The 48,697-nt window shown below is 33.7% G+C and carries 34 protein-coding genes (1 of these 34 only partly in view); 21 read left to right on the forward strand and 13 right to left on the reverse strand.

The genetic code is table 11. The features are described 5' to 3' along the window. A protein-coding gene (locus EMN46_RS03835; protein ID WP_154199346.1) for a HipA domain-containing protein crosses the window boundary here: on the forward strand, positions 1 to 200 show its 3' portion. The gene continues 784 nt to the left of window position 1, outside the view; the window shows 200 of its 984 coding nt (coding positions 785–984); its start codon lies beyond the left edge, outside the window; the stop codon is at positions 198 to 200. A gap of 130 nt (positions 201 to 330) precedes the next feature. Continuing rightward, the gene (locus EMN46_RS03840; protein ID WP_154199347.1) at positions 331 to 990 is read left to right on the forward strand and encodes a DNA/RNA non-specific endonuclease; all 660 of its coding nucleotides are present in this window, start codon (positions 331 to 333) and stop codon (positions 988 to 990) included. Between the two features lie 274 nt (positions 991 to 1,264). On the opposite strand, the gene EMN46_RS03845 is transcribed toward EMN46_RS03840, so the two are convergent. The 10 genes from EMN46_RS03845 to EMN46_RS03890 form a co-directional block, all read right to left on the reverse strand. Beyond that, a complete protein-coding gene (locus tag EMN46_RS03845) occupies positions 1,265 to 4,234 on the reverse strand; it encodes a type I restriction endonuclease subunit R (protein WP_154199348.1) in 2,970 nt (989 codons plus the stop codon). A 41-nt stretch (positions 4,235 to 4,275) separates the two neighbouring features. Beyond that, on the reverse strand, positions 4,276 to 4,536 hold the full coding sequence (locus EMN46_RS03850; protein WP_154199349.1) for a hypothetical protein: 261 nt from the start codon (positions 4,534 to 4,536) through the stop codon (positions 4,276 to 4,278). A gap of 70 nt (positions 4,537 to 4,606) precedes the next feature. Beyond that, a complete protein-coding gene (locus tag EMN46_RS03855; protein WP_154199350.1) occupies positions 4,607 to 6,442 on the reverse strand; it encodes an ATP-binding protein in 1,836 nt (611 codons plus the stop codon). Between the two features lie 2 nt (positions 6,443 to 6,444). After that, positions 6,445 to 8,583, reverse strand: a complete 2,139-nt coding sequence (locus EMN46_RS03860; RefSeq protein ID WP_154199351.1) for a hypothetical protein — start codon at positions 8,581 to 8,583, stop codon at positions 6,445 to 6,447. A gap of 52 nt (positions 8,584 to 8,635) precedes the next feature. Further along, positions 8,636 to 8,857: a hypothetical protein gene (locus EMN46_RS03865; protein WP_154199352.1), complete on the reverse strand. Its 222-nt coding sequence runs from the start codon at positions 8,855 to 8,857 to the stop codon at positions 8,636 to 8,638. 88 nt (positions 8,858 to 8,945) lie between these two features. Then, a complete protein-coding gene (locus EMN46_RS03870; RefSeq protein WP_229130264.1) occupies positions 8,946 to 10,118 on the reverse strand; it encodes a restriction endonuclease subunit S in 1,173 nt (390 codons plus the stop codon). Between the two features lie 13 nt (positions 10,119 to 10,131). Continuing rightward, positions 10,132 to 11,592 (reverse strand): class I SAM-dependent DNA methyltransferase, encoded by a 1,461-nt coding sequence (locus EMN46_RS03875; RefSeq protein WP_154199354.1) that lies wholly within the window; start codon positions 11,590 to 11,592, stop codon positions 10,132 to 10,134. Then, positions 11,589 to 12,176 carry a uracil-DNA glycosylase family protein gene (locus EMN46_RS03880; protein WP_154199355.1) on the reverse strand — a complete coding sequence of 196 codons (588 nt, stop codon included), beginning with the start codon at positions 12,174 to 12,176 and terminating at the stop codon, positions 11,589 to 11,591. The genes EMN46_RS03875 and EMN46_RS03880 overlap by 4 nt, the downstream gene beginning before the upstream one ends. Positions 12,177 to 12,180: 4 nt before the next feature. After that, positions 12,181 to 13,692 carry a class I SAM-dependent DNA methyltransferase gene (locus tag EMN46_RS03885; RefSeq protein WP_229130265.1) on the reverse strand — a complete coding sequence of 504 codons (1,512 nt, stop codon included), beginning with the start codon at positions 13,690 to 13,692 and terminating at the stop codon, positions 12,181 to 12,183. A gap of 524 nt (positions 13,693 to 14,216) precedes the next feature. Next, entirely contained in the window at positions 14,217 to 14,564 is a 348-nt protein-coding gene (locus EMN46_RS03890; protein WP_154199356.1) for a hypothetical protein, read from the reverse strand. Between the two features lie 358 nt (positions 14,565 to 14,922). Between EMN46_RS03890 and EMN46_RS03895 the strand changes: the two genes are divergently transcribed. Both EMN46_RS03895 and EMN46_RS03900 read left to right on the forward strand, forming a co-directional pair. Then, on the forward strand, positions 14,923 to 15,720 hold the full coding sequence (locus tag EMN46_RS03895) for a hypothetical protein (RefSeq protein WP_154199357.1): 798 nt from the start codon (positions 14,923 to 14,925) through the stop codon (positions 15,718 to 15,720). 61 nt (positions 15,721 to 15,781) lie between these two features. After that, the gene (locus EMN46_RS03900; protein ID WP_154199358.1) at positions 15,782 to 19,324 is read left to right on the forward strand and encodes an AAA domain-containing protein; all 3,543 of its coding nucleotides are present in this window, start codon (positions 15,782 to 15,784) and stop codon (positions 19,322 to 19,324) included. Between the two features lie 852 nt (positions 19,325 to 20,176). On the opposite strand, the gene EMN46_RS03905 is transcribed toward EMN46_RS03900, so the two are convergent. The 3 genes from EMN46_RS03905 to EMN46_RS03915 form a co-directional block, all read right to left on the reverse strand. Further along, on the reverse strand, positions 20,177 to 21,682 hold the full coding sequence (locus tag EMN46_RS03905; RefSeq protein ID WP_154199359.1) for a Do family serine endopeptidase: 1,506 nt from the start codon (positions 21,680 to 21,682) through the stop codon (positions 20,177 to 20,179). Between the two features lie 77 nt (positions 21,683 to 21,759). After that, a complete protein-coding gene (locus tag EMN46_RS20365) occupies positions 21,760 to 21,912 on the reverse strand; it encodes an Hsp20 family protein (RefSeq protein WP_368667492.1) in 153 nt (50 codons plus the stop codon). A 136-nt stretch (positions 21,913 to 22,048) separates the two neighbouring features. Next, a complete protein-coding gene (locus tag EMN46_RS03915) occupies positions 22,049 to 22,198 on the reverse strand; it encodes a hypothetical protein (protein WP_154199360.1) in 150 nt (49 codons plus the stop codon). Between the two features lie 1,114 nt (positions 22,199 to 23,312). Between EMN46_RS03915 and EMN46_RS03920 the strand changes: the two genes are divergently transcribed. The 17 genes from EMN46_RS03920 to EMN46_RS04000 all read left to right on the forward strand — a co-directional run bounded on the left by EMN46_RS03920 (position 23,313) and on the right by EMN46_RS04000 (position 48,416). Continuing rightward, the gene (locus EMN46_RS03920; RefSeq protein WP_229130266.1) at positions 23,313 to 24,569 is read left to right on the forward strand and encodes a Y-family DNA polymerase; all 1,257 of its coding nucleotides are present in this window, start codon (positions 23,313 to 23,315) and stop codon (positions 24,567 to 24,569) included. Further along, complete coding sequence (locus tag EMN46_RS03925; RefSeq protein ID WP_154199362.1) at positions 24,562 to 24,996, forward strand: LexA family transcriptional regulator; 435 nt, start codon at positions 24,562 to 24,564, stop codon at positions 24,994 to 24,996. The genes EMN46_RS03920 and EMN46_RS03925 overlap by 8 nt, the downstream gene beginning before the upstream one ends. A gap of 304 nt (positions 24,997 to 25,300) precedes the next feature. Continuing rightward, positions 25,301 to 25,639, forward strand: a complete 339-nt coding sequence (locus tag EMN46_RS03930; protein WP_154199363.1) for a DUF4878 domain-containing protein — start codon at positions 25,301 to 25,303, stop codon at positions 25,637 to 25,639. Then, positions 25,602 to 26,243: a YiiX/YebB-like N1pC/P60 family cysteine hydrolase gene (locus EMN46_RS03935; RefSeq protein WP_154199364.1), complete on the forward strand. Its 642-nt coding sequence runs from the start codon at positions 25,602 to 25,604 to the stop codon at positions 26,241 to 26,243. The genes EMN46_RS03930 and EMN46_RS03935 overlap by 38 nt, the downstream gene beginning before the upstream one ends. Before the next feature lie 231 nt (positions 26,244 to 26,474). Further along, on the forward strand, positions 26,475 to 26,891 hold the full coding sequence (locus tag EMN46_RS03940; protein ID WP_154199365.1) for a hypothetical protein: 417 nt from the start codon (positions 26,475 to 26,477) through the stop codon (positions 26,889 to 26,891). A 179-nt stretch (positions 26,892 to 27,070) separates the two neighbouring features. Then, positions 27,071 to 30,001 (forward strand): triple tyrosine motif-containing protein, encoded by a 2,931-nt coding sequence (locus EMN46_RS03945; RefSeq protein WP_154199366.1) that lies wholly within the window; start codon positions 27,071 to 27,073, stop codon positions 29,999 to 30,001. A 306-nt stretch (positions 30,002 to 30,307) separates the two neighbouring features. Further along, positions 30,308 to 33,349, forward strand: coding sequence for a TonB-dependent receptor (locus EMN46_RS03950; protein ID WP_154199367.1), 3,042 nt, complete (start codon positions 30,308 to 30,310; stop codon positions 33,347 to 33,349). A 27-nt stretch (positions 33,350 to 33,376) separates the two neighbouring features. Beyond that, the gene (locus tag EMN46_RS03955) at positions 33,377 to 34,939 is read left to right on the forward strand and encodes a RagB/SusD family nutrient uptake outer membrane protein (RefSeq protein ID WP_154199368.1); all 1,563 of its coding nucleotides are present in this window, start codon (positions 33,377 to 33,379) and stop codon (positions 34,937 to 34,939) included. Between the two features lie 74 nt (positions 34,940 to 35,013). Then, entirely contained in the window at positions 35,014 to 36,414 is a 1,401-nt protein-coding gene (locus EMN46_RS03960) for a PKD domain-containing protein (RefSeq protein ID WP_154199369.1), read from the forward strand. Positions 36,415 to 36,530: 116 nt separating this feature from the next. Further along, a complete protein-coding gene (locus tag EMN46_RS03965) occupies positions 36,531 to 37,868 on the forward strand; it encodes a family 16 glycosylhydrolase (protein ID WP_154199370.1) in 1,338 nt (445 codons plus the stop codon). Positions 37,869 to 37,886: 18 nt separating this feature from the next. Continuing rightward, positions 37,887 to 38,747, forward strand: coding sequence for a family 16 glycosylhydrolase (locus EMN46_RS03970; protein ID WP_229130267.1), 861 nt, complete (start codon positions 37,887 to 37,889; stop codon positions 38,745 to 38,747). A 53-nt stretch (positions 38,748 to 38,800) separates the two neighbouring features. Further along, positions 38,801 to 40,357, forward strand: a complete 1,557-nt coding sequence (locus EMN46_RS03975; RefSeq protein WP_154199371.1) for a sugar porter family MFS transporter — start codon at positions 38,801 to 38,803, stop codon at positions 40,355 to 40,357. A 102-nt stretch (positions 40,358 to 40,459) separates the two neighbouring features. Next, positions 40,460 to 43,912 (forward strand): hypothetical protein, encoded by a 3,453-nt coding sequence (locus tag EMN46_RS03980; RefSeq protein WP_195715178.1) that lies wholly within the window; start codon positions 40,460 to 40,462, stop codon positions 43,910 to 43,912. Between the two features lie 234 nt (positions 43,913 to 44,146). Next, positions 44,147 to 44,311 carry a hypothetical protein gene (locus EMN46_RS03985; RefSeq protein ID WP_154199372.1) on the forward strand — a complete coding sequence of 55 codons (165 nt, stop codon included), beginning with the start codon at positions 44,147 to 44,149 and terminating at the stop codon, positions 44,309 to 44,311. Positions 44,312 to 44,345: 34 nt separating this feature from the next. Then, complete coding sequence (locus tag EMN46_RS03990) at positions 44,346 to 45,413, forward strand: glycosyl hydrolase family 17 protein (RefSeq protein ID WP_154199373.1); 1,068 nt, start codon at positions 44,346 to 44,348, stop codon at positions 45,411 to 45,413. Between the two features lie 56 nt (positions 45,414 to 45,469). Then, a complete protein-coding gene (locus tag EMN46_RS03995) occupies positions 45,470 to 46,903 on the forward strand; it encodes an MFS transporter (RefSeq protein ID WP_154199374.1) in 1,434 nt (477 codons plus the stop codon). Positions 46,904 to 46,925: 22 nt separating this feature from the next. Then, positions 46,926 to 48,416 (forward strand): glycoside hydrolase family 30 beta sandwich domain-containing protein, encoded by a 1,491-nt coding sequence (locus EMN46_RS04000; protein ID WP_154199375.1) that lies wholly within the window; start codon positions 46,926 to 46,928, stop codon positions 48,414 to 48,416. Positions 48,417 to 48,697 lie beyond the last annotated feature (281 nt).

Raw genomic sequence — 48,697 nt, forward strand, 5'->3', positions numbered from 1 at the left:
AAGGAACAATGGGGAAGCAATTTTTTACGCTTGCAGAAAAAGCTGAATTAAATGAAAAACAGATTATAAAAATAGTTGAATCATTTAGAGGTAATTGTGAAAGGGTAGAACAATTAATACAGGCTTCTTTTTTAAATGAAAAGACAAAAAGGAACTATCAGCAATCTTATCATTCAAAATTGAAAAGGATTTTCAAGTAGAGAATCATATGTATAGTAAATACTTCTTAAACGGTTCAAATTTATATGAATAATTTCAGTTGTTAATTAGTCAGATTCATTATTATCTTTAGATTTGTTGTCTGTTTAATGAATCATAAACTTACGACCTGTGAAATACACATTAGCATTTTTACTTATCCTACTGTCTTTCTGCTCAAAAGCTCAATATTGGCTGCCAAAATCTATTGGAGAACTTGTAACTCACACATATTATACCCTTAGCTACAACGAAGAAAATGAGCAAGCAAATTGGGTTGCTTATAAACTTACTCGTGAAATGATACAGGGCGTAGCAGTTCGAAAAAATAAATTTAAAGAAGATCCTGACGTGGAAACTGGTTCTGCAAAATTAGTTGACTATAAAGGATCAGGATACGATCGAGGGCATCTTTGTCCAGCAGCAGCTATGAAAATTAATGCAAAGGCAATGAGCGAAAGCTTCTATATGAGTAATATGTCACCTCAAGTTCCTGGTTTTAATCGCGGGAAATGGAAAAGTTTGGAAGCCAAGGTTCGGAAACTTACAGTCGAAAATGATTCACTATATGTCATATCTGGTCCTGTTTTTAAAAACAACAAAGGTGAAATTGGACCCGATCATGTAACGATTCCAGGTTATTACTTCAAAGTGATTTATTTTCCTCGACAAAAGAAAACGCTATCATATTTAATGCCCAATCGGAAAATTGAAAAAAACATTGATGCTTTTGTTGTTCCTTTAGATAGCATTGAACGCATTTCTCACATCCATTTTAATCATTTATTTTAGCCTAATAGATGAATGTCTAAAATATGATTTAGAACATGTTCTTAATGAATATAAAGGATCATAAAAGATGTGCTATTTGATTTTATAATATGTAAAAACAAGAGAGTCAGACAGTCATGTTTGGCTCTTTTTTATTGCTACAGTTTTTATGGGTTTGCCATAATTGTCAACTTTCATGAAGAGAATCCTAATGTAAATCTAAAGGCTTAATAAATGAAACTCCCATGATTAATCATGGGAGTTTTGCTTTTATAATGGTTATAAGTGATAAACGTTAATAATATTCCTTTATGTAAGCATAAGCCCGATCAAAAAGTATTTGATCTTTAATTTTGTATTTAGCCCATAGAATTTTTCTGAGTTCTTTTTGTACTTCACGTTCACCCTGAATTGATTTTTGCCAGCCAGGGAAACGAACTACTCTAACAATTGCATCGATATCCGTTACAATCCGTTCAACAACGGCAGGCGTTTGTTCATTTTTAATTTCTAAGAATAATTCAGTAAGAGCTGCTTTAGGTGACTTTTCTTGAATTTCTAACTCTAATTCTTTTTCTGCCTGAACAGTAGCTTTAGCTATTTTACAAAGTTCTTTGATAAAGTCGATTGAACTAATTAAACCTTGTTCAGCTTTATCTCTAAGTTCTTCCAGACGCTCGCTTAATGATTTAAACTTAGGATTATCAGCATGCTTTTTGAATCGCTGAATAAGAATCTTTTCAAGTTTCTTAATGTTTTTAGGATCTGGATTATTGAAAATATCTTCTACCACATCAGCATCAAGAATGTATTCTTCAAGATGGTGTACATCACCCACATGAATGTTTTCATGAATCAATTTAGTAGTTTGTGCTCCTAATGCAAACCATAGTAATTTACCTGTTGAATCTGCAGGTGGACGAACCGATTCATAAACTTGAGCTAACCATTTGTAATCCTGTTGAAAAAGATCTAGAATTCTATCGGGGGATAATGATTCCCATAGTTTTGATAGGTATTTAAAATCTTTTGCGAATGCATCTTTTTTCTCATCGGTATTTATAGCTTCTTGAGCTTTCTCCAGACCTTCAAAACCATCAATGGTTCTATCAACACCATTGAAATGACATAATGTATCCCTCATAGCCTCTGGTAATTTATCTCTTAGTTCTGAAAGGTTAGAGATAACTTTGGCAATCGATTTTTCATCAAATTCAAGAGCTTTTGCAGTATCATCAAAGACACCAAAATAATCGACAATTCTGCCAAATGATTTGTTAGGATACAGACGGTTGGTGCGGCAGATGGCCTGTAATAAAGTATGATCTTTTATTGATTTATCAAGATACATGGTTTGAAGAATAGGAGCATCAAAACCAGTAAGTAACTTGGCTGTTACGATAATGAATTTTAAATCGGATTGAGCGTCATTAAATTCATCGACAATTTTTTCCTGAGTAGATTTATCAATAGCCCACTTTTGTTTGAATTCTAACTCATCATTAGCGGAAGTTGAGATAACTACCTTACTTGCTTCGGTCGGGAAATAATTATCCAACTCTTCTTTGTATAGTACACAAGCTAAACGATCGGGAGTCACAATCATTCCTTTAAAACCGCTAGGCTCCACTTTTTCTTTGAAGTGAGTTGCAATGTCTTTCACAATTTTAGCAATACGTTCAGGAGATTTAAGAAAGGCTGACATTTTAGCCGATTTTTTATTCAAGGCATCTGCTTCATCATCTGTTAAGGCAGTTTCTTCTTTAAAATCTTCGAATAATTTATCAATTGTTTCTTTATCTACGTGCACATCAACCAAACGAGGCTCAAAATGTAGTGGGAGCGTAGCCTTATCTCGAAGAGAATCTTGAAAAGTATATCGAGACATATAACCTCCTTTATCTTCTTCTGCACCAAATGCCCAAAATGTGTTTTTATCAGCTTTGTTTACTGGTGTGCCTGTTAAACCAAATAGAAATGCATTTGGCAATGCGGCTCGCATTTGTCGGCCCAAATCTCCTTCCTGAGTTCTATGTGCTTCATCAACTAGAACAATGATGTTGTCTCTCGTGTTCATATTAGGTTTAGCATCCCTAAACTTATGAATCATGGAGATAATAATTTTTCTGGTATCTCTTTCTAGTAACCTTTGTAAATCACTAATACTATCGGTGGTTTCTACATTAGGAATATCAGCAGCATTAAAGGTGCCTGATATTTGAGTATCAAGATCAGTTCTATCCACTAATACAATAACCGTAGGACTTTTAAGTTTGGTGTTTCTTCTTAGTTTTTGAGCGGCAAATACCATTAATAAAGATTTACCAGAACCCTGAAAGTGCCAGATTAATCCTTTTTTAATATGTCCTTCTACGACACGAGATACAAGTTTGTTGGCTCCTTCGTATTGCTGAAATCTAGGGATTACCTTACTGCGATGTTTCTTTTTGTTGGTGGTGAAAAGTGAAAAATTTAGTAGAATGTCTAATAATCGTTTTGGATTTAGAAGATGCGACAATTCATTCCCCACTTCTCCTAATCCAAGAGATTTTGCAAGTTCATTATCATCATTTTCCAAGCGCCAAGGAGACCAAAATTCTAAAGGACAGCGAAGAGCTCCGTAAAAGAATTCTTTTCCTTCTGTAGCAAAAGATAAAATATTGGGAACAAATAATTGAGGAATTGTATTTTCATAAATATCATGTACCTCATGTGCTCCATCTAACCAGCTAACCGATGGTCGGATAGGTGTTTTTGCCTCACCTACAACAACAGGAATACCATTAATAAACAGGACTACATCGGGAATTTTGGTTTCACGATGATGTAATCGGAATTGGTTAGTGACTATGTATTTATTATTAGAAACGTCTTCAAAATCGATTAAGCGAATAGGAACATGTCGATTATTCTCTCCAAATGGCATGGTTTTATCACCACACATCCATTTAAAAAACTCCTCGTTGGCCTTTACCAAACCGACTTGATTAACTGCAATAAGAATTGCTCTTAATTTATAAATGACTTCAGCGGCTAATTCAGGTTTTGCAGATATTTCTGGATTTAAACGAACCAAAGCTTCTTTAAGTTCTGCCTCTAACAGGACTTCATTTAAGCCTCTTTGCAATTCGTTTGCAGCAATATATTGCCAACCCTTACTATATTCAGTTTTGGGTTCTGCAAGATGTTCTTTAATATTTAAATTAACACCTGTAAGTTTATCAATGATAAAATGCTCTACGCTGTTTAGTTCGTTGAATGCCATTTCTAAATCTGATTAAATCTGTTAATTATCTTTTTATTAAATTATTTTAGAAGTATACTTCGGGCTTCCAAAGAATATTCCTTAATCTTTTCTAAATCTTTTAATTCAGAATAGTGATCCAATAAATCATCGGTTTTGGGATAACCTTTTTTCCAAATATTGTTAATATTAACAGCAGTAAAGTTATCTTCAAAGTTACATACACATATTCTTTTCCTTGTGTCGTCAATGGCAACAAAATCAATTCTAGTTTTTTTGTTTTGAGAAGCTATTTTCTCATTAGTACAAGTATCTTCAGTCATTGTATTTTATATTAATAGTTATATAAATAAACGTTTTAACAAACCAAAGTTTAGCAATAGGTATTCATTTCTACCACTCTTCTTCTTCTACTTCTTCTTCAACCTTTGTTGAAAGTCTATAATATGCTTTAAAGATATCCAAGCTCGGTTTTAACTTGTTGAATTCTGGTAACTCGGCAAGCTCTTCATCTATAATGTCGAACACTTTATAGTTAGCAATTACAATACATTTTTTAATTCCTCTTGTAATGGCGACATTTAATCGGTTAGGACTATAAAAAAAGTCAAGGCGTCTTTTCGACTCCAAAGGATTAGAATTAGCCATACTGTAAATTATATAATCTCGTTCTTGTCCCTGCATTCTATCAACCGTGTCGATAAATAAGGATTCTGAGTTTTCCATATCTAAATCGCCAATTGTTGTATTGAGTGCCTTTTTAATTTCTCTTACTTGCGCTCGGTATGGTGTAAGTATTCCTATATTTTTAAACTCAATTCCATCAGATAGTAAGTCATTTACTATTTCGGCGACGATATCAGCTTCGTATGGAGATCTGCCTTTAGAATCAAATTCATGATGAAGATATAAGACTTTAGAATCCTGATGATTTATAACTTCAGAATAACACTCGCTTTCAATGTGCTTATTAGATCCATTTAAAGCAATACCAGAAGTCAATTCATTATTGTAAAATAAAGCATTGGGAATTCTGATTAGCTTCTCATTTAACCTATACGATATGTTTAATAGAGTCTTTTCATTTGGGTATAGTCTAACCAAACGGCTAAATATTGATTCCGAAAACATGGAAATGCCAGTTCCTGAAGGCATAATAGGGTCAAGTTGTTGATGATCCCCAACAAAAATAAATTTATTTGTTTTTGACATGACTGATACGGCCAAAGGAATACTCATTTGTGCCGCTTCATCTATCAATGCCACATCAAACTCCCAATTATTTAGGCGTTTCGACGCTGGATAACACATACAGTAGGGGGTGCCACCAATTATAATTCCACCTTGACTGACATAAGGGTTATTTCGATATTTTTCCAAAGGTAATCTAGGAAACCTAGTCAAGTATTGATTATCGATAATTTCTGCAGCTTGGTATTTTTCACCAATTTTCACCACTTTGGTTTTATCTCTTACCTTTTTGGCTATTGCACTTAAGCAATTATTAATGGCAGTATGAGTAGGAGCACTAACAAAAACTTTTTTACCAGATTCTACTAAAAGTTTTGCTATGTGTGCAATGGTTTCTGTTTTACCTGTGCCAGGAGGGCCTTGTATAAGATGAAATTTAGGTGAACAGATAGCTTTTTCTACTGCTGTATTCTGCGATGTATTTAAGCTTGTATACTGAAATGTGGAAGAACTAGAGTTTCCCAATTTACCAGCTAATAAGAGTTCAATATTATTACGTCGAATATTATCATTTTCTAAATTACCAGCAGTAGCTGATAATAATTTTAGTGTAATCGATGTTTTAACGACATTTATTTCCCAATGGTTTTGATTATAATCCTCAGAATCGATATAGCATTCTTTTACATCATATTTGTTTGGTGCAAGGATGAAGTTATCAACGGTATCCTCAATAATTTCCATCTTGAATGCATTATTTCCATTGCTAAGAATTACTTGTCCACCTTCGCGGAATTTAGAAATATTATTATCGCAATAGATTTTAGCCGATTTAATGAATTGATAAGGATAATCTAATTCAGGACAATATGGATTAGGAGCGCCATCAAAAAAACCAAAAACAACCTTTAAGTTGTCCATCGTAACCCCTTTGGCTACTCGTTCGTCAAGCGGCAGTTTTATTTGCTCATCAAAAGACTCATCATCCTTGGTTTGTTGAATCTCAATTGCTTCTTTAAACTCATTAATTACTGACATATCTATATTTTATGGTTGATGGAATTAAGTATAATAGAGACTTCTTTACCCATATTTACAAGGTTTACACGATGATATTTGTCAAACTTTTCATGCAATACGATTAAGTTCATTGATGATACTCGCAAACCATGTTTTTTTTCGAGCATATATTTGTAAATATTTTGCTGTAAAGCGTACTTGTAATAGCTAGAATTATCGAGATAATTTAATTCTGATAAGGCATACCCATGGCCATACTTTTTGGGATGACCATCTATAATTAGTTTCTTACTCCGTTTCCAATCAACAATTAAGTATTCATCTTTATTTGGCTTTTTAAATAAGGCATCTATGGTACCTGCAACGTTGTAGTCATCGAGCAAAACTTTTTTTTCTGCTTCTACAAATTCAAACCCTTTAGCAACGACTATTTGTTGGTAGAAGATTTTAAACATGTCAAATTCCTTAGATATGTCAAATTTATTAGTGATAGTATTGTATGGGTTACCATTCAAGAAATTTTCAATTTGCTCATGCATATATGTTCCTTTTTCCGATGCTTCATCTCTCATTTTCAGAAACTCATCCAATACCTCTTTTTCACTTCTTTCTTCTATTTTTGCTTTGTTTTGAATATATCGTTCCGTGTCAAAAGGGAAAAACCGTTCGATTAGGGTTGTAACAGATATGTACTCTGCATTTCCTGTTTCATCTTTAGCATGATGATATACATGAGCTTCATCCTCAAAGGCAATATTATTTTGAGCGTTTGTAGATTCAAATTTCTTGGTTCGGTTTATATTGTCCTCAATAGCCTCAGTATCGTTTATATCTACAACTATTTTTGAAGTTGGAATTTGTTTGCCAAACCTTTCAATGTCTAGGTATTTTTCTCTATAATGTTCTTTTGCCCATCGAACTGCTTGCTGTTGATTCCATTGCGGTTCTGAAACACAAGAGGAAGATTCTACTAAGCGATAATTAACGATTGAATTGATTACATCCTTTATGTAGGTAATGCATTCCGCTTTCTGCAAGTGTACTTGTCGTTCAGTAAATCGAATGATGATCCATCCACTTTCTGTAAAAAACAAATCTCTAGTATCGTCTTTTTTAACGATTTCATCAGTTTTTTCGTCCTGATTAAAATTATGCGTAGGGAAACGATAATAGCCATCGTAAGGTTCGTCTATTTCAATATCTATATATAAGTTAAGTGCCTTGTTTATTAATACAATGTCTGGTTCGTAGGGCCTATTATAGAACGGAATAGCCATGTGTAAATCAATATCAACTTCTACTTCAGGAATATGGGTAAGTATAGCTTCGTGGAAATCGTTTTCCTTGTATCCTTTCCCCATTGCACGACCTTTGCGTGGAAGCTTTAATAAAGCACCCTCTTTTGGCATTTTTACAACGGGATAAGTATAATGATCTGTTTGTACGAAAAAAGAATTTGGATGATAGCCTATTCTTAAATCATCAGATTGTTCTGGATTAACAAGAGAATCGATTCTTAAAACATCTGTCTCAACCACATTATCATTACTACTGCTATCTTGAGGTCTCTGTTTCGGGGAACCGTTTGATGTGCCTTTTCTCCTTGTATGACCTTTGCCTTGAGTTCCTCTACTTGGCGTGTTTTTTTTATCTGTTAGGGATGGTAATTCGTTCTCCTTCTCATTTGTATCGGTAGGTTTGCTTTTTAACTTATCATTTTCAGGTTCCGAGGGTGCAGAGTATTCGCACGTTGGCTCGTCAGCTTTATTTTCTTTTTGTTCTTCCTTATTTTCTGGCTCTTGCCCATTTGTTTTTTCCTCTTCGGTATCTTCAGGTACTGATGATGCCTCTGTTTCTAGGTCAATGGGCAGGATAGGTGCTTGTGTCGCTTTTGCCTCGTCATCAAGCTTATTTTTCCTTTCTTGAAGCTCTTCTTCTATCTCAATCTTTCGTTGTTCACATTCTTTTTTCCAGGCTTTTTCTACTTCCTGAAAAAATATAGCGCGCTTCTCCTCTTTTAACTCAGCAGGCGATTCAACTTCATATTTTTTTAATAGCTTATTAAAATATTTCAGGTAAATCTCCTGCAATAAGGTAAGCTGTCGCTTAAAAAAGTCAACAGCTCTATCAATCAAATTATGTTCTTTATTCTCCGACATCAATTTAAAATATCTGATTAATTAAACTCTTTTGTAAGGCTTGGAAAGTATATTACCATTCCCATTTATCAACTAGTTTAGAAAAGTTCTTTATCATGAAATAGTCAGCAAGGAAGTATTCTGTTGTTCCATGTTCTAGCTTACCATTTTCAGTATAATATTCTATTTTTGCAGTTTTACTATCGATTTTAATTATGCGACACTTTAGATCAATATTAGCATATTTCACATGATGAATTATGCAATCTTTGGTTCTTACTGTTTTACAGCTCATTTGATTCTCTTTTTTTACAGAAACTTTCTTTCAGTAATAATCTTATTTAGCTTATCGTTTGTTTATAAGCTGTAGGACTATCACTGACTTAAAATATCTGATTAATTAAACTCTTCTGTAAGGCTTGTGAACTGTTGATTTTAGATTCTATAATTGATTTATTATCACTCATAGAGTTCAACTGATTTAATAAATCATTAAGGTTATTATCTATGTTCATTCTCAAAAACAATTCTTCAATATCAGAGGGTTTTAGGTTGTTAATTGCGGAACCAGATAAAATTCTTTTAATAGCGTACCTATAACTTAGACTGTGGAGAAGATGCTTAAGTATAGTTCCATTTTTTTTAGATTTGGGTCTTAATCCAGCACAAAATGAACCAATCGATACAACTTCATCTGCACCATTGAATTGAGCTGCTTTCCCGACTAGTTCTTTTGACCCATTGGACATGCAAATTGCAAAGTCTCCTTCTCGAAGTATTTGTAAATCTTTCACTTTGCTAATTGATAGAATTCTTATATCATTATAGTTTATTTCTGATTTGAAGATATTGTTTGATCTTAAAATAATGCAGCTATCTTCAGTATAATTTTCTAGTAAATCTTCTGGTTTGAAATTTACACCACGAATTACATCTAATAATTCAGAAAAATATACTTTGTTTGAATCTTTATTGATCAACCTTTTCTCAATTGTAGAAATGTAATTTTCTTCTAGCTTTTTTAAAACCTCCTTTTCCTTTTCAATCACATCATCCATGGCCCAAAGGAGTTCGGCCATTTGTTTTTGTTGGTCTTTGGGTGGGAGGAGGAATTCTTGATTTTTTAAATCACCCCAATTGATTGTTGGAGAAAGTCCACCTACCGAAATATCGACCATACGGTGCATAAACTGATCGGAATGTAAAAAGAACGGAAATAACTCAGGTTCAATGACCTCTGAAATAGCTCTAAATACAAAAGCATGAGCAGAGCAGATACCATCAAAATCTACAATGGCTGCTTTTCGTTGGTAAGCTCTTCGCTTTCCGAAAATCACATCACCAGGATAGCATCTTAGTTTACCACCTTTCACATCTGAAGGCACTCCAAAGCGTTTAATGTGTAAATCATTAGCATCAATATGTTCTAAGCCCACATAAATATCAACATCAGCTTCATCGGGTTTTACTGTTTTTGAAATTTTCTCGGCAATTTCTTCAAAACGAAATGTTTGCCAAGTTGTTTTATCAATATTCTTCAAATCTAAATTTTGCATAGCTACTTCCATATTAATTTAAGATTTGAAATAAGTCATTCATACTTTCTTTTAGTTTCTTTGATTCTGCGTCCCAGTTTGTTATGGCTTCTTTTAAAGTTATTTGTTGTGTATCTCCATTTACATTACTTACATATTGAGCAATATTCAAACTTCCTTTATTAGTAAGTATTTCATCTGTTGAAACAACTTTGCAAAAGGTCTTAATGTCTTTAAAGTCTTTATAAGTATTGAAAATTTTATCAATATGTTTTTGCTCTAAAAAAGCAATATTCTTTTCCTGTTTTACTTCTTTTAATGCATTTACAATTAGGACTTTTCCTTTTCTGTTTGTAGGCTTATTGTTATTGGTAATCAGTAAACAAGCTTCCATGGGTGAGTTGTAAAATAAGTTTGGCCCTAAGCCAATTACACATTCTACCAAATCTTCCTCAATCATTTTTCGTCGCATAATAGCTTCGCTATCTCTAAACAAAATACCATGAGGCCAAAGAGAGATAGAACGTCCGTTGTTTTCATCCAAACTCTTTTGCATGTGTTGCTGAAAGGCATAATCGGCACAACCCTGTGGCGGTGTTCCCCATAGGTTACGACCGTAAGGGTCGTTGGTAAATCCTTTCTGGTCCCAGGCTTTTATGGAGTAGGGTGGGTTGGCCAAAATAACATTGAATTTTTTCAGTTCGTCGTTCTCCAAAAATGCGGGTTGAGCAAGTGTATCGCCACGAACAATACTAAATTCCTCAATGCCGTGTAAAAACATATTCATACGAGCAATAGCAGAAGTAATCAGGTTAATTTCCTGTCCGTATAATTTTAGGTTACGGTATTCTTTGCCCTCTTCTTTTAAGTGTAATGCACAATTCAATAGCAAGCCACCAGAACCACAAGTAGGATCGTACACGCTTTCGCCTGGTTGTGGGTTCATGATCATGGTCATGAGCTTTACCACGGTGCGATTGGTGTAAAACTCGGCTGCAGTGTGTCCGCTATCATCGGCAAATTCTTTAATCAGATATTCGTAGGCATTACCCAATTTGTCGTCGGGAACGGTACTCATATTTAGTTTATGCTGAGAATAATGTTCTACTAAATTGATTAAGGTTTCATCGCTTAGACGTTCTTTATTGGTCCAGCTGGCATCGCCAAAAATACCATATAAAGTATCGGGGTTCGCTTTCTCAATTTCACGCATGGCATTTTGCAAAGCCATACCTACATTGGTAGTTGTTTCGCGAACGGTGTTCCAATGTGCTTGTTCGGGAACCACAAAGTGGTGATTCTCGGCAAAGGCAGCATATTCCGCATCGCCATTACTTTCCTTTAAAGCCACTTCAAATTCTTCATCGTACACATCGCATATACGCTTAAAAAACATTAATGGGAAAATATATTGTTTGTAATCTCCTGCATCAATAGTACCGCGCAATGCAGTAGCCGCACCCCAGAGATATTTTTCTAATTCTTGTTGTGTCATAATAATTTACTATAATCTTTGTGTTTATCTGGTATACTGCTGTTCACTGGAAACGGCATAGCGTAAATTTTCATTTCATGTTTATTAATTCTTATACTTCCAATTTGGCCAAATATTTTCTTTGTTTTTTCTCTATGCTTCCCCTCTTTTATTTTAATACTTCCTAATTCTCTCCATCTTCCTTTTATTTTTTCGGGATATGCTTTAAAAAAAGCATCGGTAACTTTTTGTCCCATAAGAGCTATTTTTTTTGTTTTATGCTCAGCCAATTTAGCAACTAACTTTTCAACAGCACCAGCTGGGATGGTAACGTTGTTCGATTTTGAATCATAACAGTCATCTACAAGATCAGCAAATCCATATTTGTTCTTACCCGAGTAATTGTGTTTCTCAAAAATTTCATCAGCCAACCTTGTTTTGTTTACATTTTTTGTGATTGTAGTAAGTCTTGAATCGTCTAAAATATTCCAAAAACCACGATTATTTGAAAATATTGCCCCATTCTCTTTTGCTTTTTCAGTAGGATTAAGACCCACAAAGACAACATCTAAAGGATATCCTTTTAATCTATTTAATGAACTCATATTGTTACTGAATAAGTTTGGTTAGAGTTTTTTTAAATCTCTCTTCTGCCTTCAAACTTTCATTCCAGGCTTGTTTTAAATCAGTCATCGCTTCTTCAACAGAAGGTAGATTATCTTCTATAATTTTCTCCACATAGAGAGGAATATTCAAGTTGAAATCATTCTCTTTGATTTCTTCAATACTAGCTACCTTGACATGATTTTCTACATCTTGATAAGAATTGTACCAATCGAATATTTGATTGACATGTTGTGGTTCCAAAAAGTTTTGCGCTCGGCCTACACGAATTTGGTCTGAAGCATCAATAAATAAGATTTTCCCTTTTTTCGAGACTTCCTTATTTTGTTTGAATACCATTACACAAGCAGCTAATTGTGTTCCGTAAAAGATATTTTGACCTAAGCCAATTACTGCTTCCAATAAATCTTGCTCCAAAAGCGCTTTACGAATCTTACCTTCGGCTGCTTTTCTAAACAAAGCTCCATGGGGTAGTACAATGGTCATACGACCTGTACTATTCATCGATTTTATCATGTGTTGTACCCAAGCCATATCACCATTTCCTTTAGGAGGAACACCTGCTATGTTTCTTCCATAAGGATCGTTGGCCCAATTTTCGGCTCCCCAATTTTTTAATGAGAATGGAGGGTTTGCAATAACACAATCAAAACTTCTTAGTCCATCGCCAGAAAAGAATCCTGGATTTCGAAGTGTATCGTCTCTAATAATTTGAAAATCTTCAATGCCATGCAAGAACATATTCATGCGGGCAATAGTGCTGGAAGTCAGGTTTCTTTCCTGTCCAAACAGCTTAAGAGTACGGTAATCATTGTTTATCTTTTTCAAATGATCAACACATTCAAGCAACATACCACCAGTACCACATGCTGGGTCATAAATACTTTCTCCTTCGTTAGGATCTAGAATCAGTCCTAATAAATGCACCACCGAACGAGGCGTATAAAATTCTCCAGCCTTTTTATTGGTTAAATCGGCAAAATGTTTGATTAAGTATTCGTAAGCATTTCCTAATAAATCTGGATCAACCTTTGAATTAGCAAGTGTGTATTGAGAAAAATGTTCAATTAGATCGATAAGTAAACGATCTGATAACTTGTTCTTGTTACTCCATTGTGCATCACCAAAAATGCCATATAATAATTTTTGATTGGCCTGCTCAATTCCTCTGAACGCTTTCTCAATTGCCAATCCAATGTTAGTGGTCTGTTCTCTAACGTCTTTCCAATGACAGCCTTCTGGTATCTCAAAGCGATGCAATTCGGAAAAGGAAGCGTACTCTAAGTCGCCATCCGATTCAGCTAAGGCCTGTTGATACTCTTCAGAGTAGACATCAGACAATCGTTTGAAAAATAAGAGAGGGAATATGTATATTTTAAAATCTGAAGCATCTACAGGTCCTTTAAGAATCCATGCCGCTTTAGATAAATATTGCTCAAGTTGTGATAGTGTTAATCGTTCTTTATTCATACTTGTTTCAACTATAGGTTCTTGCATCTTTGTGTTATGCAGGTTTAGCTATAAAGTCTACTGTTAATATAGTATAGACTTTTATTAGTCATTCTCTTTTTTTGATACAAAATTAAAAGTGACTTTCAAAAGTAATCGCTTTTCAGATAAGATACCCTTTTAAAACCCGTTTTTTTGTGAAATCATAACTGATGCACTGCTTTCATTAGAGTTTTGATATACTGCATTTTGATTTGCTGATAAGACTTTGTTTACTTATTATGAACTTAAAAGTTGGCTTTTTATATTGATTATAAATAGGTCGAAAAGAATTGTAAGGCGATGTTTTGTTAAACTTATATGTACTTTTATTCATCAATAAATTTTCTGCGAGTACTTTAATTTCTAATGAAAATTGAGTATTCTTGGATTCAAAAATAGTTACTGTGAAATTTAAAACAAAACGAATGATTGGGAGTCTTAATAAACACCAAGAAATAAAAAAGCAGTAAAAAGAAGAATCAATCAACTTTTTACTGCTTTTATAATGTAATCTACTTTTTCAGTGGCTTCTATGGAGTATCATGTTTTTTTACGATCATTCCAGAAATAAGTATGTCTTTGTAAAGTGATTCACATAAAGGTAGAGGATACATATCTTGATATATTGACTCAATTTTAACTTTAAATAGGGTTTGGAGAGGGTATGCTCTATATGTATTCATCCAAATCCATGCATTATATGTTTGATCTTCTAAAGGTGTATTGTTGCCTTCTGGTATGATTAAATCTGCTTTTGTCCAATGTTTATTCTTTCCCCATTTAATGGATACATAACAATTCTTTCCCCTTAGCATGTGAAATTCTTCAATACTTAATTTTAGATCAACGTCATAATGAGGAACTGGTCTTGATGTCATTACTTGATTTTTAGTTATTTATTCAATTTTCGATAAAAGACATATTCATACGTTGCAAAATTATTGACACTTGACATTAATATCAACCTTTTATTTAATTAATCTTAAAAATAAACTTCAATTTATTGAGTAATTGATAAGATCTCCCGAGAATTACATAAAATTGGTTAATATAATTCTAAACCTAGTGTCCCCATTTTTGTTGCAAGTTCACCTTTATGGTATTACTATAAACTTGACAGGTTTGACATAATTGTGTTTGTCCTATTTTTAGTAGATTGCAAAATCTAACTATACTAGACAAAATATATATTTTAAATCACTATGTTTTTCTAGTTTGATCATTAAATTAACGAATATGGATATTAAAGAATCAATCGAGATATTAGAAGCTTTGGCAGCTGGGTTTTCACCTGTGACAGGAGATCAAATTGAAGAAAATTCAGTTTTAAATGAGAGGGAGGTTATAAGAGCTCTTCAGTTGGCTATTGTTGAGATGAAGCATATTATTAAAGATAAGGAAATTAAAAATGATGTGATTATTTCTGATAAGGAGGTTATAATTAGTGAAGAGGAGTTGAAAACAGTTATTAGTCTGTTTCAGAGTTTAGAATATAATCCTACATATAGTAGACTTACTCATTTTTTCCTTAGAACAAAGCAGTTTGATTTTCCAGAATTAAATACTAGTGAGTATTATGGAAAATATGTTAATGACTACTCGAAAAATGATCTTAATGCTTTCCTAAAAAGTTTTCTAACAAAAAATGGATATACTTTACATGGAAAATTAAAAACTGCTAAGGATGAAAGTCCTTGGAAAGGGATTGATTTTTTTAAAACAGAAACATTTAATCATCTCACCGAAAATGGAATAAATCAGCTAAAGTCAAAAATTAATGAATTGGGTATTCTGAAAGTTGAAAATGTATCTGAATATATAACTAATGCCAGGAAGAATTACCCAAGAGCATATGAATCATGGGGAGATATAGAAAAAGAACTATTGAGTAAGGCTTTAGATTATACAAATGATCTTTCGCTATTGGCAGAATGTTTTCAGAGGGGAAATGGATCTATTGAATCTTTAGGGAAAAGGATTATCTACGAGAAACAGCAAAGCGAACTCTCTGGTAATGAAAAAGACATTGATTAAGAGTTAGACTGAAGTCTATTCAGAATCAAATCCTATTACTTAGAAAAAATTGAGACTCTAAATGAATGATATAAAAAACTGGATTAATTATTACCACAATAGTTTAGCCGATGGAGCAAGAATGGATATCGCTGCGTCGGAATGTGATGCAGGTGATTTCTTTAATTCTTTTGAAGAGGTAGATTCTGAAGCGATTAAGGTTCTATATAAAAAGCTTGAGTCCCAAAAGAGAAGGAAGAAAACATCTCCCAATGAAGAAGATCTTGATTTAGAGGTCATTCTCGCACCCTGTCATTTAAAGGCAGCGTATTCTCATGGCGTGCAGAAAAAGAATATTCAAAAATCTTATCCATTTTGGATACCTGCCATAATTAACAATAAGGGAGAAATATTACCACCTCAGGAGAAAGATAAAAAGCCTTGGTTTGTTAGGGGCGTATTAGAACCCGTAACCTACGACGATAAATATTTCCCGATAATTAGCTCTGTTGCAAAGCTTGATGGAGTGCTTGATGAATATAAATTCTGCTATGATTCGTGGGAGTTATATTGGAAATCGTGTGAAGATTTTTTTGAGAAAGTAAGTGATTGTAAATTTAATACTTGTAAGAAGGATGGTTTTGTGAGCAGTTCATCTATTTGCATCATTAAAGCTAAAGATTTTGTTGTGGCTCAGCAGGTACTGGGTTTGTATGACGATTTAAAGGGTAATAGGAATATGCCTCCAATAATGAATCAGCTTCTCTCTTTTAATAAAGAAAAGTATAATGAAATTCCTGCCGCTACTGAATTGTTTTGCCATAAAGGACATTACGGACAATACAATAATGAGTTTCCTTTAAGCCATTCTCAGCGTAAATCGATTCTTCTACACGAACAAGGAAAACTTGGAAGTGTATTAGCGGTGAACGGCCCTCCAGGCACTGGAAAAACGACCCTTTTGCAATCGGTAATAGCTAATGAGTTGGTTAAATCAGTGCTCAAAAGTAAGAAGCCACCTCGCATAATTGCGTCATCAACAAATAATCAGGCCATAACGAATATACTTGATAGTTTTGGAGGTGATTTAAAAAGATGGATTCCTAATATGAATTCGATTGGAGCTTATATGATTGGTAGCGATCCTATAAAACAGTCTGATTCATTAAAAAAAGGTTATCAATTATTGACTAAGACCAATGGTTTATTTAGTGGTCATTATTTAGACAATTTTCACGAAGCCGATATAGATGAGTTTGAGGACTATTTTAATCAATTATTCGACAACTATTTTGAGAGTCATTTGTGTGAGAATATAAAGGACAAAACAAAGTTTTTAAAGAATCAGGTCATTTCTCAAACACGAATTGTAGATGATATTCTAGATTTATATGCTAGAATACAAGAGCTGGAGCAAAAATATTTCCCTTTATCAGACTTGTCTTTAAATAGTGATGAGTTGACTGAAAAGGTTGAAACAAAAAAAGAATTAGAGATTGAATTAATAAAACTCAAAGAATTTAATAAGACTTATGAGGATTTTTGTGACGCTAATAGTTTAACGAAAACACTGAGTTTGATTCCTTCATTTAGAAAGAAATTTGATCGAAAATTTGCTCTGTTCTTGCAAGTTTCGTCTTATACAAAATTTCAAACGCTTGAATCACAAGATGACTTAGAGGAGATTCTTTTGTTTGAAATACAGAACGGAAATCAAAAAATAGCCGTTTTAAATAAAGAGATAGAGGAGAAGGAAAAGCTTTTTTCTCAAATGGAAACGCTGTCTTCAGAATGGAAGAAGAAGTCCGAAATTCTTTATGAAAAATGGAATGTCTATTTATCGGATAAGAATCAAAAACTTGTAGATATTATTGTCGCTGAGTTCAATACATTAAGTCGAATTGAACAGATTAACCGAATATTAGATGTTTCTTTTAGGTACGAGGCATTTATCAATGCACTGCATTACTGGGAGGCAAAATGGTTAATAAAACAACGAAAAGAAGAGTTGATTATTAATAAAGGGAAAAAGTCAAAGGTAAATACGTTTGAGCGTATGAGTTACCTGACGCCATTGTTTATTTCCACGTTTCATTCCTTGCCAGGATTTTGTTCTTATATGAGTAAAACATCTGATGATTGGATTCAGAAACCCATTTATGAATTGTTCGATTTATTGATTGTTGATGAAGCAGGGCAGGTGTCTCCTGAAATTGCAGTACCATCCTTTAGTTTAGCGAAGCAAGCTTTGGTTGTTGGTGATATTCATCAGATTGAACCCGTTTGGACAATTGCTTATCCAAAAATTGATGAAGGAAACCTACAGAAATCGATGTTATTATCTGAATCAAGTTTTTACGATTGGCAAAATAAAGGTGTTTTATGTTCATCAGGTAGTTTGATGCGCTTAGCTCAATTGGCTTCAAATTATCAGGTGAATGACTCTTTAAAAGGCGCTTTATTAACAGAGCATCGTCGTTGTGTAGATGAATTGGTTGCTTTTAGTAATGAATATATCTATGATGGCTTATTAGAGCCAAAAGTCGGATCATTTGATGGCATCACGCTTAATAAAATGAATGATAAGAGCGAGTTACTTGAACTTAAGCTGCCTCCGCTGTGTTATTTGAACATTAGGGGCAAGTCCGATAAAAAATATGGAAGCACCTATAATGTAAATGAAGCTGAAGGAATAGCCAAATGGATTGCCTTATGGGGTGAGGTTATTGTTGATCATTATAATAAAGGAAAAAAAACGAATAAAAGGAAAACATTAAAAGATATTATAGGTATTGTAACACCATTCTCAGCTCAGAAAGGAGAGATCTTAAAGCAGCTTAAACACTATCAAATTAAGGATACAATAACTGTTGGTACCGTGCATGCTTTACAAGGTGCAGAACGAGAAATGGTTCTATTCTCACCTGCTTATGGTATAAATCATAAGGGTGGCTTATTTTTCGACAATGGTTTTAATATGCTCAATGTGGCTTTAACCAGAGCGAAAAAGCACTTTATAGTTATGGGTAATATGAGCTTGTTTAATCCTGCCTTGAGCAAGAAACCATCTGGTGGTTTGGCAAAGTATTTATTTGCCGATGAGAAAAATGAACTTTCATCCTCATTTCTATTTGACCAAGAGAACCTTAAGTCAGATAATCGAGTGAGTACATTAGATGGACATGTAAAATGTTTAAAGGCTGCTTTTAGAAGCGCCAAGAAACGTATTGTTATTGTCTCTCCTTTTATCTCCATTAAAGCCATTGAAGCGGATGAATTATTGGAAAAGATTTTAACTGTGACGACTAATGGTGTTGATGTGCTTGTTTATACAGACAAGAATTTAGATGTACATGGTGGAAAGTTGAAGACGGCTTCTAAGCTTGGTCGTGAAAAACTTATGGAGGCAGGAGCTCAATTAAAAATTCTTAATGGAATTCATAATAAGGCAATTGTGATGGATAATACTGTATTGGTCGAAGGCTCTTTTAATTGGTTATCGGCGGTAAGAGATAAAACAAATCCCTATTATCGATTCGAAGTCTCTCAAATAATTAGAGAAGGCGAAGCTAAAATGCAAATTGCGCAAATAGAGGAAGAATTGGCTCAAATAAAGAGTAATTAGGAGGTTAGAATTATAGAGGATATTGATGTTTTATGAAGAAAACAGAAAAAATCTTATTGGGAGCAACTGCTATTTTATTTAAAGTAAAATAGTTTTGATAAAAAGGGGTGTTTTTGTAAAAACTATTTACTGTTATGGAAAATAGTTACTCTCTTTAAAACCTCTTAATAGCTTATATTAAGGGGTTTGTTTTTACTATTCATTGTGTATTTATTGTCCCAAAATGGAAGTGACAAAATTATGTGCAGTACATCTAACTATAGATATCCAAAGGCAGTTGATGACATGAATCGTATAATCGAGTTTAAAAAATATGCGAATATTGGGGTAAGGGGAATTTACAGCTAAAACGACTGTGGCTCGATTTTGCAATCAGGAATGTGCTGATATGATCTTACAAGAACAGCAAAAGGGAAAGTGATTTTGTTATCACATTCGATTGTCAAAATTTAAAGAGCAAGCCAAATGCTATCAGAAAGAAAAGCAACAAATTGATAAGGCTGATCGAGTTTATAAAGAACTGATGATTAGTGAGAACTGCTTATAATCGGATTTTTTGAAAGAATTGTTGTAGCAGATTAGAGCAAGAAGTTAGGATAAAGAAACAAGTAAAAAGTATCAAATAAAGAAGAGGTGGTAGTTGTTGATGTTTTGTAATATTGTTGAAGTAATGCATGTGCACTTTAGGGTGTTGAGATGAATATGCCAACTAAGGGCAATATGATCACTTTCTCACTTTAATCTTTGAATATTTATAAAGGGCATACACTATATTAGGACGAGACAGCTAGAAGAAATAAAACCCCCATTAGTAATGTCTAATGGGGGTTTCTCAACTAATCTACATCGTGATTAATCAAGACCAAAGGCGTAGTAATATTTACCTGGGTAGTTCTCATAAAAGCCAGAGAGCATAATGCCTCCTTTTTTTGCATCAATATAGGTTTTGAAATTTTCAATGGAGTCAATTACTTTACCATCAACATGAGTAATAATAAAACCTTCTTTCATATTGGTTTGATGTTTTATTAGTCCGGAATGAATTTTGCTGACGCGTAAACCTTTTGATTCAAATTTTCGACGTTCACTCTTATTAAGCTCTTCAAGTTCAATGCCCAATTTTGTGAGAATTTGTTCGTTCCCTTTTGTGTTCAATTCAACATCTCCTTTTTCATTTCGGAGTGTAATGCTAAAATTTTTGATATTTCCAAAACGATCAACTTCTAATTTAAGTTTATCACCAGGGCGATGTCGGGCAACAATTTCCATAAGGCTTGCTGTTGATTTGGTTTTTGTATCATTAACTTTTAGTATGACATCGCCTTTTTTTAATCCACCGTCAGCAGCGGCACTATTTTGTGGCAAGCTATCAACATATACACCTTCGGTTACTCTTAAGTCTTTCTCTTTTGCAAAGTTTCCGTCTATATTTCGAATCAGAATACCAAGATAACCTCGCTGTACAAAACCGAACTCCATAAGGTCACCTATCACTTTGCTAACTATATTCGAAGGAATTGCAAAGCCATAGCCCGAATATGCTCCTGTAGGACTGGCAATGGCAGTGTTAATACCAACTAATCCTCCTTTTAAATCGACCAAAGCGCCACCACTATTACCAGGATTAATTGCTGCATCTGTTTGAATAAATGATTCTATAGCACTTCTGTTTTGCAGAATATTGATGTTTCTACTCTTTGCACTAACAATACCTGCTGTTACGGTTGAATTTAAATTAAAAGGATTACCAACAGCAAGTACCCATTCGCCTACCTCAATTTTATCTGAATCGACAAAGGGAATGTGTGTGAGGTTTTTTTCCTTAATCTGTAATAAAGCCAGATCAGTAGTAGGGTCTGTTCCAATTACTTTTGCTTTGTAAACACGATTGTCGTGTAAGCTAATTTCTATATCATCGGCTCCATCTATAACATGGTTATTGGTTACGATATAACCGTTTGGATTGATGATAACACCTGAACCAGTTCCGACGCTAGTTTGTGGTCCTCTATTTTGTGGACTTTGTGGTTGAATACGCGATTGTGGTCCGAAGAATTCTTTTAAAAAATCATCTTGAAAAAAATCTTGAAAAGGAGTCGTTGTTGATTTTTGAGATCCTCGTATTTGTGTTGATTTAATATGGACTACGGCATCCATAACTTTTTTCGACACATCGGTAAAGTGCAATGGAGTGAGCTCGCCATCTTTATTGACAGAGTAACTTGTACCATAAACAGGAGTTTGTGTGACGTGTTCAATTTGGATTGGATTATTCTTTTCGTAAAATAATTTAAAGCCTCCTAAAGTTACGACGCCACCCATAATTGCGGATAAAAGTAGTAAACTGAATTTTTTCATTTTATGTTACGTTTAACGATTTATATAAAAATAGTTCTGTAATAAATATAGGCAGGCTTGCAATCTGCCTTTTAAGTTTATTTTATAGAGATGATTCTTGATGGCTTAGGTTTTGTCTCTCCTTTTTTAGGTAAGTGAATACTCATAATTCCTTCTTTATATTTGGCTAAAATTTTATCACCATCAATTAAATTTACAGGAAGCCTAAAAAATCTGTTAACGATTGATATGAAAACCCCTTGCGAGAATAATTTGCTTCATTTCTTTTTGTTTTATTCGTGCTTTCTGTGGTAATGTTTAATTGTTTATTGTTCAGATTAATATTGATTTTTTTTTCATGACTAGAGTAGCCACCTTAATAGTAAATTACTGATCATTTTCACGAATATTCACAGTAAGTAATATTGTGTTTGTATCAGAAAAATTCGAATTGTTCCAGTCCATCAAATCTTTAGAGTAGAAATTGTTAAATAATAATGGAACTAAGTTGTCTGATTTTCTCTTTACTAGTGTCATGATAAATCCTTCTTAATTAAATTTTCTAATTATTAAATTAATAATAGGTTGAATTAAAATATTGAAATCTTGATCCATTTTTATTTGATCAAACTGAATGCCAAAATAGTTGTGTTTTAAAACGTCTTACATATAACTTGCTTATAGTTAGGTAGATGTTGATTTTCATTATCTTGTTCCAAACAGATGCTAAAATGAAAAAATGTCATTTTGATATTTATTTTTCGTAGTATCAAAAGTCAAAATGTCAGATGAATTATAGCTTAACAGTAAAGTTTCCTCTTGATTATATAAATATCGTGGTTTAGAAAAATGTATCTTGATTATCTCAATTATCATAAAGATATTTTGTTTAGATACATTATTGATGTTTACTCACAAACAGAACTACAGCATGTTAACTATGATTTTTAGACAATTGGGGAATCTTAATTGAAAATTGAGAGCTTTACTTGATGTATTTGTTTAGCATATGAAAAAGAATAGTCTTAATCAGTAAAAAAGCAGAAATAAGGATAAGAAGTTAAGGCCATGGATCTAATTCTTATTTTGTCATTTAAAAGTGCATTAAAGTGCCTAATTGAAGGTTGTTTTGTGAAAACAATTTTTTACACTTGCAGAAAAAGCTGAATTAAGTGAAAAACAGGTCAGGAAAATAGTTGAATGATTTAGAGGTAATTGCGAAAGGGTAGAACAATTAATACAGGCTTCTTTTTTTAATGAAAAGACAAAAAGGAGCTATCAGAAATCTTCTAATTTAAAATTGAAAAGGATTTTCAAGTAGAGAATCATTTATATAGTAGTTTATTAGCACTATTATTGCAAAATTTTGAGTAGCATATTTTTGTTCGAACATATTAATTATTGATTTTTTTTTATCGAAGCTTGTTTTTAAATTTTCTCATTAATAACGCTATAATTGTTTTAATTTATTCAGGACTATAAGTCTATGATCTCTTACTCGTATTTTTGTTGATTTCAGTCATGGTACTATTATTTTTAGTTGCAGAGTCTATTTGCCTTAAGAATAAATGCTTGTGATTTTAAAACCTGTTTATTACAAACCAGAATGTAATCTTCATGCATTATACCCTATCTTTGTAGCATGTATGCCTTGGTCGATTGTAATAACTTTTACGCCTCTTGCGAGCGTGTTTTTAATCCTGCTTTAAACGGAAAACCCATTGTTGTTTTATCGAACAACGACGGTTGTGTGGTGGCACGTAGTCAAGAAGCCAAAGATTTAGACATTCCAATGGGAGCTCCTGCATTTAAGTTTAAAGAGGTATTCGAAAAAAAAAAGGTACATGTTTTCTCATCCAATTATGCATTGTATGGCGATATGAGTAGTCGGGTAATGAGTATTCTTTCTTCTTATGCGGCTGATGTTGAAATATACAGTATAGACGAATCCTTTCTCGACTTACAAGGTTACGATTACTTAGATCTAGAAGCATATGCTATTGAGATTAAGAATAAAATATTTAAATGGACAGGTATAGCCGTTTGTGTAGGTATTGCACCGACTAAAGCACTAGCAAAGTTGGCCAATAGAGTTGCTAAAAAATTTAAAGAGAGGACTCAAGGTGTTTATCTTATCGATTCGGACATAAAGCGTGATAAAGCCTTAAGGTGGTGTCAAATTGAGGATGTTTGGGGTATTGGGAGACAAAACTCAAAGAAACTTCGATCCTACGATGTGAAAACTGCTTATGAGTTCACCCAAAAGCCAGATTATTGGGTGCGTAAAGAGATGACAATAGTCGGTTTACGTCTCAAACACGATCTTATGGGTATCCCATCAATTCTGATGGAAGAAGTGAAACCTAAGAAATCGATATCTACCACGAGGACCTTTGAAGAAACAAGTAGCGATTTTGAGTATGTGCGAGAAAGAGTATCCACCTTTGCAGCTTCCTGTGCTGAAAAATTACGAAAACAGAAGTCATCATGCTCAGCAATTATGGTATTTATTCATACCAGTCCTTTTCAAAAGGATAAAGCTCAGTATCATAAATCTATAACCATTAAAATGCCCTATTCAACAAATTCTACAATAGATTTGGTAAAATATGCTCAAATGGCTTTAAGACAGATATATATTAAAGGATATGACTACAAAAAAGCAGGCGTTATTGTACTCGATTTTGTGAACGAAACGGAAAAGCAATTATCCTTTTTTACTTCTGAAAATCCAAAGCATACAGCCTTATTTAAAACCATGGATAAGCTCAATAGAAAATACAAGAATGGTAAGCTTAAGCTGGCTTGTCAAGACCTTGGTCGAACATGGAAGATGAAACAAGAGAGATTGTCTCCAGCTTACACAACTAAATTAAGTGATATTATTAAGATCAAGTGCAATGACTAAGAAAGCTAAGCTTACAATATATAAAGTTTTTACCGACGATCAAATATCAATTCCACTAGTAGGATCGTCTGTGCGTGCAGGTTTTCCAAGTCCAGCAGATGATTTTATTGAGATGAATCTGAGTCTCGATAGTGAACTTATCCGTAACAAAGAAGCAACCTTTTATGCAAGGGTAGAAGGAGACAGTATGCAGGATGCTAATATTCACGATGGTGATCTTTTGGTGATTGACCGAAGCTTAGAACCTCAAAATAATAAGGTGGCAGTCTGTTTTATCGATGGCGAGTTCACGGTTAAGCGTTTGCTCATAAAAGAAGATCACATTCTACTCATGCCCGAAAATAAAAAGTTCTCACCCATTAAAGTCACTAGTGAAAATGATTTTATTATTTGGGGCATGGTTACCTACGTTATTAAAGCTGTGTAGGTATTTATTATTATAAAGGATATATTTATTGTATTAGATCTATAAAATTTATAAAAAAGAAGAGTATGAATTACAGCGACATAGAAAACGGGTTAAAAGAGTCATAAAAACAGGTGTTCTAATTTATTTAAGGGGAATCTCTCCTTTGTTTGCATGGGCTTTATGGTAGTACCATAATCTGGATAGGTTTGCAAGGCTGTATAATACATAAAATGACTACTTTTGTTATTCAAAAAAACACAGTAGTAAATCTGAGTTTGTTGTTAAGTAATTATTAATCATTGTTTATATTTTATAAGTAGTTATGAAAAGAATCATTATCACATTAGCTATGTCAGCTTTATTATTTTCTTGTTCTTCAGGACCTGAAAAGGCAGCTAAAAATTTCACTGAAAATATAGCGAAAGGAAAAATAGAAGAAGCAAAACAATATGCTACAGAATCAACAGGTACTATGCTCGATTTTGCAAGTAGTTTTGGCGGAGTAAAAATCGATCCAAATTTTGAGTTTAAAATGATAAAAGATTCCATAGATAATAATATAGCTTGGGTAACTTTTATTAATCAAAAGGGACGTGAAGAAACAATCAAAATGGTTAAAATAGATGGCGACTGGTTGGTTCATATGGATTCGAAAAAATAGTATAATCATTATTGTATTAATATTTGTTTTAGGTGCTTGTATACAGCCACCTAAAACAAAAATAAGATCTGATATTCCTCATATTGGTGAACTTAAAACAGGAAATATTGTTTGTCGGTTAGGAAATGGATACTTTTCAAAATATTTTAAGGAATATGCCTCAAATGAAAAAAAATACTCTCACATAGGCATTTTATCTGTTGAAAACGATACTGTTTTTGTATATCATTCAGAGGCAAGTGAATTGACAGGTGTAGGTTTTGTAAAAAGAGAAATGTTGAACGATTTTTTGTTTGAAATTAAAACTTATAGCTTTTTCAATATTAAATTGAATGATACAATTATCGAAAAGATAGTTGCTAATTCAAGACAGTATTACAACTTTCATACACCATTCGATTTATACTTTAATAGTTTTAATGATGATGAATTATATTGTTCTGAATTGCTTGCTTTTTGTATAAACAAAGCGACATATAGCAATCTAATTAGACCAAGTTTAGAGTTAAATCACAAGATGTTATATTCTCTAGATGACATCTATCTAAATGAGAATATAGATGAAATTACCTTTAAAACGAGCTTGCTAAAAGAAGATTTATAGTTATTTTACTTCTTGCATATTTAATATAAAAACAACATCTGTGTACATCTATACAATCATACTAAAGCCCTATTTATTAGGGCTTTTTTTATGTCTTAGATTATTGATTATTTTATAATATTTAATATTTATCTGCTCTCTCAGATTTGTCAACATGTTAATAAGCTTGCGTAATGAGAAGCTTTCACTTATCTTGTATTAACATTAAAAAAATAATTAAGCAGCACGATTATGAATTATAGCGAAATAGAAAATTGGCTAAAAGAGTCAAAAGACAGGTATTCTGATTTATCCAAGGGTAATTCCTCGGTTGTTCGCATGAGGCTTATGTTATTCTTCCTAAGGTTGTTCTTCGGTTTTGTGGCTATTGTATCGGGCATCCTTCTTTTAGTATCCTTATTTATGAATATTGGTCAATCTATAGCCGATGTTTTTGGACTGACTGATGTGCCTCTTTATGAAGATGGTAAGTTGAGTTTCTTAAGTATTACATTGGGTATTTTGTTGGCTGTGTCGATATTCAGTTTGTGGTTGATTAAACTTGTTCGCCGTCGAAACAATTACTTATCAGACTTACATACCTTTTTAGATACGCATTTTGCCGAGGGAAAAAAGATGCTAGAAGAGTATAGGAATACGATAAGCTGATTGGAGTTATTTTTTTTTAGAAAAATTTTCATCATAAGCTTATTGTTAGCCTAAATGAACTAGAACATTTTTTTATAAATTTACACGACGTAAGCGAAGAATGGGAAACCTGTCCACTTTAGATTTGGATTAGTCTCATATTCCTATTAAATTTCCACGTATTAAAAACAGATCCTATTTTGAAAAGATTATCAATTGTTTTTCTTTTAATTCTCCTTTTTAATCTTCATGCTTTTTCTAGTGTGAAAAATAATGGCATCCCATTTATTAAGAATTTTTCCAAAAGTCTTTACAATGGAGGAACCCAAAATTGGGACATCGTTCAAACGCCTAATGATTTTATTTATTTTGCTAATAATGAAGGTGTATTGGAGTTTGATGGGACTGCTTGGCGAGTGATTCCGATGCCTAATCATTCTGGGGGCCGTTCTTTGGCTGTTGATACCACAGGACAGGTGTTTGTTGGTGCATATAATGAATTTGGATATCTAAAGGCTAATGATCAAGGAAAATTGATTTATCATTCTTTGGTTGATCTTTTACCTAAAACGGATAGAGAATTTGAGGAGATTTGGCAAATATTTCCCTATAAAAAAGGAATGATTTTTCATTCTTTTCAAAAGATATTCTATTATCGCGATGGTGAAATTTCACAGATAAAAGATGAAAATGAATTTCATTTTAGTTTTTTGCTTGGTGATCAGTTTTTTGTAAAAGAACAGAAAAAGGGACTTTGTTTATTGGAAGGGAGATCTGTTGATCTCGTTAAGGGTGGAGCTTTTTTTCGTGATAAGGAAATTGTTAATATGCTTCCTTTCTCCAACGATAGTTTTCTTATTCTTACTGCTCTAAATGGTTTGTATTTATATGATGGTAATAAAATATCCCCTTGGAATGAAAAGTTAAGTCGATTATTTAAAAAGGACGAAGTTTTCACAGGATTAGCAATAGGTGATTCAAAGTTTGCGATAGGAACTGTACGTAATGGTGTTTATATAATTAATAAGCAGGGGCAGATTATCCAAAATATTAATACGAAAAATGGCTTACAGAATAATACAGTACTAAGTCTATTTTTAGATCATAAAGATAATTTATGGATTGGTTTGGACAATGGAATAGATTATTTGGGAATTAGTTCTCCTCTTTCTGTTTTTCCACAAGACAAGGATTTAGGTGCAGGATATGCTTCTATATATTATAAGGGGTTTTTATATCTGGGTACAAATATGGGCTTGTTTACTCGTGAGTATGACTTTTCACAAACAACAGCAAATCGAGATCGAAAATTTGAATTGGTGAAAAATACATCTGGTCAGGTTTGGCGTTTACAGGTTGTAGATGATGAATTGATTTGCGGACATAAGAAAGGAACTTTTATTATTGATAAAAAGGTTGGAACGTTAATTTCTGATGTGCCGGGAGGTTGGAACTATCTTTATAAAAAAGAGTACCCTAATGTTATGATTGGTGGTACTTATACAGGTTTAGTCCTTTTTGAGAAAACGAAACAGACTAATAATAGATGGAAATTTGTTAAGAAAATTGGAGGGTTTAAGGAATCGTCTCGAGAAATGATTTGGAACGACGATGGTAGTATCTGGATGTGTCACGATTACCAAGGCGTATATCGATTGTTTTTAAATGATAAATTTGATGAATGTATAAAGTCTCAATTTTATGGAAAAGAAGCTGGTTTTCAGTCAAATTTTGGTGTCGATGTTCATAAGATAAGAGGAGAGACTGTTTTTTCTAGTTCCTTTGGTTTTTATAAATATGAATCAGAATCTGATCGATTTGAACCCCATCAGTATTTAAATAACTTATTTGGTAGCGAAGAGCCGGTGAGTAAATTATTAGAGCAAGATAATGGTGATGTTTGGTTTTTTCAGGGTGAAAATATTGGCTTGTTAAAATCTCAAGTCGATAATTCTTACGTAATGATTAAGAAGCCATTCGCTCAATTGAAATCTTCTTTTATAGGCGTTTCTGAAAATGTAACTGTTATTGATAAGGAAAATGTTTTGTTTGGGAATGAGGATGGTTTTGTTCATTATAATCCTAAAACTTCGAAAAAGTATAACGAACCGTTTCATGTTTTTATTAGGGAGGTTCATTTAGGAGGTTCACAGGATTCTACGATCTATTACGGAACTTATTCTAATTCAAAAGAGATTCAATTTGATTCGGAGAGTGAAAATAAAATTGAGTTGCCATTTAAAAACAATGCTGTAAGTTTTCGATATGCTGCTCCTCAATTTAGCAATCCTGAATTAATTCATTATCAATGTCAGTTAATTGGGTTTGATGAAAATCCTAGCGATTGGACTAATACATTACAAAAATCATATACAAACCTTCCTGAAGGGATGTATGTTTTTGAAGTTAGTGCACAGAATCAATATGGTGTTAATTCTTTTAAGGATACATTTAATTTTACTATTCTACCCCCTTGGTATCGTTCCCATATGGCTTACCTTGTTTATTTCTTATTTGGTGTGTTTTGTATTTATGTTATTAATTTAATAGTAAGGTATAGAGTGAGATTGATGCAAAATCAGCTAAAAAAGAAGCAGAAAGAAGAATTAAAACTTAAAGAACAAAAATTTAGGGAAGAAGCACTTATTTCGGAAAAAGAAATTGTACAACTTCGAAATGATAAATTACGTAGCGAAGTGGAATTTAAAAATCGGGAATTGGCTGGTTCAACTATGAATATTATCCACAAAAATGAAGTCCTCTCTTATTCTGTAGGAGAATTAAAAAAAGCCTTGAAAAAAATTAAAGACCCAATAGCACTAGTTCAGGTAAGGCAATTAATGAAAACTGTAGATGCCGAATTTAATAGTGATCAGGATTGGGAGCAATTTGAGGTCCATTTTGATCAAGTGCACGAAGATTTTTTGAAAAGACTACGTTTGTCTTATCCTCAGTTAACACCAAAAGATTTGCGAATATGTGCTTATTTGCGAATGAATTTATCCACAAAAGAGATTGCACCTTTGATGAATATTTCTGTTCGAGGAGTAGAAATAAGTAGATATCGTTTGCGGAAAAAATTTGATATAACTAGAGAAGAAAATTTAATTGATTTTATATTGAATATTTAGCAAGGAAAAACAATTTAAGATTGGAAAGGGCTACTGATGAGAATTAGTAGCCCTTTTTAATTTTGATGTAGTAAATTAAAAAAAGTATTTGTTTGTTAATAATGGTTAATGTTTTAGTATATAAGTTATTGGGGCGCGATGTATTGCTGTTGATGTAGTAATGATGTATTGCTCTTTTTTGCTGTATAGTTTATGATGTATTGGTTTTTTTGATTGAAATAGAAGTTGCTCTTACATTGCAATCGTTGTAGGTGTAAGCTGGGTAACAGAGCACCGAACTAAATTTTAATCTTAACTAACTAATTTATGAAAAAAACGGTCTTGTTTTTGTTTCTGACAATTTTATGTTGGAATACGTTTGCGCAAGGACATTCGGTCAATGGGGTGGTAACCTCGGCTGAGGATGGATTACCAATGCCATTCGCATCTGTTGTCCTTAAAGGAACAACTATTGGTACATCGACTGATATTGATGGAAATTTTACAATAGAAGCTGATGAGGATGCTATTATAGTATTTTCTATGGTTGGTTTTGCTGCAGAAGAGGTTAAAGTCGGCAATCAAACTACCATAAACGTCATACTAACTGTTGATAATATGGGGTTAGATGAAGTTGTTGTTATTGGTTATGGTGTACAGAAAAAGAGTTCTGTTACGGGATCTATATCTTCAATAAAAGCAGAAGATATTCAAAGAATGCCTATTCAGCGTGCTGAACAAGCATTACAAGGGCAAGTTTCTGGTGTACAAGTAACATCGAATTCAGGTCAACCAGGCGCTGGTTTATCGGTTAATATTAGAGGTATTGGTACTACAGGAAATTCACAGCCTCTTTATATTATCGATGGAAATCCTGTTAGTGATATTTCTTACTTATCTTCTACTGATATTGGTAGTATGGAGGTGTTGAAAGATGCTTCGGCTTCAGCTATTTATGGAGCAAGGGGAGCCAATGGTGTTGTTATTATCACTACAAAACAAGGAACTCAAGGTGCTGCAAAAGTTTCTTACGATGGTTATTATGGTATTCAAAATGCATGGAGACAAATGGATCTATTAAATGCACAGGATTATGCCATGATTATTAATGAATCTCTATTGAATTCAGGAAAAGATATGACTTCTGCTGATTGGATTCAGGATTCTGAAATTGCTGGTATTGGATCAGGAACTGATTGGCAAAATGAAATCTTCCGCAAAAATGCACCAATTCAGAGTCATACACTTTCATTGAATGGTGGTAGTGAGAAATTTTTATATTCTACAGCTCTGTCTTATTTTAGTCAAGATGGTATTGTTTCTGAAGATAAATCAGAATATGAGCGTATTAACTTTAGAGTAAAAGGTGATTATACTTCTTACAATAAAAAATTAAAAGTTGGTACATCAATGGTGTATTCTCACTATACCTCACAAGGTATTGATCCTAATAGCGTATACAATTCGCCTTTAGCTCGTGCCATTAATATTGATCCTATTACAACAGTGAAGGACGCAAATGGTGAGTTTTCGTGGCCAATTAGAAACATGCAAGAAATTGTAAATCCAGTTGCTGGAATGTATTACTTGAATGACGAATACAAGACTGATAAAATTGTTGGTAATTTGTATGCAGAGTATAAGGTGATGGATCATGTAAAAGTGAAAACGTCTTTGGGTATTGACTATGCTTATCAATGGCACGATGTTTATACGCCTGTATATGCATTAAGTACAATTACTCAAAATAGTAAAACAAAGGTTAGTAAAACCATGAATAACTGGTACAGTACTAACTGGGAAACTACAATTAATTATCACAATACTTTTGGTGAACATGAGTTGGATGTTATAGCTGGAACAACAGCAATGACAAGCAATTATGAGAACTTAAGTGGAAGTGGAAGTGAATTAATTATTGATGGACTTGATTATGCTTATATAGACAATGTTGGTAACATTGAAAGTAAATCTGCAGGAGGGACTTATAGTTCTAATTCTTTATTATCCTTGTTTGGTCGTGCAAACTATAGTTTTAAGGATAGATATATGGCTTCTGTAACTGTTCGTCGTGATGGTTCTTCTCGTTTCGGACCAAATGATCGTTATGCTATTTTTCCTTCAGTTTCTACTGGTTGGATAATGTCTGAAGAAGATTTCTTAAAAGAAAAATTAGGTCCTGTTTCTTATCTTAAGTTAAGAGTTAGTTGGGGACAAAATGGTAACGAGAATATTGGAGATTTCAGATACCTTTCTTCAATTGCCAATAACCACAATTATAGTTTTAACGCAGGTACAGTTGTGAATGGTTCATCGCCATCAAAAATTGCAAATCCTGATCTAAAATGGGAAACTTCAGAACAAACCGATATAGGTCTTGATCTAAGATTAGGTTCTAATTTCTACATGAACTTAGATTATTACGACAAGAAAACAAAAGATCTACTTATTGATGCTCCAATTCCTGGTTATGTTGGAAATAGTGCGCCTACTGTTAATGGTGGAACTGTACAAAATAAAGGTTTCGAAGCATTATTAGGCTACAATGGAAATTACAACGATTTTTCATACGGTGGAACTCTTAATTTCTCAACAAATAAAAATGAGATGACTAAGATTAATAATGATGAAGGAATTATTTACGGAGATGTAAATGTTGGTCCTTCAGGAATGAAAAATCTAACTATTGCTAAAGAAGGAGAACCTATTGGTTATTTCTGGGGATGGGAAACTGCTGGAATCTATCAAAATCAAGCAGAAATTAGTGCTAATGGTGCTCATCAACCCAACGCAGCTCCTGGTGATTTAATTTATGTAGATCAGAATAATGATGGTGTGATGGATGATGCCGATAGAATTAATTTAGGTGATCCTCATCCTGATTTTACAGTTGGGTTAAACTTAAATTTCGCTTATAAAAACTTTGATTTAAGTATGTTCTGGTACGGTGTTGTAGGAAATCAAATTGTTGATGCAACTCGTCGTTACGATCTGCCTAATGCAAACTATCAAACTTCTATTTTAAAACGATGGACTGGTGAAGGATCTTCGAATTCAACACCTAGGGTATCTTGGACTGATGGTAACAATAATAATGGTAATTTTTCCGATTATATGGTTGAAGATGCTGATTATTTGAGACTTAAAAATCTGCAGATTGGTTATACTTTACCACGATCAGTATTGGATAAACTTCATATTGAGAAATTTAGAATTTATGTTTCAGGTGATAACTTGTTGACATTTACTGAGTATTCTGGACTAGAACCTGAAATTGGTAATTCTGATAATGTATTCTATACAGGTATCGATCAGGGAATTTATCCACAAGCTCGAGTTTATACTATAGGTGCTAATATTACTTTCTAAGATATTTAAACACATAAAATAAAAACAATGAAAAAGATAATTTATATACTTCTTTTTGCTGTTACTTTCATGGGCTGTGACGACTATCTTGAGAAGAGTCCAGTTACTGAGCAAACAGAAGAAAGTTTCTATCGTACAGAAGACGATATGTATAGAGCATTAATTGCTGTATATGAACCATTGCAAAGAAATTGGGGTTCAACAGTTCAATTAACCTTAGATGTTGTATCTGATGATGCATATGGTGGAGGTGGTTCTGCAACCGATGGTGTTGATGTGAAAAAAGCAGATAGAGGAACTACAACAGCTTCAGAAGGTATGTGGAGCAATATGTGGAACGATCAGTATGCTGGTATTTACGCAGCTAACGTTTTTCTTGAAAAAGTGGACGATTCTGAATTATCAGAAGAATTAAAAACACAGTTTAAAGGTGAAGCGTATTTTTTAAGAGCATATTACTATTCAAATTTAGTACGTCTTTTCGAGAATGTTCCTTTGATTACCAAAACTTTGGCAACATCTGAATATTCTCAAGCAGCAGCTCCTGTTGATGACGTTTATGCGCTAATAGCAAGTGATTTGGAAACTTCAATTAGTTATTTGAAAGATGTTACTTATAGTAATGATGATAAAGGGAGAGTTACAGAATGGGCTCCAAGAGCATTATTAGCTAGAATGTACCTTTTTTATGATGGGGTATATGGTAGTAAAAATGCTAGCACTACAATGCCAGGCGAAGTTACTGGCTCTGATGTTTTAACTTATTTAAATGAAGTAATCAACAATAGTGGTGCTGATCTTTTACCAGATTTTGGAAACCTTTGGGGACACTCTGAATTTACAAATTCATGGGTAGAAAATTCTATTGAAGGAATTTTCGAAGTTCAATTCTCAAATCAAGGTGAAGGATGGCAATGGTGGAGTGCTTCTTATGATGTTGGAAACAAAATGGTTGTGTTTGTTGGCCCTAGAGGGACTACATCCGAATCAGAATACTATTCAGGATGGGGCTTTTCTCCAGCAACTCAACAGTTATATGATTCTTACCAAGATGGTGACCTTCGTCGTGATTTTACCTTGATTGATATGGTTTCTGAATTGGGAGATGGTAATTTCGAAGAAGCTGATCAATATACAGGTTACTTGAATAAAAAATATGCAGGTCTTAAAAGTCAGGTTCCAGATGTGGGACAAGAGCAATTAAATTTCCCTCAGAATTACATCGCAATACGTTATGCTGATGTGTTATTGATGGCTGCTGAATTAGAATTCCATATCGGATCTAATGCTACTGCTGCGATACATTACAATAAGGTTAGGGCTCGTGCTTTTGAGTCATACTCTCCTGTAAGTGCAGTGACTTTAGAACAAATTTTTACTGAGAGAAAATTAGAATTTGCTTTAGAAGGAATAAGATATTGGGATCTTCTTCGTCAAGGAATGCCAGTACTTGAAAGTGCTGTTAATGCAACCAATTTAGGTGGTATTTACAATTCTGCTGTTAATTCTGCAGCAAGAGGATTTTGGCCAATTCCATCTACAGAAATTGCACTATCAAATTATAAATTAGAGCAAAATGCTGGTTATTAATAAGTTCTAGATTAAATCACGAATGTGATTAATCAGTTTAAAACTTATACGGTAATTATTAAAAAAATTAAATTATGAAAAAAATATTTTATTTTATTTTGCTTTTATTGGTTGTTGTAGCTTGTTCTCCAGATGAGTACAGTACTCCAGATAACCTGACAGCAGAAGAAATCGAATGGGGTTTCAACACAACAGATGTTGTAAATGAGTATACCCTTTATAATAATACTCCGGGTGTTAGTTCTACTTGGGACTTAGGTAATGGAATTGTTCAAAAAGGTAGTTCTGTTATAGCTCAATATACTTTCGCGGGGACTTATAAAGTGAAATTAACTGTAATTTCTCAAGGTGGTATAACTGTTGTCGAGGATGATATTACAACGACACAAGATAATCCTGCTTTTCTTTCAGGATATCCTTACGATGAGTTAGTTGGAAGTGGTTCTCAAGTATGGGCCGTTGATGCTTATTCTAAAGGTCATTTTGGCTTAGGACCTACTTTGGAAAATCCTGTAGAGTGGTATGGCGCTGCAGCAAATGATAAAGCTGAAAGAAGCCTATATGATGATCGATTTACTTTTAGTATTGGAGCATCTGGACTAACTGTAAATCAAGTAACTAATGGTTTGGTTTATGCAAGCGGATCTTGGGCTTCTGATTTAGGAACTACAGCGGGTAATGAAGAGCCTGCAGGTGGTGATTTTATTATGCCTTATGATGGTGGTGATTTTGTTTGTACAGTAGCAGGTGATGTTTTGACTGTAACTGGTGGTGGTTTCTTAGGATACTATGCTGGTGCTTCAGAATACCAAATTATGACATTGACTGAAGATCTACTAGAAGTTGCATTTTGGGATACAAAATCTAATTTTTATTGGTTCACTAGATTTAGACCAGTTGATAAATTAACGCAACCTGCACCTGCTGTAGTTAAAGACTTGGAGAGTAATGATATCTCCGACGATTTTGAAGGTGAAGGTAATGTTGTATGGGAAACTAAGGATATCAACGGTTTTGATATCATTGACAACTTTGCACCATCGGATGTAAACTCATCAGAGAAAATTGCGAAGTATCAAAAAGCAGATGGTTCTTGGGAAAACATTCTTACTGTACTTGATTACAAAATGGATTTAACTACCAGAAACATTTTCACAATGAAGGTATTTATACCTGCTTTTAATGATTACGTAACTCAATGTAATCCAGGAAATGATTGGCTTACTAATTGGAGCCTTATGCCTCAAGTTGATGTGAAATTACAAAATAGTTCACTTGAAGGTAATGCTTACACTACTCAGGAAGTTCGTAGCCATATCTTAACTGCAGATCAGTTTGGACAATGGGTTGAATTAACCTTTGACTATAGCGATGTTACTGATCGTGTTGATTTCGATCAAGTTGTTATACAATTAGGTGCTGAAGGTCACTGTAATTCAGGAACTTTTTATATTGACGATTTCCAATTATTATAATCATGATACTATACTGGAGCACTTTCTGTGCTCCAGTATATTTTTCTACAATAATTTTTATCAATTTGATCTTTCACAATTATAAGTGAGACGATCAATTCTTAAATCCATTCATCATGAAAATATTCCACACATTTACTAAGATATTATTGTCCATACTTATTGTGTCTACATTATTATCCTGTAGTAAGAGTGATGATGATGAGGATTCTTACACGCCTGATTTTGCATATGTTGAAGATGTGAATGATGCAAATAAGATTATATTTTCCAATACAAGTACAGGTGACTACTTGTTTATGCAATGGGATTTTGGGAATGGAGTTGTTTCTGAAAAGGAACGTACAAATACAAAAGATTATACCGTTTTCTATTCAGAAAAAGGAGATTACCAAGTTCAATTAACGCTTTGGGGACTTGATAATGTATTATCTAATAATAAAGTCGTTACAAAAACAGTAAGTATTCAAAACGATGTTTTTGTTGCTGATTTTACCTACACTATAGATAATACAAGACCTAATTTTGTCACCTTAAACAATACTACAACAGGTGATTATGATCGTATTTCGTGGAAATATAACGATCTTGAAATTACAGGAGATAATATCAATGAATATGAAATTTATCTACATAAAGCAGGAATTTATAATATCGAATTACACGTTTATAAAGGTGATTTCGAAAAGATTTTAACAAAAAATATAACGATCACACAAGACGATCCAGATTACTTGGATAATATGTCTTTGGTGTGGGCCGATGAGTTTGATGGAACATCAGTAAATATCGACAATTGGACCTTTGAAACTGGTGCCAATGGGTGGGGAAACAACGAATTACAAAATTACACCAATGGCGATAATGCTGAAATTATAGATGGTAAACTTATTATTACAGCCAAAAAAGTTAATGATAATAAAGCTGCCAGATCATACACATCTACAAGAATGATTTCGAAAGGGAAACAATCTTTCACTTATGGTCGCATGGAGATTCGTGCAAAATTACCATCAGGAAAAGGAATTTGGCCAGCAATTTGGATGCTAGGAGAAAATATTAGTACAGTAAGTTGGCCTGCTTGTGGTGAAATTGATATTATGGAATATGTAGGATATGAACCTGATAAAGTTCATGCTACAGTGCATACAACATCTGGTTCTGGAAGTAATGGTTCAGGAAGCAGTAAAACTTTGGAAACAGCCGAAGAAGCATTTCATATCTATGGTCTTTTATGGGATGAGGATGAACTGAATTTCTACATCGACACACCAGATAATATAACACATACCTATGCTCCATCAGTAAAAACAGAAGCTAACTGGCCATTTGATAAACCTCAATTTTTTATTTTAAATGTTGCAGTAGGAGGAGATTGGGGAGGAGCCCAAGGAATTGATAATTCAATTTTTCCTCAGACAATGGAAGTTGATTACGTGAGAGTATATCAGTAAACAAAAAATAATGGATATATGATGCTGCTAAAAAATACAATTATTTTTCTAGGAACGATTTTCTTATTGTCAAGCTGTAATGGGACAAAATCAAAATCTAAGACAAAAGAAAACACCCTTTCTTCTAAGGATAATTATCAATTGGTATGGAGCGATGAGTTTGATTATACAGGATTACCCGATTCTACAAAATGGATATACGATACTGAAGGAAATTCAGAGGGATGGGGAAATGATGAATTACAACACTATACGATTGCAAAAAAAGAGAATGCTTGGGTTGAAAATGGAGTACTTAATATCACAGCTTTAAAAGAATCAGTTGAAGGAAAAGAATACTCATCGGCACGCTTAAACTCAAAAGTGAGTTGGTTGTGTGGTAAAATTGAAGTGAATGCTAAACTACCTAATGGACGAGGAACCTGGCCAGCTATTTGGATGATGCCTGGTGATTGGTCTTTTAAAGATGGAAATTGGCCAAATATTGGTGAAATAGACATCATGGAACATGTTGGACATAATCTTGGGGTGGTTCATGCATCGGCACATTCAGCAGATTATCAATGGCAGATTGGAACCCAACAAACTGCGACTATTACAATTTCTGATATTTCAGAAAAATTTCATTCCTACATATGGGAGTGGACACCCAATATTATGAGAGCTTATGTAGATGATCAACTTTATTTTGAATACAAAAATGAAGGACTAGGAGAATCTAAATGGCCTTATGTAAAACCATTTTATTTGATTTTAAATTTAGCTGTTGGTGGTGCTTGGGGTGGAGCAGAAGGTATAGATGAAGCATGTTTTCCTCAAAGTATGCAGGTTGATTACGTAAGAATATATCAAAAAAAGAATATTGAAGGAGCTAATTAGAATCCAATCGGTTTCTAGTTATAGATAATAATTTCAAAATATTAGAAAAATTTATGAATTTAAAGTACACTGTTTTTGTATCACTAATAGTCGCATTAGGAGGCTTTCTAATGGGATTCGATGCTTCTGTTATTTCAGGAGTTGTGAAATTTATCGAACCTCAGTTCGATTTAACAAAGATACAATTAGGTTGGTCGGTTAGTTGTTTAACCTTAACAGCAACTTTGGCTATGTTAATGGCTGGTCCACTTAGCGATAAATACGGAAGACGCTCTGTACTGAAATATGCCGCTATTTTATATTTTATATCAGCACTAGGTTCAGCTTTTACTCCCAACTTTACCTTATTAGTATTGGCTCGTATGCTTGGTGGTTTTGGTGTGGGTGCTTCTCTTATTATTGCGCCTGTGTATATTGCAGAAATTGCACCATCAAAACTCAGAGGAACCATGGTTTCTTTTAATCAACTGAATATTGTATTGGGTATATCGGTTGCCTTTTTTACCAATTACTTGATTTTGCAATTGGGAAAATCGGATGCTGATTGGGCTGTTTTTTTACAATTTAAAAATTACAATTGGCGATGGATGCTTAGTTTGGAAGCAGTACCTGCCATTATATATTTTATAGCTCTATTTTTTGTTCCACGTAGTCCAAGATGGTTAGCCATGAATGGCTTGAATGAGGAAGCTTTGCTTGTCATGGAAAAATCCTTAGGTAAAGAAGAGGCTAAAATACAACTCGATTCAATTTGTAAAAGCATTCAAGCATCACCAAAAAAAGAGCGCGTATCCTTTAGAGAGTTATTTAAACCTTCTATGAAATTGGTTCTATTAATTGGAATTGTAATTGCTGTAACGCAGCAAATAACAGGAATTAATTCGGTTTTCTTTTATGCTCCAATGATTTTTGAACAAACAGGAATCGGAACAGATGCATCCTTTTCTCAAGCAATTTTGGTGGGGATTATTAATCTTGTTTTCACGCTTTTCGCCATTTGGATGGTTGATAAAGTGGGAAGAAAACCTCTTTTGATTTTTGGTTTGTCAGGAATTGCAATTTCCATGTTTGTTTTATCCACAGGATTTGCACAAGCAACTTATCAACTAACAGAAAAAAATATACAGGAATGTTCTTCTATTGTGGAAGCAGAGGAGTTGTCATCGATGGAAGATGTGCTTTTTGAAAGCGATATAGAATTTAACGAAGCTTTACGAAATAGTGTCAGTGAGCAGGTTTTTAAGGAACATCAAACCGAATTTATATCCAAAGCCATTAGTATAGACCCATGGTTAGTTTTGGTCGGTATTTTAGGTTTTGTAGCCTCATTTGCCATCTCAATAGGACCTGTTATGTGGGTACTCTTTTCAGAGTTGTTCCCAAATCGAATTCGAGGTTTGGCCATCTCTTTTGTAGGTCTAATTAATTCCGGAGTTAGTTTTCTAGTTCAGTTGGTTTTCCCTTGGGAGCAAATCAATTTTGGGAATGCAACAACCTTTTTCCTTTACGGATTATTTGGGCTTTTAGGACTTGTTTTTGTCTTTTTTATGTTACCTGAAACGAAAGGAAAGTCTTTGGAAGAATTAGAACTTATTCTGGTTAAAGAATAGCAGTTAGAGTTAGGAATATAGAAAATCCGATTCGGATTATAATATATAAGAGTTAGAAGTTTTTACTATAAAAGAATTGAAGTAGAATCAATTAGAAATAAAATGAAGAAGAATAACATTTATTTGGGAGACACGAGTTTGAATTGTGGCGGAGCTGTAGTTGAGGGAGAATTCGTAGAACTACATAATGAAAAGTTTTATAAAATCAGTAATTCTGATCAAATGGCAGACTTCTTTATGAGTATTGTCAGCGATTCAGATCACTGGATGTTTATATCGAGTAATGGTTCTTTATCAGCCGGAAGAAAAGACAGAGATAATGCCCTGTTTCCTTATTATACCGTTGATAAAATTCATGATTATAATGATATAACAGGAAGTAAGACAGTTGTTTTAGTTGAAAAGGAGGAGAAAACCTTTCTTTGGGAACCTTTTTCTAAAAAACTGAACGAAATATATAAGATTGAGAGAAATCTCTATAAAAGTATCTATGGTAACAAACTTATTTTCGAAGAAATTAATAAAGATCTTGGAATTGGTTTTCAATACTCATGGAATAATAGCGAGAAGTTTGGTTTTGTAAGAAAATCTGTTCTTTCTAATAAGACTAATCAGTCTGTAAAATTGGAAATTCTAGATGGAATTAGAAATATTCTGCCTTCTGGAGTGGATTATAATTTTCAGAGTGAATATTCGAATCTTTTAGATGCCTATAAAAAGGGTGAGTTACTTAGTGATTCTGGATTAGGTTTATTTATGCTTAGTTCAATTCCGGTTGATAGAGCAGAACCTAGTGAGTCCTTAAATGCGACTACCGTATGGTCTTTAGGTTTAGAGGGGAAGAAAATTTTATTATCTGATAAGCAAATTGCCGACTTTAAAAATGGTTTAGATCTTAAAACAGAGGTTGATATAAGAGCGACTCGTGGAGCCTATCTTCTAAATGCTGAATTAGAATTAAAACCAAATGCTACAGAGGAATGGTTGATCGTTTCAGAGGTGAATCAAGATAGTGTTGCTGTAGCGAATTTGAATGAATTTATCAAGACTGAAAAAAGTATTGAAGATTCAATTAATCTTGATATTGCAGCAGGAACAACCAATTTGATTAAAATTGTTGCTGACGCTGATGGTTTGCAAATGGGAAATGATGATTTGTGTTATGCTCGTCATTTTTCAAATACGCTTTTTAATGCAATGCGTGGTGGAATTTTCGCGAATAATTATACAGTTGAACGTGCAGATTTTAAGTTGTTTGTTCAACAAACAAATTTAAAGGTAGCTGAAGCATTTGAAGAGTGGATTGTTCAATTACCTGCCGAAATTTCTTATTCAGAGTTGAATAAATTGGCTGAAGAAACAGGAAATTCAGATTTAATCAGAATTTGTATTGAATATTTGCCACTAACATTTAGTCGTCGTCATGGTGATCCAAGTCGCCCTTGGAATCAGTTCTCTATTGAGACTAAAAATGAAGATGGGACTCCAAAATTAAATTATCAGGGAAACTGGCGTGATATTTTCCAAAATTGGGAAGCATTGGGCTTATCGTATCCTGAATTTATAGAAGGTATGATCAGCAAATTTGTGAATGCATCTACACCTGATGGTTACAATCCTTACCGAGTTACCCGTGAAGGAATCGATTGGGAATGTCCAGATCCAAATGATCCTTGGGCATATATTGGCTATTGGGGTGATCATCAGATTATCTATCTTCAGAAATTTTTGGAATTATCTAATCACTATCATCCTGCTAAGTTGGATGAAATGCTTACAAAGGAGAATTTTGTGTATGCAAATGTTCCTTACCGAATTAAGTCTTACGCTGATATTGTAAAAAATCCTAAAGACACGATTGAGTTTGATTTTGCTTTAAACGATCAAATTAAAGAATTAGCTGCCGAGATTGGTGCTGATGGTAAATTGCTCGGAAATGGTAAAGGTGGGTTATATCAGGTAAATCTAACTGAAAAAATATTAGTTACTCTACTGTCTAAGCTTAGCAATTTTATTCCTGAAGCGGGTATTTGGTTAAATACACAACGTCCGGAATGGAACGATGCAAATAACGCTTTGGTAGGAAATGGCGTATCGATGGTTACTTTATGTTACCTAAGACGATTCTTGAAGTTTTGGTCTGAAAAATTTGCTACTATTTCGGCAGAAGAGATTCGTATTTCGGCAGAAGTGAATCTATTATTAAATAAAATATTTGATTTATTCAAATGCAATTCTTCATTATTGGAGAGTGGCTTTTCAAACGAAGACAGAAGACGTTTTGCTAATGTTTTGGGAGAAGCTGGAAGCGAATATCGAAATAAAATTTATGCTAACTCTTTCTCAGGCGAAAAAAAATCTGTTAAAGTAAAGGCTTTATGTGAGTTTGTTGATTTTGCTTTGTTGTACATGGATCAATCGATAAAAGCAAACAAGCGAGAAGATGGTTTGTACCATGCTTACAATCTAATTTCATTTACTGACGATACGGTTTCAGTTCGTTATTTATACGAAATGTTAGAAGGTCAAGTAGCCGTTTTAAGTTCAGGTTACCTTAGTCCGAAAGAAAGTTTGGATGTTTTCGATGCTTTAAAAGCTAGTGCTTTGTTCCGCGAAGATCAGTATTCATATATACTATATCCGAATAGACAATTGCCTCTTTTTAGCGAGAAGAATAATATTCCTGCAAATAAGGTTAAAGAATCCAAGTTATTGAGTCTGTTAATTGCTGATGGTGATACCTCTATTTTAAGAGCTGATAATTTGGGTGATTTCCATTTTAATGGATCATTTAGAAATGCCGATGTCTTAGAAAAAGCATTGAATAAGCTGACTTCGGATAAGCATTTAAGTCTACTTAAAGAAGAGAAAGATCAAGTTCTTGGTGTTTTCGAAGAGATGTTCGATCATCAATCTTTTACAGGTCGTTCGGGTACATTCTATGGTTATGAAGGTTTGGGAAGTATTTATTGGCACATGGTTTCTAAACTATTGCTAGCAGCTCAGGAAAGTTATTTCGAAGCTGTAGAAGAAAATGCAGATCCTGTACTTATTGGTCGTTTAAAAGATCATTACTACGAAATAAAAGCAGGTATTGGCTTGTACAAATCTCCTGATTTATATGGTGCTTTTCCAACAGATGCCTACTCGCACACACCTGGAAATGCAGGTGCTAAACAGCCAGGAATGACAGGTCAGGTAAAAGAAGATTTTATTACTAGAATGGGAGAGCTGGGCGTTCAGGTAGACAATGGTGAAATTTTATTTAGTACTTCATTGTTGAATCATCAGGATGTCTTAAATCAAAGTGAATTATTCGATTTTTATGATATCAATGGAGCGAAGCAACAAATTGTTCTTCAGAAAGGTCAATTGGGATTTACTTTTTGTAAAGTGCCTGTGATTTATACCAAATCGGATAAAAATCAAATCACAATTTCATTTAAAAATGGAAATACAAAGGATTTTTCAAGCAATGTAATTGATAAGGAAACAAGTACTTTGATATTTAATCGAAATGGCGAAGTTGAGAAAATAGAAGTGTCAATTAATTAGAAAAAATGAAGTAACTGTATTAGCCTGTTTTAATAGGCTAATGCAGCTATTTTAAAACTCAAAATATTAAGGCATATGTCAGTTAGAAGTGAAAAATTAATGTCCCTTGCTGGTGTTGATTTTTCTGGGAAAATCAGAGTCTGAATTATCGGACTTTTATTCTACTCTAATGGTTGTGGAATTCCCCCAGAAAATGTGAGTCTGGTTTTTTAGGAAATTTATTATATAGACTTGATGAAATGGGCAGGTGAGGAAGAGATTCTTACTTTTTATTTCGAAGTCTTTGATGAATTATGGAAAGGATTGCAGGAAGCATTAGAACCTGAAAAACATTGGGAACTATTTACTGTAGATAGAAAACCCAAAAAAGTAATGCAAAATTTAGTTGCTAACATATAGAAGTAGTTAAACGCAATAAACGATAAAACGAATCATGAAAAATAATCTCCTCTTAATTTTGATATCATTGGCCTTATTGTTGGCTTCGTGTAAGAATCAAAATAAGAAATCTAAAAAAGATTCTGTTGAGAATAAATCTGAAAATATAGAGATTAAGCAATCTGAAAACGACTTGTTAAATGGTACTACAAGAGCTGTTGCTTATTCAGGATTTAGAACCGGACAGCATCCCGATAGAGGAGAAGGTGCTGTTAATCCAACCGACGATCAAGTATTGGAAGATCTACAAATGATCTCAAAAGATTCTTTATTTAATATGATTCGCTTGTATGATTCAGGAGAGAATTCGCAAGCAGTATTGAAAATTATAGAAGAAAATAAACTCAATATTAAAGTGATGTTGGGAATGTGGCTTAAAGCTGAGTTAAGTGCTCATGAAACTTGCGAATGGTTAACAGAACCGATTGCTCAAGAAGTCTTGGATGCGAACAGCATTGCCAATCAAAAAGAAATAGAGCGAGGCATTCTTTTAGCAAATAAATATAATAAAACAGTTGTTGCTGTAAATGTTGGAAATGAGGCTTTGGTAGAGTGGAACGATCATAAGGTAGATACAGATAGCATTATTTCCTATGTGCAAAAGGTTCAAAAAGAAATTGAGCAACCCATTACTGTTGCCGATAATTATGAGTGGTGGGCAGCTAAAGGTGAAAAATTAGCTGAAACAGTAGATTTTGTTTCCATTCATGTTTATCCTGTTTGGGAAGGAAAAGATATTGATGAAGCCATGTCTTACACTATCGAAAATGTTCAGAAAGTAAGAAATGCATTGCCAAATAGTAAGCTTGTAATTACTGAAGCAGGATGGGCGAGTGAAGCCATAGAATTTGGTGTGAGAGCTCGCGAAGATAAGCAAGAACAATATTATAAGAACCTAATGGCTTGGTCTTCAGAAATGAATATCACAACCTTCTTTTTCGAAGCTTTTGATGAAGATTGGAAAGGTGAAACAGCTAATCCTTTGGGAGCAGAAAAACACTGGGGATTATTCACTGTAGACCGCAAACCAAAGAAAGTCATGCAAGAGATGTTTAACAATTAAGATTCCAGTTTTTATAAATTCTTAATTCATAACTTATAATTCATAATTAAATAAATATGACACATTATAAAACGGCAAAAGAAGATATTGTTCCCTTTGGACAAAAACTAGCATTTGGATCAGGACATCTAGCAAATCAGTTATTTCCTGCTGCTTTGGGTGTGTTTATGGTTGTTTTGGTTATGTCTCTAGGAATGAATCCTGTTCTTGCAGGTTTATTAGGTGCTTTACCTCGCTTGTTAGATGCACTAACCGATCCAATTATGGGATTTATCTCTGATAATACGAGATCGAAATGGGGAAGACGTAAGCCTTATATCTTTATTGGTAGTGCTATTACAGGTGTTGCCTTTATGGTGATGTGGCAATTGAATCCTGAAGATTCTCAAACCTATAATTTCTTCTATTTCTTAATAGTATCCATATTTTTCTACATTGGGTATACCATTTTTGCAACGCCATTAATTGGGTTAGGATATGAAATGACTCCTGATTATAATGAACGTACCCGTTTAATGGCCGTTTCGCAATGGATGGGACAAGTTGCTTGGATGATTGCACCTTGGTTTTGGGTAATTATATACGATCCAACTATTTTTGACTCAGCACCCGAAGGAGCACGTATTTTGTCTATTTGGGTAGGCGCTATTTGTATGGTTTTAGGTGTATTGCCAGCTCTTTTTAATAAAGAAATGATTTTGCCAGATAATAGCAAAAGAGTTAATTTATCGTTGAGAGAATTGGGTTCTAACACCAAAGAGTTCTTGAAAGGGATTAAGCTAACACTCAAGAATAAACCTTTTATGAAGCTATGTGGGGCTACATTCCTTATCTTTAATGGTTTTCAAACTATTGCACAGTTTGCCATGTTTATTATAGTTTATTATTTGTTTAATGGTGACAAGGTTGCTTCAGGATCATGGCCAGCATGGTTTGGTACAGTAAGTGCATTGGCTACCGCTTTCTTGGTTATTCCTATTGTAACAAAAATATCAGAAAAGGTAGGTAAGAAAAATGCTTTCGTTATAGCAACCATTATTTCCATGATTGGTTATGCTTTAAAATGGTGGGGATTCAACCCTGCTAATCCATGGTTAATGTTTATGCCAATTCCATTTTTATCATTCGGAATTGGTGGTTTATTCACCTTAATGATGTCGATGACAGCCGATGTTTGCGATTTAGATGAGCTAAACAATGGAGAACGAAGAGAGGGAATGTTTGGAGCCGTTTATTGGTGGATGGTGAAGTTAGGAACTGCCTTGGCATTGCTTACAAGTGGTATTGTGTTGCAAGCTGTTGGTTTCGACCAATCGATCGATCAACAAACTGTTGAAACATTAACTAACTTGAGGCTTGCTGATATAATAATTCCAATTGTGACAGCAGCAATGGCAATATTAATTGTTTGGAAATATGATATTACTGAGAAAAGAGCATTGGAAATTCGTGAAGCCTTAATTGCGAAAAGAGGAAAAGCAAAACACTAAATTGAAATCTAAAAATAGAAACATGAAGCTTTTTAATAATTGTCTTAGCATTTTACTCATACTTACGGCCATGGGTTGTAATTCGAGTGATAAAAAATTATCGGTTGATGTTTATGAAACTTCTGCAAGTGGAAATAAATTAACGCATATAACTGAATTTCCTAAAGGAGAAAATACAGTTGCGATCCAAATACTTCCTGCAGAAAAATTTCAAACAATTACTGGTTTTGGTGGTTCTTTTACCGAAGCATCTGCTTATTTGTTGAATCAATTAAGTAAAAAAAATAGAGAGTTAATTTTGGAAGCATACTTTGGATCCGAAGGAGCAAAATATTCTTTGACTCGCACACATATCAATTCATGCGATTTTTCACTGAGTAACTATTCTTATGCACCTGTTGCAGGAGACAAAGAACTTAAGCATTTTTCTATCGACGAAGATCGCGATGATATTATTCCAATGATTAAGGAAGCAATGGCCATTTCGGAAGATGGATTTAAAATCATTTCTTCCCCTTGGACTGCATCGCCTTGGATGAAGGATAACAATAAGTATGTAGGTGGAAAATTGTTGCCAGAATACTACGATACTTGGGCTTTGTTTTTCTCAAAATATATAACGGCCTATAAAAATGAAGGAATTGATATTTGGGGTGTAACCATTGAAAATGAGCCTTTAGGTAATGGTAATAATTGGGAAAGTATGCATTACACACCTGAAGAAATGGTGGACTTTGTAAGTAATCATTTAGGACCAAAATTGGAAGCTGATGGAAAAGATGTTAAGATTTTAGCTTATGACCAAAACAGAGGAGACGAATTAGAGGAATGGACAAAAGTGGTTTATAAAGATGAGGAATCATCAAAATATTTCGATGGAATGGCTATTCACTGGTATGCTAGTACTTTCGATTGGTTTCCTAAATCATTGAATTTCACACATGAAATGGCTCCTAGTAAGCACCTAATTCAATCGGAAGCTTGTGTCGATTCAGAAATTCCTCATTGGCAGGATGATGCCTGGTATTGGTCAAAAGAAGGAACCGATTGGGGATGGGACTGGGCTCCAGATGAACAAAAACACAATCATCCTAAATATGTTCCGGTTTATCGTTATGCTAGAGATATTATTGGCTGCCTAAACAATTGGGTTGATGGATGGGTCGATTGGAACATGGTTCTTGATCGCCAAGGCGGACCTAACTGGTTTAAAAACTGGTGTGTTGCTCCAGTAATTGTAGATCCAGCTAAAGATGAGGTTTACTTTACGCCTTTGTATCATACAATGGCACATTTTAGCAAGTATATTCGTCCAGGTGCAGTGCGTATAGGTTTTAAAATATCCGATAAGGATTTGATGATGACCGCAGCGCAAAATCCTGATGGATCAATCGCTATCGTGATTTTGAACATGAAAGAAGAAGCAAAAAATATTGAGATTTCTTTAGGAGAGCGTTTGGTTAATTTGCAAATTAGTTCGCAAGCAATACAAACAGTTATAATTAAGAAGTAATTGATAAGGCGTAAAGATTTTAACATAAAAACCCGGGGCATTGTCTCGGGTATTTATGTTAGTTGTAATCGTCGCAACTACATTCTTTTATAGAAGGAATTATTGTTTGCGACGAAATTAAGTTAGGTTGATAGAGTTTGTTTTATATTCTTAGATTCAAGTCACAAATGCAACTGATGGAATTTTAGATGAAAAAAGGAGGTGTATTTTTCAAGACAATGAGGAGAAGTAGTCTCACCCATTGTCTATGTGGAATAAAAGTCTTTTTTTTACCACTAAAA

This window comes from Ancylomarina sp. 16SWW S1-10-2 (genome assembly GCF_009669305.1).
Classification (GTDB): domain Bacteria; phylum Bacteroidota; class Bacteroidia; order Bacteroidales; family Marinifilaceae; genus Ancylomarina.

Bases quoted from the DNA above. Each gene is read 5' to 3' on its own strand.
- EMN46_RS03890 (WP_154199356.1), bottom strand. From the start codon at position 14,564: ATGACATCAAGACCAGTTCCTCATTATGACGTTGATCTAAAATTAAGT.
- EMN46_RS03955 (WP_154199368.1), top strand. From the start codon at position 33,377: ATGAAAAAGATAATTTATATACTTCTTTTTGCTGTTACTTTCATGGGC.
- EMN46_RS03880 (WP_154199355.1), bottom strand. From the start codon at position 12,176: ATGAGTTCATTAAATAGATTAAAAGGATATCCTTTAGATGTTGTCTTT.
- EMN46_RS03965 (WP_154199370.1), top strand. From the start codon at position 36,531: ATGAAAATATTCCACACATTTACTAAGATATTATTGTCCATACTTATT.
- EMN46_RS03960 (WP_154199369.1), top strand. From the start codon at position 35,014: ATGAAAAAAATATTTTATTTTATTTTGCTTTTATTGGTTGTTGTAGCT.
- EMN46_RS03980 (WP_195715178.1), top strand. From the start codon at position 40,460: ATGAAGAAGAATAACATTTATTTGGGAGACACGAGTTTGAATTGTGGC.
- EMN46_RS03935 (WP_154199364.1), top strand. From the start codon at position 25,602: ATGGCGACTGGTTGGTTCATATGGATTCGAAAAAATAGTATAATCATT.
- EMN46_RS03895 (WP_154199357.1), top strand. From the start codon at position 14,923: ATGGATATTAAAGAATCAATCGAGATATTAGAAGCTTTGGCAGCTGGG.
- EMN46_RS03915 (WP_154199360.1), bottom strand. From the start codon at position 22,198: ATGACACTAGTAAAGAGAAAATCAGACAACTTAGTTCCATTATTATTT.
- EMN46_RS03905 (WP_154199359.1), bottom strand. From the start codon at position 21,682: ATGAAAAAATTCAGTTTACTACTTTTATCCGCAATTATGGGTGGCGTC.
- EMN46_RS03845 (WP_154199348.1), bottom strand. From the start codon at position 4,234: ATGGCATTCAACGAACTAAACAGCGTAGAGCATTTTATCATTGATAAA.
- EMN46_RS03865 (WP_154199352.1), bottom strand. From the start codon at position 8,857: ATGAGCTGTAAAACAGTAAGAACCAAAGATTGCATAATTCATCATGTG.
- EMN46_RS03900 (WP_154199358.1), top strand. From the start codon at position 15,782: ATGAATGATATAAAAAACTGGATTAATTATTACCACAATAGTTTAGCC.
- EMN46_RS03975 (WP_154199371.1), top strand. From the start codon at position 38,801: ATGAATTTAAAGTACACTGTTTTTGTATCACTAATAGTCGCATTAGGA.
- EMN46_RS03855 (WP_154199350.1), bottom strand. From the start codon at position 6,442: ATGTCAGTAATTAATGAGTTTAAAGAAGCAATTGAGATTCAACAAACC.
- EMN46_RS03860 (WP_154199351.1), bottom strand. From the start codon at position 8,583: ATGTCGGAGAATAAAGAACATAATTTGATTGATAGAGCTGTTGACTTT.
- EMN46_RS04000 (WP_154199375.1), top strand. From the start codon at position 46,926: ATGAAGCTTTTTAATAATTGTCTTAGCATTTTACTCATACTTACGGCC.
- EMN46_RS03990 (WP_154199373.1), top strand. From the start codon at position 44,346: ATGAAAAATAATCTCCTCTTAATTTTGATATCATTGGCCTTATTGTTG.
- EMN46_RS03925 (WP_154199362.1), top strand. From the start codon at position 24,562: ATGACTAAGAAAGCTAAGCTTACAATATATAAAGTTTTTACCGACGAT.
- EMN46_RS03850 (WP_154199349.1), bottom strand. From the start codon at position 4,536: ATGACTGAAGATACTTGTACTAATGAGAAAATAGCTTCTCAAAACAAA.
- EMN46_RS03875 (WP_154199354.1), bottom strand. From the start codon at position 11,592: ATGACACAACAAGAATTAGAAAAATATCTCTGGGGTGCGGCTACTGCA.
- EMN46_RS03970 (WP_229130267.1), top strand. From the start codon at position 37,887: ATGATGCTGCTAAAAAATACAATTATTTTTCTAGGAACGATTTTCTTA.
- EMN46_RS03985 (WP_154199372.1), top strand. From the start codon at position 44,147: ATGAAATGGGCAGGTGAGGAAGAGATTCTTACTTTTTATTTCGAAGTC.
- EMN46_RS03940 (WP_154199365.1), top strand. From the start codon at position 26,475: ATGAATTATAGCGAAATAGAAAATTGGCTAAAAGAGTCAAAAGACAGG.
- EMN46_RS03870 (WP_229130264.1), bottom strand. From the start codon at position 10,118: ATGCAAAATTTAGATTTGAAGAATATTGATAAAACAACTTGGCAAACA.
- EMN46_RS03995 (WP_154199374.1), top strand. From the start codon at position 45,470: ATGACACATTATAAAACGGCAAAAGAAGATATTGTTCCCTTTGGACAA.
- EMN46_RS03950 (WP_154199367.1), top strand. From the start codon at position 30,308: ATGAAAAAAACGGTCTTGTTTTTGTTTCTGACAATTTTATGTTGGAAT.
- EMN46_RS03885 (WP_229130265.1), bottom strand. From the start codon at position 13,692: ATGCAAGAACCTATAGTTGAAACAAGTATGAATAAAGAACGATTAACA.
- EMN46_RS03930 (WP_154199363.1), top strand. From the start codon at position 25,301: ATGAAAAGAATCATTATCACATTAGCTATGTCAGCTTTATTATTTTCT.